This is a genomic window from Acidiluteibacter sp. (assembly GCF_055129545.1).
Genome location: NZ_JBSRUB010000034.1, coordinates 57672 through 114557, shown reverse-complemented (window position 1 = coordinate 114557; position 56886 = coordinate 57672). Strand labels below are relative to the sequence as shown.

At 35.6% G+C, this 56886-nt stretch carries 66 protein-coding genes (2 of these 66 running past the window's edge); 45 read left to right on the top strand and 21 right to left on the bottom strand.

Annotated elements, in window-relative coordinates:
- Positions 1–184 carry the 3' portion of an SIS domain-containing protein gene (locus ACTB0X_RS16490; protein WP_463026134.1) on the top strand. Its footprint begins 380 nt before the window's first position, so 184 of the gene's 564 nt are visible here — the last part of the coding sequence; its start codon lies beyond the left edge, outside the window; the stop codon is at positions 182–184.
- Positions 185–242: 58 nt separating this feature from the next.
- Entirely contained in the window at positions 243–1730 is a 1488-nt protein-coding gene (locus ACTB0X_RS16485; RefSeq protein ID WP_463026133.1) for a lipopolysaccharide biosynthesis protein, read from the top strand.
- Here the strand turns inward: ACTB0X_RS16485 and ACTB0X_RS16480 are convergent.
- From ACTB0X_RS16480 to ACTB0X_RS16470, 3 genes are read right to left on the bottom strand one after another with little or no spacing between them, the layout of a single operon-like run.
- Positions 1714–2676, bottom strand: a complete 963-nt coding sequence (locus ACTB0X_RS16480; protein WP_463026132.1) for a YihY/virulence factor BrkB family protein — start codon at positions 2674–2676, stop codon at positions 1714–1716. The two genes, ACTB0X_RS16485 and ACTB0X_RS16480, sit on opposite strands and share 17 nt — an antisense overlap.
- Before the next feature lie 2 nt (positions 2677–2678).
- On the bottom strand, positions 2679–3512 hold the full coding sequence (gene nadC, locus ACTB0X_RS16475) for a carboxylating nicotinate-nucleotide diphosphorylase (protein WP_463026131.1): 834 nt from the start codon (positions 3510–3512) through the stop codon (positions 2679–2681).
- A 6-nt stretch (positions 3513–3518) separates the two neighbouring features.
- Positions 3519–3911: a DUF4783 domain-containing protein gene (locus ACTB0X_RS16470; RefSeq protein ID WP_463026130.1), complete on the bottom strand. Its 393-nt coding sequence runs from the start codon at positions 3909–3911 to the stop codon at positions 3519–3521.
- Between the two features lie 78 nt (positions 3912–3989).
- Between ACTB0X_RS16470 and ACTB0X_RS16465 the strand changes: the two genes are divergently transcribed.
- Positions 3990–4460 (top strand): 23S rRNA (pseudouridine(1915)-N(3))-methyltransferase RlmH, encoded by a 471-nt coding sequence (locus tag ACTB0X_RS16465; protein WP_463026129.1) that lies wholly within the window; start codon positions 3990–3992, stop codon positions 4458–4460.
- Here the strand turns inward: ACTB0X_RS16465 and galE are convergent.
- Complete coding sequence (galE, locus tag ACTB0X_RS16460; protein ID WP_463026128.1) at positions 4457–5476, bottom strand: UDP-glucose 4-epimerase GalE; 1020 nt, start codon at positions 5474–5476, stop codon at positions 4457–4459. The two genes, ACTB0X_RS16465 and galE, sit on opposite strands and share 4 nt — an antisense overlap.
- Positions 5477–5584: 108 nt before the next feature.
- Between galE and ACTB0X_RS16455 the strand changes: the two genes are divergently transcribed.
- The 3 genes from ACTB0X_RS16455 to ACTB0X_RS16445 all read left to right on the top strand — a co-directional run bounded on the left by ACTB0X_RS16455 (position 5585) and on the right by ACTB0X_RS16445 (position 9069).
- On the top strand, positions 5585–6613 hold the full coding sequence (locus ACTB0X_RS16455) for a Gfo/Idh/MocA family protein (protein WP_463026127.1): 1029 nt from the start codon (positions 5585–5587) through the stop codon (positions 6611–6613).
- Positions 6614–6759: 146 nt separating this feature from the next.
- Positions 6760–8541 (top strand): transcription termination factor Rho, encoded by a 1782-nt coding sequence (gene rho / locus ACTB0X_RS16450; RefSeq protein WP_463026126.1) that lies wholly within the window; start codon positions 6760–6762, stop codon positions 8539–8541.
- A 27-nt stretch (positions 8542–8568) separates the two neighbouring features.
- The gene (locus tag ACTB0X_RS16445; RefSeq protein WP_463026125.1) at positions 8569–9069 is read left to right on the top strand and encodes a DUF4199 domain-containing protein; all 501 of its coding nucleotides are present in this window, start codon (positions 8569–8571) and stop codon (positions 9067–9069) included.
- Here ACTB0X_RS16445 and ACTB0X_RS16440 read toward each other — a convergent pair.
- The 5 genes from ACTB0X_RS16440 to ACTB0X_RS16420 all read right to left on the bottom strand — a co-directional run bounded on the left by ACTB0X_RS16440 (position 9066) and on the right by ACTB0X_RS16420 (position 14885).
- Complete coding sequence (locus tag ACTB0X_RS16440; RefSeq protein ID WP_463026124.1) at positions 9066–10427, bottom strand: UDP-N-acetylmuramate--L-alanine ligase; 1362 nt, start codon at positions 10425–10427, stop codon at positions 9066–9068. The two genes, ACTB0X_RS16445 and ACTB0X_RS16440, sit on opposite strands and share 4 nt — an antisense overlap.
- 99 nt (positions 10428–10526) lie before the next feature.
- Complete coding sequence (locus ACTB0X_RS16435) at positions 10527–11693, bottom strand: sigma-54-dependent transcriptional regulator (RefSeq protein ID WP_463026123.1); 1167 nt, start codon at positions 11691–11693, stop codon at positions 10527–10529.
- Between the two features lie 4 nt (positions 11694–11697).
- Positions 11698–12630: a Ppx/GppA phosphatase family protein gene (locus ACTB0X_RS16430; RefSeq protein ID WP_463026122.1), complete on the bottom strand. Its 933-nt coding sequence runs from the start codon at positions 12628–12630 to the stop codon at positions 11698–11700.
- 1 nt (position 12631) lies between these two features.
- Complete coding sequence (locus tag ACTB0X_RS16425; protein ID WP_463026121.1) at positions 12632–13957, bottom strand: ABC transporter permease; 1326 nt, start codon at positions 13955–13957, stop codon at positions 12632–12634.
- A complete protein-coding gene (locus ACTB0X_RS16420; protein ID WP_463026120.1) occupies positions 13950–14885 on the bottom strand; it encodes an ABC transporter ATP-binding protein in 936 nt (311 codons plus the stop codon). Before ACTB0X_RS16420 ends, ACTB0X_RS16425 begins: the two co-directional genes overlap by 8 nt.
- Before the next feature lie 462 nt (positions 14886–15347).
- On the opposite strand from ACTB0X_RS16420, the gene ACTB0X_RS16415 reads away from it, so the two are divergent.
- On the top strand, positions 15348–17159 hold the full coding sequence (locus ACTB0X_RS16415) for a T9SS type B sorting domain-containing protein (protein ID WP_463026119.1): 1812 nt from the start codon (positions 15348–15350) through the stop codon (positions 17157–17159).
- A 262-nt stretch (positions 17160–17421) separates the two neighbouring features.
- Here the strand turns inward: ACTB0X_RS16415 and ACTB0X_RS16410 are convergent, their stop codons facing one another.
- The 7 genes from ACTB0X_RS16410 to ACTB0X_RS16380 all read right to left on the bottom strand — a co-directional run bounded on the left by ACTB0X_RS16410 (position 17422) and on the right by ACTB0X_RS16380 (position 26631).
- Positions 17422–19509 (bottom strand): 7TM diverse intracellular signaling domain-containing protein, encoded by a 2088-nt coding sequence (locus ACTB0X_RS16410; protein WP_463026118.1) that lies wholly within the window; start codon positions 19507–19509, stop codon positions 17422–17424.
- A 158-nt stretch (positions 19510–19667) separates the two neighbouring features.
- Positions 19668–20822 carry a molecular chaperone DnaJ gene (dnaJ, locus tag ACTB0X_RS16405; RefSeq protein WP_463026117.1) on the bottom strand — a complete coding sequence of 385 codons (1155 nt, stop codon included), beginning with the start codon at positions 20820–20822 and terminating at the stop codon, positions 19668–19670.
- A 189-nt stretch (positions 20823–21011) separates the two neighbouring features.
- On the bottom strand, positions 21012–21617 hold the full coding sequence (locus tag ACTB0X_RS16400; RefSeq protein WP_463026116.1) for a nucleotide exchange factor GrpE: 606 nt from the start codon (positions 21615–21617) through the stop codon (positions 21012–21014).
- A 91-nt stretch (positions 21618–21708) separates the two neighbouring features.
- Positions 21709–22257, bottom strand: coding sequence for a peroxiredoxin family protein (locus tag ACTB0X_RS16395; protein ID WP_463026115.1), 549 nt, complete (start codon positions 22255–22257; stop codon positions 21709–21711).
- 11 nt (positions 22258–22268) lie between these two features.
- Positions 22269–23576, bottom strand: a complete 1308-nt coding sequence (gene murA, locus ACTB0X_RS16390; RefSeq protein WP_463026114.1) for a UDP-N-acetylglucosamine 1-carboxyvinyltransferase — start codon at positions 23574–23576, stop codon at positions 22269–22271.
- A 12-nt stretch (positions 23577–23588) separates the two neighbouring features.
- Positions 23589–24230, bottom strand: a complete 642-nt coding sequence (locus tag ACTB0X_RS16385; protein WP_463026113.1) for a DUF4290 domain-containing protein — start codon at positions 24228–24230, stop codon at positions 23589–23591.
- Positions 24231–24297: 67 nt separating this feature from the next.
- On the bottom strand, positions 24298–26631 hold the full coding sequence (locus tag ACTB0X_RS16380; protein ID WP_463026112.1) for an ATP-dependent helicase: 2334 nt from the start codon (positions 26629–26631) through the stop codon (positions 24298–24300).
- Positions 26632–26889: 258 nt separating this feature from the next.
- Here ACTB0X_RS16380 and rpsL point away from each other — a divergent pair, with 258 nt between their 5' ends.
- From rpsL to ACTB0X_RS16190, 38 genes are all read left to right on the top strand, one after another.
- On the top strand, positions 26890–27264 hold the full coding sequence (rpsL, locus tag ACTB0X_RS16375) for a 30S ribosomal protein S12 (protein ID WP_160632813.1): 375 nt from the start codon (positions 26890–26892) through the stop codon (positions 27262–27264).
- 37 nt (positions 27265–27301) lie between these two features.
- Complete coding sequence (gene rpsG / locus ACTB0X_RS16370; RefSeq protein WP_463026111.1) at positions 27302–27772, top strand: 30S ribosomal protein S7; 471 nt, start codon at positions 27302–27304, stop codon at positions 27770–27772.
- A gap of 26 nt (positions 27773–27798) precedes the next feature.
- Positions 27799–29907 carry an elongation factor G gene (gene fusA, locus ACTB0X_RS16365; RefSeq protein ID WP_463026110.1) on the top strand — a complete coding sequence of 703 codons (2109 nt, stop codon included), beginning with the start codon at positions 27799–27801 and terminating at the stop codon, positions 29905–29907.
- A 17-nt stretch (positions 29908–29924) separates the two neighbouring features.
- Positions 29925–30230 (top strand): 30S ribosomal protein S10, encoded by a 306-nt coding sequence (gene rpsJ / locus ACTB0X_RS16360; protein WP_160632810.1) that lies wholly within the window; start codon positions 29925–29927, stop codon positions 30228–30230.
- 25 nt (positions 30231–30255) lie between these two features.
- Positions 30256–30870 carry a 50S ribosomal protein L3 gene (gene rplC, locus ACTB0X_RS16355; RefSeq protein WP_463026109.1) on the top strand — a complete coding sequence of 205 codons (615 nt, stop codon included), beginning with the start codon at positions 30256–30258 and terminating at the stop codon, positions 30868–30870.
- Positions 30871–30891: 21 nt separating this feature from the next.
- Positions 30892–31518: a 50S ribosomal protein L4 gene (rplD, locus tag ACTB0X_RS16350; protein ID WP_463026108.1), complete on the top strand. Its 627-nt coding sequence runs from the start codon at positions 30892–30894 to the stop codon at positions 31516–31518.
- Positions 31519–31524: 6 nt separating this feature from the next.
- Positions 31525–31815, top strand: coding sequence for a 50S ribosomal protein L23 (rplW, locus tag ACTB0X_RS16345; protein ID WP_463026107.1), 291 nt, complete (start codon positions 31525–31527; stop codon positions 31813–31815).
- Between the two features lie 12 nt (positions 31816–31827).
- A complete protein-coding gene (gene rplB, locus ACTB0X_RS16340) occupies positions 31828–32652 on the top strand; it encodes a 50S ribosomal protein L2 (protein WP_463026106.1) in 825 nt (274 codons plus the stop codon).
- Positions 32653–32665: 13 nt separating this feature from the next.
- Complete coding sequence (gene rpsS, locus ACTB0X_RS16335) at positions 32666–32947, top strand: 30S ribosomal protein S19 (protein ID WP_463026105.1); 282 nt, start codon at positions 32666–32668, stop codon at positions 32945–32947.
- An 11-nt stretch (positions 32948–32958) separates the two neighbouring features.
- A complete protein-coding gene (rplV, locus tag ACTB0X_RS16330) occupies positions 32959–33354 on the top strand; it encodes a 50S ribosomal protein L22 (protein WP_463026104.1) in 396 nt (131 codons plus the stop codon).
- A 29-nt stretch (positions 33355–33383) separates the two neighbouring features.
- Entirely contained in the window at positions 33384–34109 is a 726-nt protein-coding gene (rpsC, locus tag ACTB0X_RS16325) for a 30S ribosomal protein S3 (RefSeq protein ID WP_463026103.1), read from the top strand.
- Positions 34110–34151: 42 nt separating this feature from the next.
- Complete coding sequence (gene rplP / locus ACTB0X_RS16320; protein ID WP_463026102.1) at positions 34152–34571, top strand: 50S ribosomal protein L16; 420 nt, start codon at positions 34152–34154, stop codon at positions 34569–34571.
- 18 nt (positions 34572–34589) lie between these two features.
- The gene (gene rpmC / locus ACTB0X_RS16315) at positions 34590–34790 is read left to right on the top strand and encodes a 50S ribosomal protein L29 (RefSeq protein ID WP_463026101.1); all 201 of its coding nucleotides are present in this window, start codon (positions 34590–34592) and stop codon (positions 34788–34790) included.
- Between the two features lie 13 nt (positions 34791–34803).
- A complete protein-coding gene (gene rpsQ / locus ACTB0X_RS16310; protein ID WP_463026100.1) occupies positions 34804–35061 on the top strand; it encodes a 30S ribosomal protein S17 in 258 nt (85 codons plus the stop codon).
- 1 nt (position 35062) lies between these two features.
- Complete coding sequence (gene rplN / locus ACTB0X_RS16305) at positions 35063–35431, top strand: 50S ribosomal protein L14 (RefSeq protein WP_463026099.1); 369 nt, start codon at positions 35063–35065, stop codon at positions 35429–35431.
- A 23-nt stretch (positions 35432–35454) separates the two neighbouring features.
- The gene (gene rplX / locus ACTB0X_RS16300) at positions 35455–35775 is read left to right on the top strand and encodes a 50S ribosomal protein L24 (protein ID WP_463026098.1); all 321 of its coding nucleotides are present in this window, start codon (positions 35455–35457) and stop codon (positions 35773–35775) included.
- Positions 35775–36338, top strand: coding sequence for a 50S ribosomal protein L5 (gene rplE, locus ACTB0X_RS16295; RefSeq protein ID WP_463026097.1), 564 nt, complete (start codon positions 35775–35777; stop codon positions 36336–36338). The genes rplX and rplE overlap by 1 nt, the downstream gene beginning before the upstream one ends.
- 2 nt (positions 36339–36340) lie before the next feature.
- Positions 36341–36610, top strand: coding sequence for a 30S ribosomal protein S14 (gene rpsN / locus ACTB0X_RS16290; protein ID WP_463026096.1), 270 nt, complete (start codon positions 36341–36343; stop codon positions 36608–36610).
- Positions 36611–36628: 18 nt separating this feature from the next.
- Entirely contained in the window at positions 36629–37027 is a 399-nt protein-coding gene (rpsH, locus tag ACTB0X_RS16285) for a 30S ribosomal protein S8 (protein ID WP_463026095.1), read from the top strand.
- Between the two features lie 20 nt (positions 37028–37047).
- Positions 37048–37602, top strand: coding sequence for a 50S ribosomal protein L6 (gene rplF / locus ACTB0X_RS16280; protein ID WP_463026094.1), 555 nt, complete (start codon positions 37048–37050; stop codon positions 37600–37602).
- 9 nt (positions 37603–37611) lie between these two features.
- Positions 37612–37968: a 50S ribosomal protein L18 gene (rplR, locus tag ACTB0X_RS16275; protein WP_463026093.1), complete on the top strand. Its 357-nt coding sequence runs from the start codon at positions 37612–37614 to the stop codon at positions 37966–37968.
- Between the two features lie 20 nt (positions 37969–37988).
- The gene (rpsE, locus tag ACTB0X_RS16270; protein ID WP_463026092.1) at positions 37989–38507 is read left to right on the top strand and encodes a 30S ribosomal protein S5; all 519 of its coding nucleotides are present in this window, start codon (positions 37989–37991) and stop codon (positions 38505–38507) included.
- Between the two features lie 11 nt (positions 38508–38518).
- The gene (gene rpmD, locus ACTB0X_RS16265) at positions 38519–38698 is read left to right on the top strand and encodes a 50S ribosomal protein L30 (protein WP_463026091.1); all 180 of its coding nucleotides are present in this window, start codon (positions 38519–38521) and stop codon (positions 38696–38698) included.
- Positions 38699–38710: 12 nt separating this feature from the next.
- On the top strand, positions 38711–39160 hold the full coding sequence (rplO, locus tag ACTB0X_RS16260) for a 50S ribosomal protein L15 (RefSeq protein WP_463026090.1): 450 nt from the start codon (positions 38711–38713) through the stop codon (positions 39158–39160).
- Between the two features lie 7 nt (positions 39161–39167).
- Positions 39168–40508: a preprotein translocase subunit SecY gene (gene secY / locus ACTB0X_RS16255; protein WP_463026089.1), complete on the top strand. Its 1341-nt coding sequence runs from the start codon at positions 39168–39170 to the stop codon at positions 40506–40508.
- A 1-nt stretch (position 40509) separates the two neighbouring features.
- Positions 40510–41292: a type I methionyl aminopeptidase gene (gene map, locus ACTB0X_RS16250; RefSeq protein ID WP_463026088.1), complete on the top strand. Its 783-nt coding sequence runs from the start codon at positions 40510–40512 to the stop codon at positions 41290–41292.
- 4 nt (positions 41293–41296) lie between these two features.
- On the top strand, positions 41297–41515 hold the full coding sequence (gene infA / locus ACTB0X_RS16245; RefSeq protein ID WP_160632787.1) for a translation initiation factor IF-1: 219 nt from the start codon (positions 41297–41299) through the stop codon (positions 41513–41515).
- Between the two features lie 43 nt (positions 41516–41558).
- Positions 41559–41675, top strand: a complete 117-nt coding sequence (gene ykgO, locus ACTB0X_RS16240; RefSeq protein WP_160632786.1) for a type B 50S ribosomal protein L36 — start codon at positions 41559–41561, stop codon at positions 41673–41675.
- 25 nt (positions 41676–41700) lie between these two features.
- Positions 41701–42078 carry a 30S ribosomal protein S13 gene (rpsM, locus tag ACTB0X_RS16235; RefSeq protein ID WP_463026087.1) on the top strand — a complete coding sequence of 126 codons (378 nt, stop codon included), beginning with the start codon at positions 41701–41703 and terminating at the stop codon, positions 42076–42078.
- Between the two features lie 17 nt (positions 42079–42095).
- Positions 42096–42482, top strand: a complete 387-nt coding sequence (gene rpsK / locus ACTB0X_RS16230) for a 30S ribosomal protein S11 (protein WP_463026086.1) — start codon at positions 42096–42098, stop codon at positions 42480–42482.
- Between the two features lie 41 nt (positions 42483–42523).
- Positions 42524–43129, top strand: coding sequence for a 30S ribosomal protein S4 (rpsD, locus tag ACTB0X_RS16225; protein WP_463026085.1), 606 nt, complete (start codon positions 42524–42526; stop codon positions 43127–43129).
- A gap of 27 nt (positions 43130–43156) precedes the next feature.
- Complete coding sequence (locus ACTB0X_RS16220; RefSeq protein ID WP_463026084.1) at positions 43157–44149, top strand: DNA-directed RNA polymerase subunit alpha; 993 nt, start codon at positions 43157–43159, stop codon at positions 44147–44149.
- A gap of 5 nt (positions 44150–44154) precedes the next feature.
- Positions 44155–44652, top strand: a complete 498-nt coding sequence (gene rplQ, locus ACTB0X_RS16215) for a 50S ribosomal protein L17 (RefSeq protein WP_463026083.1) — start codon at positions 44155–44157, stop codon at positions 44650–44652.
- A gap of 84 nt (positions 44653–44736) precedes the next feature.
- Positions 44737–45846 (top strand): glutamine-hydrolyzing carbamoyl-phosphate synthase small subunit, encoded by a 1110-nt coding sequence (gene carA, locus ACTB0X_RS16210; RefSeq protein WP_463026082.1) that lies wholly within the window; start codon positions 44737–44739, stop codon positions 45844–45846.
- Between the two features lie 4 nt (positions 45847–45850).
- Entirely contained in the window at positions 45851–47140 is a 1290-nt protein-coding gene (eno, locus tag ACTB0X_RS16205) for a phosphopyruvate hydratase (protein ID WP_463026081.1), read from the top strand.
- A gap of 113 nt (positions 47141–47253) precedes the next feature.
- On the top strand, positions 47254–48540 hold the full coding sequence (locus tag ACTB0X_RS16200) for a citrate synthase (RefSeq protein ID WP_463026080.1): 1287 nt from the start codon (positions 47254–47256) through the stop codon (positions 48538–48540).
- Positions 48541–48650: 110 nt separating this feature from the next.
- A complete protein-coding gene (locus ACTB0X_RS16195; RefSeq protein ID WP_463026079.1) occupies positions 48651–50492 on the top strand; it encodes a UbiD family decarboxylase in 1842 nt (613 codons plus the stop codon).
- 24 nt (positions 50493–50516) lie between these two features.
- Positions 50517–51611 (top strand): BamA/TamA family outer membrane protein, encoded by a 1095-nt coding sequence (locus ACTB0X_RS16190; RefSeq protein ID WP_463026078.1) that lies wholly within the window; start codon positions 50517–50519, stop codon positions 51609–51611.
- A gap of 58 nt (positions 51612–51669) precedes the next feature.
- On the opposite strand, the gene ACTB0X_RS16185 is transcribed toward ACTB0X_RS16190, so the two are convergent.
- The 5 genes from ACTB0X_RS16185 to ACTB0X_RS16165 all read right to left on the bottom strand — a co-directional run.
- Positions 51670–52194: a DUF1573 domain-containing protein gene (locus ACTB0X_RS16185; RefSeq protein ID WP_463026077.1), complete on the bottom strand. Its 525-nt coding sequence runs from the start codon at positions 52192–52194 to the stop codon at positions 51670–51672.
- A 37-nt stretch (positions 52195–52231) separates the two neighbouring features.
- Positions 52232–53848, bottom strand: a complete 1617-nt coding sequence (locus ACTB0X_RS16180) for a S41 family peptidase (protein WP_463026076.1) — start codon at positions 53846–53848, stop codon at positions 52232–52234.
- Positions 53849–53928: 80 nt separating this feature from the next.
- Entirely contained in the window at positions 53929–54960 is a 1032-nt protein-coding gene (locus ACTB0X_RS16175; RefSeq protein ID WP_463026075.1) for an endonuclease/exonuclease/phosphatase family protein, read from the bottom strand.
- Complete coding sequence (locus ACTB0X_RS16170; protein ID WP_463026074.1) at positions 54957–56066, bottom strand: NAD(P)/FAD-dependent oxidoreductase; 1110 nt, start codon at positions 56064–56066, stop codon at positions 54957–54959. The genes ACTB0X_RS16175 and ACTB0X_RS16170 overlap by 4 nt, the downstream gene beginning before the upstream one ends.
- A gap of 4 nt (positions 56067–56070) precedes the next feature.
- A protein-coding gene (locus tag ACTB0X_RS16165) for a hypothetical protein (RefSeq protein WP_463026073.1) crosses the window boundary here: on the bottom strand, positions 56071–56886 show its 3' portion. It continues 939 nt past the right edge of the window; 816 of the gene's 1755 nt are visible here — the last part of the coding sequence; the start codon falls outside the window, past its right edge; its stop codon occupies positions 56071–56073.

The following is a 56886-nucleotide window of genomic DNA, read 5'->3' as shown; positions in this document are numbered from 1 at the left end:
ATGTAAGGTGGCAAAGGAGAGGGGAGCTAAGGTGATTTCATTCTCTGGATTTAAATCACACAATCCGCTTCGGTCTGAAGGTCATTTCAATTTGTGGTTAAACAGTGAGCATTATGGAAGAGTAGAGATCGGACATTCTCTATTGTTGCATTACATCACTGATCATTTATCGATTAAAAAGTAATCACTTTTTTAGACATTTAATCTTTTGTCAGATCATTTTACATACTAAACTTTAGATTTTGGGTATTGTTTCAAGGCAAGCTAGTTGGTCTACTTTTCTCAACTATTTTGGGTTCGCTATTGGCTTTGTGAATGTTGCTTACCTGATGACGAATTGGTTTAGTCCCGAGGAGTTAGGGCTTCGGAATTTCATTTTGGACATTGCTGTCGTAGTCGCACAATTTGCCCATTTAGGAACTTTTCAGAGTTTAGTAAAGTTTTTTCCTTTCTTTAATCGAAATTCCAAAGAAGGAGATAATGGCCTACTTTCAATTGGATTAATTATTCCGTTTATTGGGTTTCTAAGTTCTGCCCTGCTTTTAATTGTTTTTAAAGATAATGTCATTGCTAAGTTTGATGGAGATTCCACTTTATTTGAACAATTTTATTGGGCCATATTTCCGCTCATATTTTTTATACTGTATCAGTCTATTTTTGAAAGCTATCTCCAGGCTAAGTCAATTACAATATTTTCTGCTTTTTTAAAGAATGTATTCAATAGATTGGTAATAACCATATTGATGGTATTGTATTACATTCATTGGATTGATTTCTATGGATTTATTGTGTTGGTTATTAGTAGTTATGCTTTAAATGTTCTGCTCTTTATTGGTTATCTTATTTGGAAAGGGGAGTTTAAATTTCAATTTAGAAATCAATTCTTTACCAAACGAGTTCGTCGCATTTATTTCAATTATAGTGCATATTCTATTTTAGGTGGTGTTTCATCCGCCTTGATCAATAAGTTTGATGCAATCATGATTGGTTTTTACTTAGGCTTGACTTCGAATGCGGTATACACCAATGCCTATTTTATTAGTACGTTAATTTATTTGCCAGCTGATGCTATAGGAAAAATATCTATTTCCTTGATCTCAAACTACTGGAAAGAAAAAAGAATTGATAAAATAGGGGAGTTGTATCATAAGTCTTCTTTGAATCAATTATTAATTGGTGGTTTATTGTTTGTATTGATTTGGACTAGTCTAGATAATCTATATTTTATACAAAAAGAGGTGTTTGCCACCGGAAAGTATGTGTTTTTATTGTTGGGATTATCTAAAGTGATTAACATGAGTTTTGGACTAAACTCTCAGATTTTATTCATAACAAAATATTATCGTTTTGATACCACTACGAGTTTGTTATTGGCGGCATTTACAATTATGTCAAACGCATTGTTGATTCCAATTTGGGGAATTGAAGGAGCGTCCGCTGCAACACTTATTTCTATTGTAGTTTTCAACGTTGTACGTTACTTTTATGTACAGAACAAATTAGGCATTCAGCCTTTCAACTGGAACACATTGAAAGCCTTAGTGTTACTTTCTTTGGCATTTGTCTTAGGAACTTATCTTCCAGACTTAGATAACTTTATTTTGGATACGCTATACAAAAGCACCATCATCACCCTGTTTGTGGCGATTCCAGTTTTAGCCTTTAATATCTCAGAAGACATCACCTCTTTTTACAGAAAAGGGCTAAAAAATCTTAAGTTGATTGACTAGCAATAGCCTCTTCTTCAAAAGTTTCTTTCACTTCTCGAATTGATCCCGCTTGTTGAATACTCGCATTTAATTCAAATCCAATCAGGAGAACGAGTGAGTTGAAGTAAATCCAAAGCATAATCACGATAAGTGTACCAATTGATCCATAGATTTTATTGTAGTTCGCAAAATTATCAACGTAAAAGGCAAATCCTAAAGAAACTATCAAAACCAGAACGGTTGCCAAAGATGATCCTGCACTAAAGAAGCGCCATTTCATTTTTCGGTTTCCTCCGATATAATACATGAATGAAATTGCAAAAAAGCACAATGCTGCAATAATGATCCATTTACCAGCCATTAATAAGTAGGTTGCAAAGATTTGCTTTTCATCTAGGAAGTAGTATAGGATTACTTCAGAACTGACAATCGCTGCAATTGCAATAACCAATAGCAGTGTAATAATAAACAACAATAGAACACTAAGTAACTTCTGTTTTATAGCACTTCTTTTGAAAGTTGTATTGTAACTATCTTGAAATGCTGTTAATAAGCCATCTAAGCCATTTGTAGCCAAGTATATCGCGAAGATAAAACCAAAAGACAGTAAACCTTGATTCGGCTGAATTATAATTTCTATGAGTGTTTCTTCAGCAAAATTATAGGCAGAAGTGGGTAATAAATCATTGAGTATAGCCAATAATTCCAATTGAAAATTATTAATCGGAATCAATGGAATTAAGGTTACTAAAAATATAATGGTAGGAAATATAGCCATAAAGAACTTAAAGGCTAGAGAAGAGGCTTTTGTTGCCAAAAGTCCTTTTTGAATTCCATTCCAAAAGAAAATTCCAACATAAAATATCGGAAGTCCATCGAAACCTGGCAATACTAATCTTTTAGACAATGCAATTGCAGAGGAAACGAATGGAAGATTTAAAGCCCACTTCTTTAATTTTTCTATCATAATTATACTGCCTTCAAACTTAAATCTAAACTATTGATTTGATGGGTTAATGCACCTACAGAAATGTAATCCACTCCACATTCTGCGTAGCTTCTCAAGGTCTCTTTAGTTATTCCACCTGAAGCTTCTGTCTCTGCCGAATCACCAATTAGTGAAACAGCCTTTCTAAGATCTTCATAGTTAAAGTTGTCCAACATAATTCGATCGACTCCACCTTCATTTAGAATCTGTTTCACTTCGTCTAAGTCTCTGGCTTCCACCTCTATTTTCAACGATTTATTGTGGTCTAAAAGGTATTGTTTGGTTTTTGAAATGGCTTGCGAAATACCACCGGCATAATCGATGTGATTATCCTTTAACATTATCATGTCATACAGTCCAAATCTGTGATTTTCTCCGCCTCCAATCTTCACAGCCATTTTCTCAATTTCTCTTAAGGCAGGTGTTGTCTTTCGAGTGTCTAGCAATTTGCAAGGTAATTCACCCACAATAGTCACAAGCTCATTTGTATGGGTAGCAATTCCACTCATCCGTTGCATGAAATTTAAAGCCAATCGTTCAGCCTTAAGTATTGATTGGGAAGATCCTACAACATAAAAAGCAATGTCGCCTGGTTGGATTTTATCGCCATCTTTAAGAATTTGTTCTATAACTAAGGTGGTGTCTACTCTAAAAAATACTTTTTTTGCAATTTCAACTCCGGCTAAAATGCCTTTTTCTTTTACTAATAATTTTGCTTTTCCTTGAGCTTCAGATGGGATGCATGATAAGGAAGAGTGGTCACCATCGCCAATATCTTCTGACAATGCCGATTCAATCAGTTGATCTATATTCATAGGGAATTATTCGTCTAATTCTATATTAAACTCTAATATTTTGAATGAGTTATCTTTTTTCTTTAATAGGATGTAGGTTCTGTATTTTTCATTGGAAAGGGACATTTCACCTATCAAATAGTAAGAATCATTCTTTGATTTACCTTCGTGCTTTACTTCATATTCAGTGATCTTATTCTGACTGAAAAAATCTTTTAAAATCAACTCTGCTTGCATTTTATTGAAAACACCATCAGTTCCGGGGATTTTAAGGTCAATATTTTCATTGAAATATTTTGAAAGCACTTTCGAATTGCCATTACTCAACGCATTACTTATTTCTGTATTATCTTGCCCTATTGCGCTTTGAATAGAAATGACAACTATAAATATAAGTGGGAGTAATTGTTTTAATTTCATGAGTTATATTTGACAATAATTAAGCCAAGGCTAGAAATACCGTTTAAAATTTAAAGTTAATCAAAATAGTTTTCCTCTATGAAATTTTCACTGATACTAATTAACAAGTCCAAGGAAAATTATATTGCAAGGGGTTTTGTTGAGTATGAAAGTCGATTAAAGCACTATACTAAATTTGATACACTAATACTTGAGCTTCCAAAGAAGTTAAAATTTGCCTCTCAAGAAATGCAAAAAGTAGAAGAGGGGAAATTATTACTCCAAAATATTGAAAAGCAAGATTTTTTAGTATTGTTGGACGATAAAGGAAAATCCCTTTCATCGGAGCAATTCGCGGGTCAGATTCAAAAGTGGCAAAATTCGGGGCTTGCTAATATTGTTTTTGTAGTTGGCGGACCTTTTGGATTTAGTGATGAAGTATACGCTAGAGCTAATTTTCAGTTCAGTTTATCTCGATTGACATTGACACACCAAATGGTGCGGTTATTTTTTCTAGAACAACTTTACAGAGCTCATACTATCATTAAAGGAGAAAAATACCACCATTAATTATTTTTACTCAGTATATGTTGTTGCCATTTCCAGGCGCTTTCCATCATGTCGTCCAAACTAAATTTAGGTTTCCAACCTAATACTTCTTTTGCTTTTTCATTATTTGCATACACTGCTTCTACATCTCCTAATCTTCTAGCTACAATTTCATAGTTGAGTTTTAAATTAGTTATACTTTCAAAACTCTTTATTACTTCTAAGACGGTCACTCCATTGCCGGTTCCTAGATTAAATACTTCACAGTTGTTTACTGATTTAGAAATATATTCTAGGGCTAACACATGTGCATCTGCGATATCCATCACATGAATATAATCACGAATACAAGTTCCATCTTTTGTATTATAATCTCCTCCAAAAACTTGAAGTATATCCTTTAAACCGGCAGCAGTTTGGGTAATATAAGGCACTAAATTATTCGGGCGATCTGATGCAGGTTCTCCTATTACTCCTGATATATGTGCACCTACAGGATTGAAGTAACGTAATATGATAGCTTTTAGATTAGAATTAGACTTTACAGTATCACGAATGATATTCTCACCTATAAATTTTGTTTGTGCATAAGGGGACTCTGCAATTCCCAATGAGGTTGTTTCAGTTACTGGTAATTCCTTTGAGTTTCCGTAAACGGAACAAGATGATGAGAATATTATTTTTTTGCAATTGTATTTGCTGCAACAATCCAGCAAATTAATAAGAGATTCTAAATTGTTTCTATAGTACGCCAAAGGATTCTCAACAGATTCCGGTACAGACTTAAATGCTGCAAAATGAATCACAGAGTCGATTTTATTTTCTTTGAATAGTTGTTCGCAATCAACTTTGTTTGTAAGGTCTATCGAGTAATACTGTACTTTATGATTGGTAATTACTTCAATTCTTTCGTACGTTTTTTCCTCTGAATTTGAATAATTGTCTACAGCAATTATGTTCGTGTATCCTTTCTGAATTAATTCAATTATAGTGTGAGAGCCTATATATCCCGCTCCTCCAGTTACAAGTACTGTCATTTTTGAGAATTGTTAAGTTACAAAAGTAGAGAATTGCATTTTGTAAAAAAATTTTATGATTAATTCTAAAATAGTGTAATTTCGGGTTTTAAAAATAGTGAGCAAGTTATGATTGACGGAATTGTGAATTTTGCCGTAATAGGCGCTGGAAGAATTGGGAGAAGACATGCAACTATGGTTGTGAAGAATGAATTCTCAAATTTGGTAGCGCTTGCAGATATTGATATATCAGTGCACGAAGAGTTGAAGCAAGAGTTTGGAGTTCCTGTATATGCTACTCATCAGGAAATGTTAGCGAAACATCCAGAGATTCATGTGGTCAATGTGTGTTCTCCAAATGGGGAGCATGCTAAACAATCAATAGATGCATTGGATGCTAATTTTCATGTAGTTTGTGAGAAGCCTATGGCTTTGTCAAAACAAGATGCTGAAGAAGTATTATTTAGAGCATTAAAAAGGAATAAGCTAGTGTTCTGTGTGATGCAGAATAGATACAGTCCACCTGCAAAATGGCTGAAGTCGGTTGTGGAAGATGGCATTTTAGGTGAAATTTATATGGTTCAGATCAATTGCTATTGGAACCGAGACGACGATTATTACAAAGGAGGCGATGCTTCTTATTGGAAAGGAAAACTTTCTAGTGATGGAGGAACTTTATTTACTCAGTTTAGTCACTTTATTGATACCATGTTTTGGTTATTTGGTGACATTAAAAATATTGGAGCAAAATTTTATGACTTCAACCACCAAAAAACAACTGAATTTGAGGATTCGGGTATCATTCATTTTGATTTTGTAAAGCAAGGAGCTGGAAGCATCAATTATTCCACTTCTGTATGGAACAATAATTTGGAAAGTAGCATCACTATTATCGGTCAAAAAGGAAGTATAAAAGTGGGTGGTCAATACATGAATGAAGTCGAAGTGTGTAATATTGAAGGGTATGAAATGCCAACTTTGGAAGAAACTTTGCCGGCCAATGATTACGGAAAATATAAAGGAAGCGCAGCCAATCATCATTTTGTTATCGATAATGTTATCGAAACGTTAAAAGGCAGAAATTTTGTTTCTACCAATTCTCTGGAAGGCTTGAAGGTGGTCGAAATTATTGAGAATATATATCGATTGAAATCTTAATGTTGTTAAATAAATTAGTATAATTGCATTGATTATTTACTCAAGCTTTCTTGATTTGAGTATTGAATTAATGACACGTTCTCGCGTTGTCAGTTCACTAAAAGAACTTCAAAGTATAAATTTATTATTTCAACATTTTCATATTAATGTACGACATTCTTGAGTTAAATCAGAAGACGGTAATTGAGCTAAAAGAAATTGCCAAAGAATTAGATATCAAAAAGTCTAATAAACTGAAAAAAGAAGAGTTAGTTTATCAAATACTTGATCAACAAGCTATTCAGCCAATAAAAAAAGCGCCATCAGACAAAAAAGATACTACTCCTAGCGAAACAAAAAAACCGCTAAGAAGTAGAAAGCCAAAAACAGCTGAGCCTAAAAAGCAAGAAACTGTAGCTAAGAAAACTGAGGAGCCTGTAAAGAAGGATGAAGCTGCAAAAGTGGCAGCAGCAACCGCACCAAAGGAACAGCCAAAGCCAAATACAGAGCGAAAGGAAATTCGTTTTAAGAAAAAGGAAACACCTCCTGAAGAAAAGCCTAGAGCCGATCCACAGCAGAAATTGCAACATCAGCAACAAAGAGCTGAAGCAAAAGCTGCTGAAAAGAATGCGAGCCCAAAAGAAGCTCAACCGGAACCAAGGCAACCCAAAAAGCCAAATCCAAATCAAAACCCGAATCAGAACCAGAATTCGCAGAATAACTCGAATCCCAATCAACAACAGAATGGGAATCAAAATAACAACTCCAATCCAAATCAACACCCAAATCAACGAAGAGAATCCAAGACTAAAGCAGATTATGGCTTTAACTTCGATGGAATTATTGTTAGTGAAGGTGTTTTAGAAATGATGCCTGACGGTTATGGGTTTTTAAGATCTTCTGATTACAATTACTTGAATTCACCTGATGATATTTATGTTTCTCAATCACAGGTTAAGCTTTTTGGCTTAAAAACTGGTGATACAGTAAAAGGAAGTGTTCGTCCTCCGAAAGAAGGTGAAAAATATTTTCCATTAATCCGAGTAGATGAAATCAATGGAAGAACTCCTGATTTCGTTAGAGATAGAGTTCCTTTTGACTATTTAACACCTTTGTTTCCTTTCGAGAAATTTAATCTAACTGGTCACTCTAAGTCTGGAATTTCAACTCGTGTGATTGATTTATTTACACCAATTGGTAAAGGACAAAGAGGATTAATCGTAGCACAACCAAAAACTGGTAAAACCACCTTATTGAAGGAAGTGGCGAATGCCATTGCTTCCAACCATCCAGAAGTTTATTTGTTAATACTTTTAATTGACGAACGTCCAGAAGAGGTGACCGATATGGCTAGAAGCGTAAATGCTGAAGTGGTATCTTCTACATTTGATGAGCCAGCTGAACGACACGTAAAAGTGGCAAACCTTGTTTTGGAAAAAGCCAAAAGAATGGTAGAATGTGGTCACGATGTTGTGATCTTATTGGATTCAATCACTAGATTGGCAAGAGCATACAACACAGTTTCTCCTTCATCAGGTAAAGTGCTTTCAGGTGGTGTTGATGCCAATGCATTGCACAAACCTAAACGTTTCTTTGGAGCTGCTCGTAAAATTGAAAATGGTGGTTCATTAACCATTCTAGCAACTGCATTAACCGAAACAGGTTCTAAGATGGACGAAGTAATCTTCGAAGAATTTAAAGGAACCGGTAACATGGAGCTTCAATTGGATCGTAAGATTTCTAATCGAAGAATTTATCCTGCCATTGACATTGTTTCTTCTAGTACACGTAAAGAAGAATTGTTATTGTCTAAGGATATTGTTCAGCGCATGTGGATTTTACGTAATCATATCGCCGATATGAACCCTGTAGAAGCGATGGAGTTCATGAAGGATAGAATTACCAAAACAAAAGATAACGAAGAGTTTTTAATTTCAATGAATAGCTAAACGATTTTCGTTTAAATTTTTCAATAGATGACTAAAACAGTTTTTTCTACTGCAGTATGGTTCACAGTATTTTCTGTGGTCTTGAAGATGATTGTATTCTTTACTGGTCAGCAGTTTACAGACTTTGATCTATACTTAGGTTTGGGCTATGTCTTTCTATTGATGACAGCTATTTTTATTACAATTAGAAATCACAAATTGAAAGTAGGGGGAACCTCTGCTTTTGTAGATGACTTTAAAGCAGGCATGAAGGTGACGGCAATTTATGCGATCTTGATGTCTGCTTTTATTTATTCTTATTACACATTTATCGATCCCGACTATTTCACCATTATGCTTCAACAAAAAGTTGCAGAGGCTGAAGCTGCAGGGAATACGAATATTGAAGAAGTTAAAAAGGCTGGGGAGTTTGTATTATCACCTTACTTTCAAAGTACAGTATCCTTAGTAATCTTTTTAATCATTGGTGGATTCTATTCTGCCTTGATTACTTTCTTTGTAAGAAAAATGAAAGGTTTCGGACACTAAACCGTTTCTATAATTTTCTCGCCAAATTCATTCAGATTAACACCATCAAAATTTCCAGAGGTCATCAATAGCAATACACTGTTGTCCCAACTTTTTCCCAATAAATCAGATTGGAGTTGGTTAGAATCAGTGTAAATTTTCAAATCCGATCGATTAAAAGCTGCTTTTACTTCTTCAATTGAAATAGGATCTAGCTTTTTATGAGCAATTGTTTTTGGATTGTAATAGACGATTGCTTCGTCCGCTTCATTCATACTTCCTTCATATTGCTGCAAGAATTCACTGTTCAAACTACTGAATGTGTGCAATTCCATTAAGGCAACTACGTTTCTTTTTCTGTACTGATTCTTTACAGCATTCACCGTAGCTTTTAGCTTAGAAGGAGAATGTGCAAAATCTTTATAGACCGTTGTCTTCGATTTGTTCCCAATCAATTCCAGTCGCTTGGCTGCACCTTTAAATGACTGGATCGCTTCATAAAATTGAGTGGCTGAAATCCCAATTTCTTGACAAACCAATCGAGCGCCTTCTAGGTTTTGTAGATTGTGATTTCCAAAAATAGAAAGAGGAATATTTCCATTTGAATTGGTTAAAATCGTTTGCACATCCTCTATAGTATGCTCAGGAGTATGATATGGCAAGCAAGTAATTTTTTCAAGATCGCTCTCGGCTATTTTATTCAAATTTTCATCACCTGAAAAATAAATCAGACTACCATTGGGTTGAATAGTTTCTGCAAACAATTGAAATTGGTGTTTGTAAATTTCGAAAGTGGGAAATACATTGATGTGATCCCAAGCGATTCCACTCAACAAAGCGACTTGTGGTTTATACCATAGAAACTTTGGCGTTAAATCAATAGGAGAGGACAAATACTCATCACCTTCCAAAATAATAAGTGGTGCATCTGAAAGTTGAACCATTCGTTCAAAACCTTCCAATTGAGCTCCAACCAAATAGTCAAAAGGTATTTTTAAATGATGCAGCACATGAAGAATCATAGAAGTAATGGAAGTCTTACCGTGGCTTCCGCCAATCACAACTCTTTGCTTGTCCTTGGATTGTTCGTAGATGTATTCAGGATAAGAGTAGATTTTCAAACCCAATTCTTGAGCTTTTAGCAATTCTGGATTGTCTTTACGAGCATGCATTCCCAAGATAATCGCGTCTAAATCTGCCGAGATTAATTCTGGTCTCCATCCCATTTTAGTGGGTAATATTCCCACTTTATCCAACCGACTGTAGGAAGGTTCAAATATTTGATCATCAGATCCTGAAACAGTGTAACCCTTACTATGTAATGCCAATGCTAAATTGTGCATGGCACTTCCGCCGATTGCAATAAAATGTACCCTCATATTCTATATTGTATGGTACAATTTTAAGCCGATAAAGGTAGAAATGAGATTCCAAGTCAAACTATTTATTAACTAATCCGACTTTATAAGTTATCACTTCTATTTTGGATTGGCGTATTTATTAACCGTTTTTGCATCAATTTCTTGATCGCTCAAAATTAAAAGTCGTTCTACCAGGTTGCGCAACTCTCTGATGTTTCCTGTCCAGTTAATTTCCTGTAAAGCTTTTAAACCATCTTTGGTAAATTCTTTTTTCGGCATCCCATTCTCATCGCATATTTTTTGAAGAAAATAATTCGCTAACACCGGAATATCATCTGTTCTTTCATTCAAAGAAGGAACATGAATTAAAATCACACTCAATCTGTGGTATAAATCTTCTCTGAAGTTATTCTCTTTTATCTCATGGATTAAATCCTTGTTGGTAGCGGCCAGTATTCGAACATTAACTTTAATTTCTTTTTCACCACCCACACGCGTAATCTTATTCTCTTGCAATGCCCGAAGAACCTTTGCTTGAGCCGAAGCACTCATGTCTCCGATTTCGTCTAAGAATAAAGTTCCGCCTTCTGCTTGTTCAAATTTTCCTTTTCGCTGTTTAATTGCAGAAGTAAAAGCTCCCTTCTCATGTCCGAATAATTCACTTTCGATTAATTCTGATGGAATAGCCGCGCAGTTTACTTCGATGAATGGCGCATTTTTACGTGAAGAGTTTTGATGCAGACTTCTTGCGACTAATTCCTTTCCTGTTCCATTCCCTCCTGTAATTAACACCCGAGCATCTGTAGAAGCCACTTTGTTAATCATGCTTTTTACTTCTTGAATTTCTGCACTTTCACCAACAATATCAGTCAGCTTATTTTGATTGACTTTTTTGCGAAGTTTATTGGTTTCTTCTACCAATACGCCTTTGTCTAATGCATTTCGAACGGTGATTAATAATCGATTTAAATCCAATGGTTTGGCAATATAATCAAAAGCACCTTGCTTGATTGCATCTACCGCCGTTTCTATGGTTCCATGTCCTGAAATCATGACAACAGGAACTTCGGGATGATTTTCTAAGATATGTGTTAACACTTCTATTCCATCTTTCTTGGGCATTTTTATATCACAAAGCACCAAGTCGTATTTGTTAGCGGCCACTTTGTCGATTCCAATGGCGCCGTCTTCTGCTTCGTCTACTTTGTATTTTTCATATTCCAAAATGTCGCGCATTGCACTTCTAATCGGACGTTCGTCATCTATTATTAAAATCGAGCTCATGGTCTTAAAATTCTTTTTGTATAACTTCCTTTAGTATGCCTTCTTTCATGGCATAGTCGGATAAAATAACTTCTTTAATTTGAAAAGTGTCGATGATGTAGTCGATGAAAATAGTCACCACTACCATCATATCAACCCTTAATTCTAGCATTCCTTTTATTTCCATTCGCTGAGCGATATTTCTGCTCAATAGTTCCGGAAATAATTCTTTTAATTGATTTACATCCATAGGAATGGAAGTAAATGGTGAATCAAATATACTTCTGTTTAAATTTTTATGCGATAATATATCAGCCAAAGTTTCAAAAGATCCTGATGAACCTATTAGCGTGCTTGTTGGCCATTTTTTCAATGCGTCTTTTAATTCGGCAAATTGCGAATCTAGATAATCTTGAATGGTTTCAATCTCTGAAGAAATAATGGGTTCTGAATGTTTGAATCGATCCAATAAACGAGCTGCACCTATATTATAGCTTTTCTTCCAAAATATCTCATTTTGATTGGCAAGGATAAACTCCGTGCTGCCACCACCAACATCCATAATTAGTATGGTGTCAGAAGTTAAATCACAAGCTTCTTTCACTCCTTTATAAATCAATTCGGCTTCTCTGTCGCCTTCAATTATATCAATGGATAAATTGTACTGGTCGAAAATAGCTGTTTTAAACTCTGCACCATTTTTTGCTGAACGAACAGCACTAGTTGCAAAAGCCACTATTTCATCTACATCAAATCGGTAGATAGTTTCAAGGTGAACGCCAATGGCTTCTATTCCTCTTTGAAACGGAATGGGTTGAATCACGCCTTCGTTAATTCCTCCTTCGCCTAACTTTACAGAGATTTTATCTTTGTAGAGCAAGGTGGTTGCATTGCCTTCAATCTCTTGAATTAATAAGTTAAACGTATTTGTTCCGATGTCGATAATGGCTATTCTCATTTTAGTTTTTGTAAAACAACCATTTGCCAATTTCTTTATAGCTTACTTTTTTACCATACATTAAAATTCCTACACGGTAAATTTTTGCAGCAAACCAAACAGCTCCAATAAAGGTTAGCACAAGCACTCCCATTGATAAAGCCAGTTCCCACCATTGAACACCAAAAGGAATTCGAACCATCATAATAATGGGGGAGGTGAGTGGGATAATCGAAGTCCAAAAGGCGAGAGGGCCGTCTGGATTATCCATTACATTTTGAGCAATCACAAAGGAGAAAATAAGCGGAATCGTGACTGGCATCATGAATTGTTGGCTGTCTGCTTCTTGATCTACCACTGAACCAATCGCTGCAAAAAGCGCACTATACAATAAATAACCAAGTAAGAAATAGAAGAGGAAACAACCTAAAATCAACGGAAAGTTGATCATTTCTATATTGTTTTTGATCTCCGCAATAAAATTCTCTTTCTTGTCCAAGCTCAATTGTGCGGCATCTGGATTCATTTGTTCGATGGTTGCTTTGTTTCTTTCCGCTGCTGCGAATTCATCTGCAAAAATGGACGAAACTCCAGTAACTAATGCAGTAGATAATACTACCCACAATAAAAATTGTGTCAATGCCACCAAAGCAATGCCTATGATTTTTCCCATCATCAACTGAAAAGGTTTAACCGATGAAATGATGACTTCCACAATTCTGCTGGTTTTTTCTTCAATCACACCACGCATCACTTGAACGCCAAAAAGGAAAATGAAGAAATAGATAAAAATTGCTGAAGCAAACGCCACAACCATTGCCACTCCACCACCGGTTTGCTGCTCTTCGCCGCTTTCTTTTAGCTTGCTGCTAACTATCCGAACTGGAGTTTTTATGGCATTGATTTGATCTTTACTAATCTGAAAAAAGTCTTGTAGCTTTTTATCCTCAATGGTATTCGATAAGGAAGATTTTATATACCCCATGGACGAAGTACTTGGCTTCTTTTTGTAGAAAATCTGAATGGTATTGGGCGAAGTAATCGCCACATCAGGGATAAAAAGTATGGCGGTAGTATTTGATGAATACAGGTCTTTTTTTGCATTGCTCAACGATCTGAATTTATATTCAAACGATAAGTTCTCGGTATCTTCTAGTTTATTGATGAAAATAGAAGTTTCATCCACCACTTCGATGAGCTGCTTATCTTCATCTTGCATGGCCAACCAAACCGGAACAACCATCAAAGCTGCTATTAAAAGTGGCCCGAGAATGCTCATGATAATAAACGACTTCTTCTGAACTCTCGTCAGGTATTCTCTCTGTATAATTAGGACGGTCTTATTCATGGCTTCCTTGTGTTTTTTCTTGAACTTTTTTGATAAAAATTTCGCTCATCGTTGGTACAATTTCTCTTAAACCCAGTATTTCTACTTCTGGCAAAATTGCTTTAAGCAAATCATTTGGTTTTAAATTGTTCAATAAACGAACGGTAGAGGTGGTAATGCCTTCACTTTCTTTGGAGTCTAGTAATTCGGCACCAGTCCACATGGCATTGGTGAACGCAATTTTATTTCCTTTGAAAGTAACCTCAAAAATATCTTCTTTAAAGTCTTGTTGGATTTGTTTTACTGCGCCATTTAGCACCACATTCGATTGATTGATCAATGCAATGTGCTCACAAATTTCTTCCACCGAACTCATGTTGTGAGTAGACAAAACAATTGTAGCACCATTATCTCGCAACCTTAATATTTCTTCTTTTATCAAATTGGCATTGATCGGGTCAAATCCACTAAACGGTTCATCTAAAATGAGCAGTTTTGGCTCGTGCAATACCGTAACGATGAATTGAACTTTCTGCGCCATTCCTTTGGAAAGCTCTTCAATTCGTTTGTTCCACCAAGGTGCAATGTCAAACTTTTCGAACCAATGTTTTAATTTGGTTTTCGCCTCGTACTTTTCCATGCCTTTCAACTGAGCCAAGTACAACGCTTGTTCGCCCACTTTCATTTTCTTATACAATCCACGCTCTTCAGGCAAATAGCCGATTTGCTCGATGTGGGATTTAGAGAGTGGTTTGCCTTCGAAAAGGATGGTTCCACTATCGGGTCCTGTGATTTGATTGATGATCCGGATCAAGCTGGTTTTTCCTGCTCCGTTTGGACCCAATAATCCAAAGATGGATTGCTCTGGAACTGCTATACTGACCTCATTTAATGCTAAATGAGATTGGTATTTCTTGGTGATTTTGTCAGCAACTAATAAGTGACTCATAGGTATTGAATTTGATGGGTCTAAACTAATCAAATCAATTTCTAGCGCAAAACCGTTTATAAAAAATTTGAGATTATTATTTTAAAACTTTGCTTGTCTTGGGAGAGCTTAAAGGATTAGCAGTAGCTATGATAGATTAATTTGTCCAACATTTCGACAAAAAGCTCAATGTGACAAATTAAATGGACATTCAAGTGAACTGACTAGGTATATTTAATATACTAGGTCGATACCTTTGTCATCCAGAGCTTCACCGTCGAAGGAGACAAAGGGAATTTAATGCTTATCAATTCAACTAAAGTTGAGTTTATTGAAGTTTTAGAATAGTTGAATAGTGATTAATCCTCCGATAGTTTGCATTGAAATGAAAATAGTACATTTAAACGAACTAAAAACAGGGGTATATTTCTATCGTTTAGTTAAAAACGATGCAACAATACACAGTGGTAAGTTAATTATTGAATGAGAATAATAGTCACATTATTTATTTTATTCGGAATCGGATTTTGTCCCCAAGTTGTGGGGCAGAATCTGATTCCGAATTATTCTTTTGAAGATACTTTACCTAGAATTATCACGCCATTATATCTACCTGCTGATTGGACAACTGCCAATCAAGCGAGTCCCGATTATTTTTCACCCTATAATCCTGAAGTAGGTGTTCCAGGGGACACTTACTCGAAAGGAGTACCTTTGAATTTAATAGGCTATCAATATCCGAAAACAGGAATTGCTTATATGGGGCTTGCTATCGGCGAATATGCAGCATCTTTCAGATTAAGAGAATATTTGCAAGCCCGATTGAAACAAACACTCAAGAAAGACAGTACGTATTGTTTGCAATTTTACATCAGTTTGGCAGATTCTTGCCAAATAGCATCAAGAAACCAATTTGGAATCTACTTTTCAAATAATCTAATTAATACCAATAACAATGAAGTATTAAACTTTACTCCCCAAATTATTGTCTCTCCTACTGCTTACATTACGGATAAAGTTAACTGGCTAGAGTATAACTTCCAATACACCGCCCAAGGAGGTGAACGATTCATGACATTAGGCAACTTTACACCCTATAACAGTGTAGATACTATTGCAATTCTAGATGGAGGAAAAGAGCTGTATTTTAAAGTTACCTATTATTACATTGACAATGTGTGGCTGAGCCACTGTGACAGTATTCCCTTAAAAAAGGATATTTCAATCCATTCATTGTTCAATGAATCTTCTTGTTATACCGAGAATACGCTGTTTAATCTATCCCTTAAAAATAATGGAGTAGATTCCCTTGATTTTACAAAAGATACGGTAGTGATTTTTGCAGAAGTTTTAGACAATGGAAATGTGATACAGAGCTTTCAGCAAGAAATAAACAATAATTCATTTAATCATAACGGTCATTTATTGGGGCAAGACAGCAGTGTTTCATTCCCTTTAAACCCATTTAACCTTTCTGTAATTGGCCAGTCTTATCAAATTAAGATAGTGGCTCGCTTAAAAGCAGATGAAGACACAACGAACAACTTATTGGATACAGTCATTGTCAATAATCTGTCTCTTGGTTCAATCAGTAGCAGCGATTCATTAATTTGTTTTGGAACTACTGTTTCATTAAAAAGTGAAAACATTAAAGGCGATCCAAAATGGCAATACAGTATAAACCAAATCGATTGGCTTCCGCTAAATGAGGCTACTGTTGCTACCCATCAGCCAATAGAAACAACTTTCTATCGGTTTTCAATTTGTGATTATTATTATTCTGATACCTTGAAAGTAGAAGTGAATGATCCGCCAGTAATGAAAGATACTACAGCGACTTTTTGTCGAAACACTACCCAAACTATTGTGCCCAATTTTCCGGAACACATTTCTACACTCAATTGGTACAGTTCTCCAACAGCAACTATCCCATTTTTTCAAGGGTTTGCTTATTCCTTTAAAGTTAAAAACAACCAAACGTATTATTTAGAAACAGAAATAGACCAATGTATTGCGGAAGAACGAAGCAAAATAACCCTTCAAGTAGAACCGTGTGCGCTAATTATTCCAAACATATTTACCCCCAACGGCGATGGAAACAATGATACTTGGGAGTTGGGCAATACCAAAGGCTTGCCATTAGACATTACTATTTTCAATGTGTGGGGTATGAAAGTCGCACATTGGAAAAATAATCCCTCATGGGACGGCAATAATGTAGCTACTGCTGTTTATTTCTACATCATTAAACACGATGGGGAAACTTACCGAGGGACGTTGAGTATATTGAGGTAGGGGATAATTTATTTGTCTTATGCTTCGACAAAAAGCTCAGCATGACAAATAAAAAGTAGCATACTATTAAATGAAAATCTAAGCTCCTTCTTTATACAATGTCTATACCTTTGTCATCCTGAGCTTCACCGTCGAAGGGTGGGCAAAGGTAATTCAATGTTTATCTATTCAACCAAAGTTGAGTTCGCTTCCAAGAAAATGTTACATTTGAATTGAGTTGATATGCTGTAAATACTAGACCTCAGAGAGTTAAATTCGCTTCTTAAATCTCCACACCCATCACACAGATGTCATCAATTTGAGCTTCTTCGCCCATCCACCATTCTAATGTGGTTCTCAATTCGTTCAACTGCTCACTCATTGATTTATCTTGAATGCTCAACAAAAGTTTTCGGAAGTTAGTTACTTTAAATTTTTTGCCTTTTTCTCCACCAAATTGATCGTAGTAGCCGTCTGAGAACAAATAGATTTTATCCCCTTTCTCCAATTGAATTTCTCTTGAAGTAAATGGAATGGCTTCTCCTAAATGATAACCTACTGGCTGTCGGTCTGTTTTATATACGATTAACTCTTTATTTCGAATGAGGTAAAGTGGGTTATTTGCTCCAGAAAATTGCAGTCGATTGGTTTTCATGTCCCAGGCACAAAACACCATGTCCATTCCATCTTTCAGTTGTTTGTCGGGCTTAGAGTTGTTGCTCAGCGCTTTGATGACTGAGTTTCGCATGGAGTCCAATACTTTATTGGTGGTATTGATTTCTTTGTCGATGGCCACTTCATTCAAAAGAAAACTACCAATAATGCTTAAGAAAGCCCCCGGTACACCATGACCAGTCGAATCAGCTACCGTCCACAATACGATATCGTCTTTGGTTTTGTACAACCAATAAAAATCCCCACTAACAATGTCCCTCGGTTTAAACAATAGAAAACCATCTTTGAAGTATTTTTTCAATTCACCACGAGGCGGCATGATTGATTTTTGAATGCCTTTCGCATAATTGATGCTAGAGAGCAACTCCTCTTTTATCGTTTCAGCAATGTCTTTTTGCTTCTCCAATTCAATAGTCCTTTCTTTTACTTTTCGGTCTAAGTTTTCACTTGTTTGAATCTCTAATTCAAGGGCTTTAAGTTGTGCCCGTTCTTTCTCTTCTTTGATTAATCGAAATTTATTAATCAGTGCAATCGATAATAATGCGACTAAAACACTTGTGGTAATACCAGGCAAGTTTGAGGTGATGGAGTTGAAAGGGATATAACCTGTTTTCTCTAACAATAGGCAAATGGTACCAATATAGAAGGCCACCCAACCTATGAGAAATGCAGTAGATGAATGTTCTCCTTTTTTTACACTTCGAATGGAAAAAATGAGGATGATCGTTGCGAAGATCAGCATCAACAACGTACCATTGATTAACGAAGATACGGTCGATAGAAAAGGAGTGAGGGCAATATTAATTAGCCCGACAACTATGCCTATATTAAGAAGGTAGAACCAAATTTTGTTTTTTGCAGTCAATCCAAAAAACTGACGTGCAAAAAGGCAAGAGGTGGTCACGATTAAGGAAAGAGAAATGGTGTTGGTAAATTTTGAGATATATGGAATTTCACCTACTATATAGTGGTACAAATGACCATTAATTGAATTAAAAAATAGAAACAAAGAGGCTGTAAAAAATACATAATACAAGTAGGTTTTATCCTTTAGAGAGAAGTAGATAATCAAGTTGTAAATCATCATAATGATGATAATTCCGTACAAAATAAAAAATGGGGCTTCTTGATTAAAGTTGATCTCGTAAAAATAGAATGGATTATAAACCTTTACTGGAAGTTGCAAAGCACCTTCAGTTTTTATTCTAAGGTAAAACGTCTCTATATTTTTGTAAGGGACACTAATGGGAAAAATATAGAATCGGTTATTGAATCGTCTATTAGAAGCTTTCGTGAGTCCGCCCAAAAGGATCTTACTCCATTTGTTGTTTTCCAAGTAATACAATTCTACGGTATCAAGAGGAGGGTATTCCACCGCCAACATCCAATCTTGAATAGTGGGAACCTCATTTAAGAATTTTAATCTAAACCATTGGTTGTAACTTTCTTTTTCCCAATTCTTAAAAGGTGCATCAATTTGATTAAAGTTACCGGCTTTGTATAGTTTATTGATTGATGCTACATCTAAAGAATTAGTGGTGTCTTCAAAATGGAACAATTGACGGGAAATATCTATGTCCTTAATAACTGTGGTGAAAGTTATGGGTTCTTGAGCTTGACCAATCAGGGAGATTGGAATAAATTGCAATACAAGTATCACAACTATTGAGAGAAATAGTCGAAGAGTTGACTTCATTAGTGTTGTTAGACAATCTGTAACAATTGCAATATTACCACAATATACCCATTTACAGAGCTCGTATTTTTAACTTTATAAAGGTTTCAATGTTAAAAACAAATCAAAAAAAAACGGCCTTTTAAAAAAGACCGCTTTACGTATTAATAACTAAGTATTTATCTGAAGTGATCTTTCATTCGTTCGAAAAACCCCTTGTCTTTATCGGTGGGTTGGGGCTGAAAGTTTTTTGAATCTTTCAACTTTTCCAAGGTCTCTTGTTCATTTTTGGACAATTTCTGTGGTGTCCAAATGTTCACATTTACCAATATATCGCCGGTTCTGTATCCATTCAATTCTGGAATTCCTTTGCCTTTTAAGCGAAGTACCTTTCCACCTTGAGTTCCGGCATCTATTTTTACTTTCACTTTACCACCTACGGTTGGAATTTCTGCACTTGCTCCTAATACTGCATCAGTAAAACTAATGTATAGATCATAAAGTAAGTTCAATCCGTCTCGCTTGAGTTCTGAATGTTCTTCTTCTTCAATCACCACAATTAGGTCGCCAGCAATACCGCCTTTTGGACCCATATTCCCTTTGCCACTTACTGAAAGTTGCATGCCTTGTTCCACTCCTGCAGGAATATTGATTTCCACTACTTCTTCGCCTTTCTCAATTCCATCACCATGGCATTTATTACACTTGTTGGTGATGATTTTACCATCGCCACCACAAGTAGGGCAGGTAGTAGCTGTTTGCATCTGACCTAAGAAAGTATTGGTAATTCGGTTGACTTGGCCGTTTCCTTTACAGGTGTCGCAAGTAGAAAATCCGCTGCTGCCTTCTGCACCTGTTCCTGAACAAGGGGCGCATTTTACGTATTTATTCAGCTTTATTTTCTTTTTCACACCTTTCACCACATCTTCTAAAGTGAGGGTCACTTTCACGCGTAGGTTACTTCCTCGGTTTACTCGCTGACGTCTTCCGCCACCTCCACCGAAGCCACCAAAACCTCCGCCTCCGCTGAATGCGCCGCCAAAAATGTCTCCAAATTGTGAAAAGATGTCATCCATGTTCATGCCGCCGCCGCCGAAACCACCACCGCCTTGCGCGCCTGCATGTCCAAATTGGTCGTATCGTTGTTTTTTCTCAGCGTTACTTAAAACCTCGTATGCTTCAGCAGCTTCTTTAAATTTATCTTCAGCTGCTTGGTCATCAGGATTTTTATCTGGGTGAAATTTTAATGCTAACTTTCGATAAGCCTTTTTAATTTCACTTTCTGTGGCGCCTTTTGTAACACCTAATACTTCGTAATAATCTCTTTTTGCCATCTTAAATTTTTCAGAATTATACCGATTGCACTATCAAATGTCGTATACTTTATTTGGCTAAAGCTTGAATTGAGCTTTTCAACATAAACTCTCGTATACTCGTTTGCTAGTAGCTCGGCATTTACCACTTATACCTTTTAAATTAATGGGTTTATAATACTCTTGCGATATTTAAAAGGTTAATTGGTATTATTGCCCTACAACTACCTTCGCGAAGCGAATTACTTTTTCTTTGAGCATATAACCTTTTTCTACTTCGTCTATTATTTTACCTTTCAAATCCTCTGTAGGAGCAGGTACTTGCGTGATTGCTTCTTGAACATCACTGTCAAATCGCTCTCCAACTGAACTATCCATTTGAGTCAAACCTTTAGTAGCCAAAGTGTTTAATAATTTTGTGTAGATTAAATCTACTCCATCTTTCAATTGCTGAAAATCTGCTTTCTCATCCATTGATTTTTGAGCTCTTTCAAAATCATCAATTATGGGCAGCATCATTTTGATTACATCTTCTCCGGCGGTTTGGATTAACTCTAATCGCTCTTTCTGAGTTCTTTTTCTGAAATTATCAAATTCAGAATATAACCTCAAGTATTTGTCATTTAATTCTTTTACTTGAATTTCCTTTTCTTCCAATGGAGAAAGTTCAATAGTCTCTTCTTTGTTTTCAGTGGTCTCTTCAGTAGTTTCAGATTCGTTCTTCAACAAGTCTTCTTCTTGTGTATTATCTGCTGCTTTCATATTCAATCTTACTATGGTTCGTTTTAACCATTTGTCAATTCCTTTGCCAAACATAATATTGCGTCAAATTGACAGTTTACAAATTGGTTAAATACAAAAAAGACAGATAGAACTACCTGTCTTTTATTTTATGTATGGGTTATTATTACTTTACAAAAGAGCTTAATGTCGTCTCTAAGCCTTGTCCTCTCAACGATTGACCTTTTCCTATGATAATGCCATCGCCGTCGATTAAGTAGGCTGCAGGTATGGATCTAATTCCATAAAGTGTTGCTGCTTCTGATTGCCAGTACTTTAAATCACTGACGTGATTTGACCACATTAGGCCGTCTTGCATAATGGCATTTTGCCATGCTGCTTGCGCGCGATCCAATGATACACTGTATACGGTGAAGCCTTTACCATTTTTAAATTTAGTGTCTTTAAATTTTTTGTAGTTGGCCACTACATTAGGATTTTCCATTCTACATGGCCTGCACCAGCTCGCCCAAAAATCAATCAACACCAATTTTCCCTTTAAGTCTTTTAGTTCGATTTTTTTCCCATTGGGATCGTTTAATGCGATGTTAGGAGCAATGTTACCTATTTTTAAACCTACATTCTCACCTTCAAATGTTGGTTCAGGTTGTGGCACGAAGCTGTAAATAAAACCTGAAAAACAAACAATTGTCAATACTGTCCAAAACTTTTTCATCTTGTAAATTTTTAATTAATTCGTTTAATGCTAGCACCTAAAGCATTTAAGCGCTCATCTATATTTTGGTATCCTCTGTCAATTTGCTCAATGTTGTGAATGGTACTTTTACCCTTCGCCGACATTGCTGCTATTAATAATGAAACTCCTGCACGAATGTCAGGTGAAGTCATTTGAATTCCTCTTAAAGGTGTCTTTCTGTCCATTCCGATAACTGTAGCTCTATGTGGATCGCACAATATTATTTGTGCACCCATGTCAATTAATTTATCGACGAAGAACAATCTACTTTCAAACATCTTTTGGTGAACTAGAACTGATCCTTTTGCTTGAGTAGCTACTACTAAAATGATACTTAATAAATCTGGTGTAAACCCAGGCCAAGGAGCATCGGCGATTGTCAAAATTGAACCGTCAATAAAGGGTTGTACTTCATAGCTTTTTTGAGCAGGAATGAATAAATCATCGCCTCTCAATTCCATCTTAATTCCTAAACTTTTAAACACAGAAGGAATCCGACCTAAATCAGGATAAGAAACATCTTTTATGGTAATTTCCGATTGTGTCATTGCAGCCAAACCGATGAAACTTCCAATTTCAATCATGTCTGGAAGAATTTTGTGCTCACAACCACCCAATTCTGTAACGCCTTGAATTTTTAAAAGGTTAGATCCAACACCATCTATTTTGGCACCCATCTTATTCAACATTTTACACAATTGCTGAATATATGGTTCGCAAGCGGCATTGTAGATTTGAGTTTCTCCTTTTGCCATTACGGCTGCCATGATAATGTTGGCTGTTCCTGTTACTGACGCTTCGTCCAATAACATATAAGTTCCTTGTAAATTCTTCGCATTGACTTTGTAGAACTTGCTCTTTTCGTTGTAAACGAACTCAGCACCTAATTTCTCAAAACCAAGAAAGTGAGTGTCTAATCTTCTTCTTCCAATTTTATCGCCTCCAGGTTTTGGAATATATCCTTTTCCAAATCGAGCCAATAACGGGCCTAAAATCATAACAGAGCCTCTTAGACTAGCTCCTTTTTTCTTGAAAGTTTGACTGTTTAGATATTCTATATCAATATTGTCTGCTTGAAAGGAATAGTCCTCAGGGCCAAGTTTTTCAACCTTTACTCCCAAATCTTGAAGCAGGTCAATCAGTTTATTAACATCAACTATATTCGGGACTTTTCGAATAATTACTTTCTCCGGAGTTAGCAAAACAGCACACAAAACTTGCAATGCTTCATTTTTTGCTCCTTGAGGAGTTAATTCTCCTTTTAAACGTTTACCACCTTCAATTTCAAAAGTACCCATGTGCTAGTTATATTAGTATTTCTTCTTTTTATAATTGGTATTTGACTTTGGTCTCTTTTTTCCTTTTTTAGGAAAATTCTGCTTCGGAGCATTGAGCGCTGCTTTCTGAATGTCTTGAGTGGCCTCAAGAACTGTTCCTTCAGGTAAGCTTAATTTGGTTTTAGATAGTCTATTCAAATCGTTAATTATCACCTTGTCGTCTACTGAATCTCTATTCCAACTGAGGTAAAACTTTTTCATCAGATTAGCAATGGATTCAGTCAAAGCTACTTTTTCTTCTCCATCTTCCATTTCTATAGCAGCACCTATCAACTTCTCAACACCTTTGCCATAATGCTTAAAACGAATATCGTTTTGAGGGTAGGGCATGTGTTTCGGTTTTTCTATCAATTCTTCCACCGCAGGAATAGGGTATGGAGAAGGAACCTTCAATCTGAAATCAGACATTATGTATAAATGGTCCCATAATTTATGTGCGAAATCTGGCACATCTCTTAGATGTGGATTAAGTGTACCCATTACATTAATGATGGCATGTGCCACTTTTTCTCTTTCGTCGTCTTCTTCTATTCCAACTGCATAATCAATCATTTTTTGAATATGTCTACCATATTCAGGAATGATTAGGTGTGGTCTTGATGTATTATAATTCATTCTTTAATTTTCAAAATCAGCTTCAAAAGTAATAATAATGATTCCAGTTGAAACTACAATAAAGGAGTTATTTAATTATCTTGAGTTTGGCAAATTTTAACAACAACTGTTTTTCACCGATTGTATCGAAAGTAATAGTGGCCTTTACGTTAGGCGGAGTTCCATCTAATGCAGTGATTTCTCCTTTGCCAAACCTTAAATGTTGCACCCTAAAACCTACTTCAATATTATTTGCAAGTGTTGTAAACGATGGATCATCTGGAATGTTGTCAGTTACTTTTACCATTTTCTTCCTTGGGGGAATAATTACTGCTGGGGGCTTCGTTTCTTTCTTCTTGGTGTAAGTCATCGCTTTTTTACCGAATTGTGGTGTAGGTTTATTTTCTATTTCAGCAGATTTGCTGTATCCTGAATGTGTTCTTGAGTTTCTCGGTTGAGGCATGTCGTATTCAACGAACTTCTCATCTATTTCTTCTATAAAACGACTCGGTTCACAACTAATCAAATTTCCCCACTTATATCTTGATGAGGCATAGCTGATGTTAACTTGCTTTTCTGCTCGTGTAATCGCTACGTAAAATAATCGACGTTCTTCTTCTAAGTCAGATCGAGAATTAAGCGCCATTTGTGAGGGGAATAAATTTTCTTCCAAACCTACTAAATAGACATAAGGGAATTCCAATCCTTTGGCAGCATGAATGGTCATCAAGCTCACTTTATCTCTATCATCATCTTTTTCATTGTCTACGTCGGTTAGTAAGGCAATGTCTTGCATATATAAGTCCAATGTTCTTAAGGTAGTGTCTCCTTCAGGTTTGTCATCACAAAACTCTTTGATTCCGTTTAGTAATTCTTGGATATTGTCATATCGTGCGATACCCTCAGGCGTTTTGTCTGAAAAATGCTCTTTCAGGATGCCTGTTGATTGTGCGATATTACTTGCCAAATCATACGCACTCATTTTGTCATTCATCTTGGAAAAGTTGTGAATCATCACTGCAAAATCCATCACTTTATTTTGAACTGCAGCGCTAACACCAACGTTTGTAGTTTTAATATGTTTGATAACCTCCCATAGACTAGTGTCTTGTTCAGATGCGGTAAACAAAATGCGGTCGATTGTAGTTTTGCCGATTCCCCTTGTCGGGTAATTGATGACCCTTTTAATCGCTTCTTCATCAGAAGGATTAATCACCAATCGGCAATAAGCCAATAGGTCTTTAATTTCCTTTCGTTGATAAAAAGACAAGCCTCCATATATCTTGTAAGGAATGTCTTGCTTTCGAAGTCCTTCCTCCATAGAACGTGACTGCGCATTCGTTCTATATAGTATCGCAAAATCTTCGTTGTGAGCTTGAAAGTTTAGCTTCGTTTCAAAAATTGAATTGGCGACCATTCGCCCTTCTTCATTGTCGGTGAGGGTGTGGCTAACTTTAATTTTAGTTCCTTCTTCATTTGCCGTCCAAACTTCTTTCTCCAATTGCTCTTTGTTGTTTTTGATGGCAGAGTTGGCTGCATTGACTATGTTCTTTGTTGATCGGTAATTTTGCTCTAATTTGAAAGTCTTTAAGTCCGGATAATCTTTTTCAAAATTTAAAATGTTTTGAATGTTGGCTCCACGGAACGCATAGATACTTTGAGCATCATCACCTACCACACAGATATTTTCATTAACAGCTGCTAGCTTTTTAACAATTAAGTATTGTGAGTAGTTTGTATCTTGGTACTCATCTACCAATAGGTATTTGAAACGGTGTTGGTATTTGTGTAATACTTCCGGAAAATCTCTTAAAAGAACATTGGTTTTGAATAACAAATCATCAAAATCCATTGCGCCAGCTCTAAAGCAACGTTGTTCGTATAGCTTATAGATTTCGCCAATTTTAGGCTTAGCCATTTGTCTATCTTCGGCTTGAATGGTCACATTATTTAAATAGGCTTGCGCCGACATTAAATTGTTTTTGGCTGAAGAAATTCGATTCAAGACCAATGCAGGTTTGTAGGATTTGTCATCTAATCCCAATTGTTTCGTGATGTCTTTTATTAAACTCTTTGAGTCTGCACTATCATATATGGTAAAGTTGGAAGGATAATGTAACTTTTCAGCTTCACTTCTTAAAATTCGCGCAAAAACGGAGTGAAAGGTTCCCATCCATAAGTTTCTAGCCTCATTACCACCAACAATTTTTGCAATTCGGCCTTTCATTTCTTTGGCCGCTTTATTCGTAAAGGTTAATGAAAGTATACTAAAAGGATCAACTCCTTTTTGAAGCATATGAGCTATTCTATAAGTCAAAACTCTTGTTTTTCCTGATCCAGCGCCCGCTATTACCATCGTCGGGCCTTCGGTATTGATGACCGCAGCTTTTTGGGCTTCGTTTAATCCTTCTAAATAATCCATGAGTGCAAAATTAGCGATTCACTCAATTTTATAAAGGAGATTGACGAGATTTAATTCACATCTCTTGGTAATGAATTTTATTTCATGCAAAAATGAACTAAAAAATGAGCAATTTTGCGCTTTAAATAACGGTGTAGAAAAAAACTACATAAAATAATTAAAAAATATTAATCGCATCATTGCTTTAAATAAAAAATCTTGTACATTTGCGTCCCCAAAAATTTGGGATAATTTGTGCATTTATATAAATAATAACGTATGCCAACGATTCAACAACTTGTAAGAAAAGGTAGAGTAAAGCTTGAGAAGAAAAGTAAATCTGCTGCTTTAGATTCTTGTCCTCAGAGAAGAGGAGTTTGTGTAAGAGTTTATACTACAACACCTAAGAAGCCTAACTCAGCAATGAGAAAAGTAGCAAGGGTAAGATTAACGAACCAAAAAGAAGTGAATGCTTACATTCCTGGTGAAGGTCACAACTTGCAAGAACACTCGATAGTGTTAGTAAGAGGTGGAAGAGTAAAAGATTTACCTGGAGTTCGTTACCATATCGTTAGAGGAGCTTTAGATACTGCTGGTGTTGCCGGTCGTACGCAAAGAAGATCTAAGTATGGTGCTAAAAGACCAAAGAAATAAGATAATAAGACTTTAAAAGTATTAAGGTAGAGAAACCATGAGAAAGACTAGAGCTAAAAGTAGACCAATTCTTCCAGATCCAAGATTCAACAATGTTGATGTTACAAGATTTGTAAACAACTTGATGTATGACGGTAAGAAAAGTATAGCGTACACTATTTTTTATTCAGCAATGGATATTATCCAAGAGCGTTTGAAAGATGAAAATGCGTTAGAAGTATGGAAAAAAGCTGTTGAGAATGTTACCCCACAAGTAGAGGTAAGAAGCAGAAGAGTAGGAGGAGCAACATTCCAAATTCCACAACAAATCCGTGACGAAAGAAAAACGTCTATGGCTGTTAAGGCAATGATTGGTTATGCAAGAAAAAGAAACGAGAAAACAATGGCTGATAAATTAGCCGGAGAAATTATCGCTGCTTTTAAAGAAGAAGGTGCTTCACACAAAAAGAAAGAAGATACTCACAGAATGGCAGAAGCAAATAAAGCTTTCTCTCACTTTAGATTCTAAATAATACTTAAGAACATAATAATACAATGGCAAAAAGAGATCTTAAATACACCAGAAATATTGGTATTGCAGCACACATTGATGCTGGTAAAACAACTACCACTGAGCGTATATTGTTCTATTCAGGAGTAAGTCACAAGATTGGTGAAGTTCACGATGGTGGTGCTACAATGGATTGGATGGAGCAAGAGCAAGAAAGAGGTATTACCATTACTTCTGCTGCTACTACTGTATTCTGGCCTTACAAAGACCAGCAATATCACATAAACATTATTGACACTCCTGGACACGTTGATTTTACTGTTGAAGTAAATAGATCTCTTCGTGTATTGGATGGTTTAGTATTTCTTTTTAGTGCTGTTGATGGTGTAGAGCCACAATCAGAGACTAACTGGAGATTAGCCAACAACTATAATGTTGCTCGTATTGGTTTCGTAAACAAAATGGACCGTCAGGGTGCTGAGTTTTTGAAAGTATGTAAGCAAGTGAAAGAAATGTTAGGTAGTACTGCTGTGCCATTGCAGTTGCCGATTGGTGCTGAAGAAACATTTAGAGGAGTTGTTGACTTATTAAATTTCAAAGGAATTATCTGGAATGAAGATGATTTTGGAATGACTTATGAGACAATCGACGTTCCTGAAGATATGGTTGAAGAAGCGACTCATTATAGAGAATTATTATTGGAAGCTATCGCTGAATTTGATGATACTTTAATGGAGAAGTACTTTGAAGATCCTGCTTCAATAACTGAAGTAGAAATCTTAGCTGCATTGAGAGCTGCGACTATCTCTATGAAAATTGTTCCTATGGTTTGTGGTTCATCTTTCAAGAATAAAGGTGTTCAAACTATGTTGAACTATGTGATGGAATTATTGCCATCTCCAATGGATGTTGAAGCTATTGATGGAATTAATCCTGATACTGAGCAGCCTGCAAGCAGAAAGCCAAGTGCTGACGAGCCATTTGCAGGATTAGCATTTAAAATCGCAACAGATCCTTTCGTAGGTCGTTTATGCTTTACAAGAGCATATTCTGGTGTATTGGAAGCTGGATCATATATCTTGAATGCAAGAACTGGAAAGAAAGAGCGTATTTCACGTATTTTCCAGATGCATGCAAACAAGCAAAATCAAATTGAAAGACTACAAGCAGGAGATATTGCTGCATTAGTAGGATTTAAGGATATTAAGACTGGAGATACACTTTGTAATGAAGCTCATCCAATCGTATTGGAGTCTATGGACTTTCCAGATCCAGTTATCGGAATCGCAATTGAGCCTAAAACTCAAGCCGATGTTGATAAATTAGGAATGGCATTAGCGAAGTTGTCTGAAGAGGATCCAACATTGACTATACATACTGACGAAGAATCAGGTCAAACTGTTTTGAGCGGTATGGGAGAGTTACACTTGGATATTATCTTGGATCGTTTGAAAAGAGAATTTAAGGTTGAATGTAACCAAGGAGCACCTCAAGTAAACTATAAAGAAACAATCACTGGATCGGTTCATCATAGAGAAGTTTATAAAAAACAATCTGGTGGTCGTGGTAAGTTTGCAGATATTCAAGTAACAATCGAAGCAGTTTCTGACATTGAGAAAGAAGGTTTAGAGTTTGTAAACGAAGTGAAAGGTGGTAACGTACCAAAAGAATTTGTTCCTTCTATTGAGAAAGGATTCAAAGAAGCAATGAAAAATGGAGTATTGGCAGGTTATCCTGTAGATAGTTTAAAGGTTACATTGCATGATGGATCTTTCCACCCAGTGGATTCTGATCAATTGTCTTTTGAATTGGCCGCTAAAATGGCATACAGATCTGCAATGCCTAAAGCAAACCCAGTTATTTTGGAGCCTATCATGAAAATGGAAGCAGTAACTCCTGAAGAGTATATGGGAGATATCGTAGGTGATTTGAACAGAAGAAGAGGTCAAGTTGATGGTATGGACGACAGAAATGGCGCGAAGGTTATCAAGGCTAAAGTGCCATTGTCAGAAATGTTTGGTTATGTAACCTCATTGAGAACAATGTCATCTGGTAGAGCAACTTCTTCAATGGAATTCTCTCATTACGATCAATTACCACAGAACCTTGCAAAAGTTGTTATTGACAAGGCACACGGAAAAGTAGAAGCTTAATATTTAAGATATATAGAATGAATCAAAAAATTCGCATAAAACTGAAATCATACGATTTTAACTTGGTTGATAAATCAGCAGAAAAAATCGTAAAGACAGTAAAGTCTACAGGCGCAGTAGTTAGTGGTCCAATTCCATTGCCTACGCACAAAAGAATTTACACTGTATTGAAATCTCCTCACGTAAGTAAGAAAGCAAGAGAGCAGTTTCAATTAAGTTCTTACAAGCGTTTATTAGATATTTATAGTTCTACTTCTAAAACAGTAGACGCATTAATGAAACTTGAATTGCCAAGTGGAGTTGACGTAGAGATAAAAGTATAATTAGTAATAATTTATAATCAATAGGATGCCAGGTATAATAGGTAAAAAAATAGGTATGACTAGCGTTTTTAGTGCCGAGGGGAAAAATATCCCATGCACAGTTATAGAAGCGGGTCCTTGTGTCGTAACACAAGTAAAGACATCCGAAGTTGACGGCTACGAAGCTATTCAGCTAGGTTACGGAGAAAGAAAAGAGAAGCGTACTTCTGCTGCTATGAAAGGACATTTCAAGAAGGCGGGTACAACTCCAAAAGTTAAAACTGTAGAATTTAAAGGTTTTGACGACAAAAAAGTAGGGGATTCAGTAGATGTTTCTTTATTCGCAGAGGGCGAATGGGTAGATGTTACTGGAACTTCAAAAGGAAAAGGTTTCCAAGGGGTTGTTAAGAGACATGGTTTTGCCGGTGTTGGTGGACAAACTCACGGTCAGCACAACAGACTTAGAGCTCCAGGATCTATTGGTGCTGCTTCTACCCCTTCTAGAGTAATGAAAGGGATGAGAATGGCAGGTCAAATGGGTGGCGAACGAGTAACAACTGAGAATTTAGAGGTTGTAAAAGTTTATCCTGAGAAAAACCTGATTGTGTTGAAAGGTTCTGTGCCAGGCGCAAAAGGATCAATCGTAACTATTAACAAGTAAAATATCCGGAGGAATCACGATATGGAATTAACTGTAAAGAACATCAAGGGTAGCGATACCAAGAAGAAGGTAAATCTTTCGGATAGTATCTTCGGTATTGAACCTAATGATCATGCGATATACCTAGATGTAAAACAATATCTAGCGAATCAAAGACAAGGTACAAGTAAAGCGAAAGAAAGAGCTGAAGTTACTGGTAGTACAAGAAAGATTAAGAAGCAGAAAGGAACTGGTACAGCGAGAGCTGGTAGTATCAAGTCTCCTGTTTTCAAAGGTGGAGGTACTATATTTGGACCACGCCCAAGAGATTATAGCTTCAAATTGAATAAGAAATTGAAAGCTTTAGCTAGAAGATCAGCTTTATCTTACAAAGCAAAGAACGGTCGGTTGTCTATTATAGAAGACTTCACTTTTGATGCTCCTAAAACAAAGGAATTCAAGTCGATACTAGAAAATTTGAAAGTAAATGATAAAAAATCATTAATTGTGCTTTCAGATTTAAATAAAAACATATATTTGTCGTCCCGAAATTTGAAAAACACTAAAGTAGTAACTGCTTCAGGTTTAAGCACATATGATTTGATGAATGCTTCAAATATTTTGCTAAGTGAAGGGTCTTTAGAGTCAATTCAAACATTATTAAGCTAGATAGCCATGAGTATTATACAAAAGCCGGTAATTACCGAAAAGATGACTAACCTAACAGAAAGTCTTGGTAGATATGGATTTATTGTTGAGAGATCAGCAAATAAGATTCAGATCAAAGAGGCTGTTGAGAAAGCATATGGTGTTACAGTGAAAGATGTAAACACTATGAATATTTTCGGTAAGAAAAAGACAAGATATACCCGAACAGGATGGGTAGAAGGAAGAACTAATAGTACTAAAAAAGCTATTGTGACTCTTGAAGAAGGAGAAGCAATTGATTTTTACAGTAATATTTAATAGAGCGTAAAGATGGCAGTAAAGAAGTTAAGACCAACTACACCGGGGCAAAGATTTAAAGTTGCTTCGACTTTTGAAGAAATCACTAAATCAACTCCTGAAAAGAGTTTGATCGCTACAAAATCTAAATCAGGTGGTAGAAATAACACTGGTAAGATGACGATGCGTTACATTGGTGGTGGTCACAAACGTAAGTATAGAATTATAGATTTTAAAAGAGATAAGCATAATATTCCAGCAAAAGTTGCTTCAATAGAGTATGATCCAAATAGATCAGCTCGAATCGCTTTGTTAGTTTATGCTGACGGAGAAAAGCGATATATTATTGCACCAAATGGTTTAGCTGTTGATCAAATAGTTGTGTCAGGTGAAGGTGTTGAGCCAGAAGTTGGTAATGCAATGTTACTTTCAGAAATTCCTTTAGGTACTATTATTCACAATATTGAATTAAGACCTGGACAAGGTGGTAAAATGGCTAGAAGTGCTGGTTCTTACGCTCAGTTAGTAGCAAGAGAAGAAAAGTACGTAGTGATTAAGTTGCCTTCAGGTGAAACTAGAATGATCTTGACTACTTGTTTAGCTTCTATCGGAGCTGTTTCTAATTCTGACCACATGTTGGAACGTTCAGGAAAAGCAGGTAAATCTAGATGGTTAGGTAGACGCCCAAGAGTTAGGGGTGTTGTTATGAACCCTGTTGATCACCCAATGGGTGGTGGAGAAGGTCGTTCTTCAGGAGGTCATCCAAGATCAAGAAAAGGATTACCATCTAAGGGATACAAAACAAGAGCTCCTAAGAAGCAGTCAAGTAAGTATATAATCGAGAGAAGAAAGAAATAATAACAGCTAGAGTATGAGTCGTTCATTAAAGAAACCACCATTTGTGCATTATAAATTAGCTCTTAGAGTTGAAGACGCACAGAGTTCAGGAAAGAAAAATGTTATTAAAACTTGGTCAAGAGCCTCTTTAATTACTCCTGATTTTGTAGGATTAACAATAGCAGTACACAATGGTAATAAATTTATTCCTGTTTATGTTACAGAGAATATGGTAGGTCATAAGTTAGGAGAATTTGCTCCAACAAGAACTTACAGAGGCCATGGTGGTAATAAAAAGGATAAAGGAAGAAAGTAAAAAATTGAACTATGGGTGCTAGAAAAAGATTACGAGCAATCGAGAGAAAAGAAGCAAACAAAACGGTAAGTTTTGCTAGTTTAAAGAATTGCCCTACTTCACCAAGAAAGATGAGGTTAGTTGCTGATATGATCAGAGGCGAGGAAGTAACTAAAGCTTTATATATGTTGCAGTTTAGCTCAAAAGATGCAGCTGGTAAAATGGAGAAATTACTTCGTTCTGCTATTGCGAATTGGGAAGCTAAGAATGAGGGAGAGAGACCAGAAGATCACAAATTAGTGGTGAGTATGGTGAAAGTTGATAGCGCTCGTATGTTGAAGCGATTGAGACCTGCTCCACAGGGAAGAGGACATAGAATTAGAAAAAGATCTAACCACGTTACTATCATTGTTGATAGTGTGAAATAATAATTGTTTACGAAGAATATCAGTATATAATGGGACAGAAAGTAAATCCAATAGCCAATCGATTAGGAATCATCAAAGGATGGGATTCAAATTGGTATGGTGGTAGAAATTACGCCGACAAGTTAGCAGAAGATGATCAAATAAGAAAATATTTGATGGCACGTTTAGCAAAGGCAAGTATTTCAAAGATTATTATTGAAAGAACGTTGAAGTTAATCACTGTTACTATTAACACTTCGCGTCCAGGAATTATCATCGGTAAAGGTGGTAAAGAAGTTGATAAACTTCGTGAAGAGTTGAAAAAATTGACGAAAAAGGATGTTCAAATTAACATATTTGAGATTAAACGTCCTGAACTAGATGCACAATTGGTTGCGGATAGTGTTGCTCGCCAAATCGAAGGAAGAATTTCTTTTAGAAGAGCTTCTAAAATGGCAGTAGCCTCTTCAATAAGAATGGGTGCTGAAGGAATTAAGATTTCTACTGCGGGTAGATTAGGTGGTGCTGAAATGGCTCGTACCGAATCTTACAAAGAAGGTAGAACTCCATTGCACACATTTAGAGCCGATATTGATTACGCTTTAGCTGAAGCACATACTACTTATGGTAGAATTGGTGTGAAAGTATGGATTTGTAAAGGCGAAATATACGGGAAGAGAGATTTATCACCAAATATTGGGTCTAATAAGCCAACTAAAGGTGGTCAAGGAAGAGCAGATGCTGGAAACAGATTTAGAGGAAAGAAAAGAAAATAATATTTCGAAGATTTAAGTAACGATAGAATAAAGTAGAAAGAGATGTTACAACCGAAGAGAACGAAGTTTAGAAAAATGCAGAAGGGTAGAATGAAAGGTAATGCCGGAAGAGGTTCCGAAATTGCTTTTGGAAGTTTTGCCATCAAAACAATGGAATCTGCATGGATTACGGCTAGACAAATTGAAGCTGCTCGTATTGCAGTAACAAGATATATGAAAAGAGAAGGTCAAATATGGATTCGTATTTTTCCAGACAAGCCGGTTACTAAGAAGCCTGCAGAGGTAAGGATGGGTAAGGGTAAAGGAGCACCTGAATTATGGGTTGCAACAATTAAGCCTGGTCGTATTTTGTTCGAAGCTGATGGTGTGCCTTTGGAAGTTGCTAAAGAAGCAATGAGGTTGGCTGCACAAAAGCTACCGGTTAAGACTAAATTTATTGTTAGAAGAGATTATAACGCATAATCTATAAACAGGATACAAATGAAACAAGCAGATATAAAAAATCTTTCTACAGATGATCTACAAGAGCAGCTCGCAGAAAATGTAACACTTATCGAGAAATTAAAGATGAGTCATGCAGTTTCTCCTTTGGAAAATCCAAAACAAATAACAGTTGCAAGAAAAACAATTGCTAGACTGCAGACTGAAATTAGGAAGAGAGAGCTTCAAGTAGCTAAATAAGAAAATTACTTCGATGGAAAAGAGAAATTTAAGAAAAGAAAGAATTGGTGTTGTTCTTAGTAATAAGATGGAGAAGTCTATTACAATTGCTGTAGAAAGTAAGGTAAAGCACCCAATTTACGGTAAGTTTATTAAGAAAACTTCCAAGTTTATGGCTCATGATGAAAAGAATGAGTGTAGCATTGGTGATACTGTAAAGATTATGGAAACTCGTCCTTTAAGTAAGAGTAAGAACTGGAGATTAGTAGAAATCATAGAGAAAGTTAAGTAAGATGATACAGCAAGAGTCAAGGTTATCTGTTGCAGATAATAGCGGTGCGAAAGAAGTTTTATGTATTCGCGTTTTAGGTGGTACAGGAAAGCGTTATGCTAGAATTGGAGATAAGATAGTTGTTTCTGTAAAAAGTGCTATCCCTTCAGGTAACATAAAAAAGGGAGCTGTTTCAAAAGCAGTTGTAGTAAGAACAAGAAAGGAAATTAGAAGACCAGACGGATCTTATATCAGATTTGATAATAACGCTGTAGTTCTTCTAAATGCAACCGGAGAAATGAGAGGTACTCGAATTTTCGGTCCTGTTGCTCGTGAATTAAGAGACAGACAATTTATGAAAATTGTTTCTTTAGCTCCTGAGGTATTATAAATAAATTGAAATCTAAGAAGACTATGTCTAAGTTACATATAAAAAAAGGGGATAAGGTTAAAGTTTTGTCTGGCGAATCTAAGAACAAGGTTGGTACAGTAATAAAAGTTTATCCTGACACTAAAAGAGCGATTGTTGAAGGCGAAGAGATTAAAAAGGCTAGTAAGCATACTAAACCTAACGCTGCAAATCCACAGGGTGGTATTGTACAACAGGACGCACCGATTCATATTTCTAACCTAATGGTTGTTGACTCGAAAGGAGTTGCTTCAAAAACAGGAAGAAAAGTGGAAGAAGGTAAAACAGTAAGGTTTAACAAAAAATCAGGGGAGGTAATTAAGTAATGAACTATTCACCGAGACTAAAAGATCAATATAAGGAAACCGTTAAGGATTCTTTGATGAAGCAATTTGATTACAAAAGTGTAATGCAGATTCCAAGATTGACAAAGATTTGTATCAACCAGGGTGTTGGTAAAGCTGTTGCTGATAAGAAATTAATTGATTCTGCTGTTAGTGAGATTTCAATGATAACTGGTCAGAAAGCAATTGCAACATACTCTAAGAAGGATATTTCTAACTTTAAGTTAAGAAAAGGAATGCCTGTAGGAGTTAAAGTTACTTTAAGAGGAGAAAGAATGTATGAATTCTTAGATCGTTTGATTTCAGTTTCATTACCTCGAACAAGAGATTTTAAAGGAATTAACAATAAAGGTTTTGACGGAAAAGGAAACTATACTTTAGGTATTAAAGAACAAATTATTTTCCCTGAAATCAATATTGATAAAGTAAATAATATTAGTGGTATGGACATAACTTTTGTGACTACTGCTGAAACAAATGATGAAGCAAAAGCTTTGTTGAAAGAATTTGGTTTACCATTTATGAAAACTAATAAAGAAGCATAGTTATGGCAAAGGAATCAATGAAAGCCAGAGAGCGTAAAAGACAAAGACTGGTTGAAAAATATGCCGATAAAAGAGCAGCCCTAAAAGCGGCAGGTGATTGGGAAGCATTACAAAAATTACCTAAAAATTCTTCTGCTGTTAGATTGCACAATAGATGTAGCTTAACAGGAAGACCAAAAGGATATATGCGTCAATTTGGTGTTTCAAGGGTAAAATTTAGAGAGATGGCTTCATATGGTTTAATACCAGGAGTAACAAAAGCTAGTTGGTAATATTGTAATAGTTTAAAAATGACAGATCCAATATCAGATTATTTAACAAGAGTTAGAAACGCAGTAGCTGCTAAACATAGAGTAGTAGATATACCTGCATCTAATTTGAAAAAAGAGATTACAAAGATTCTTCATTCAAAAGGTTATATTTTGAATTATAAGTTTGAAGAAGGTGTAAATACTCAGGGAAACATAAAAATTGCGTTGAAATATCACCCTGTTTCTAAAGAATCAGCAATTAGAAATTTGACAAGAATTAGTAAACCAGGTCTTCGTAAATATGCACCATCAGATAATCTGCCGCGTGTAATTAACGGTTTAGGTGTAGCTATTCTTTCTACTTCTCAAGGTGTAATGACCGACAAAGAAGCAAAGAATTTGAAAGTTGGTGGTGAAGTTTTATGTTACGTTTACTAAGAATTGAAATAAGTTAAGTTATGTCACGAATAGGAAAAGCTCCAGTTAAAATAGCGAAAGGCGTTGAAATTACAGTTTCTGATAAGAATCTTGTAACTGTAAAAGGACCAAAGGGCGTTTTAACACAACAAGTTGATACCGCTATTACTGTAGAAGTGAAAGAAGGTCAAGTTGAATTGGTAAGACACACTGAGCAAAAGCCTCACAAGGCGATGCATGGTTTATATAGATCTTTAATTAGCAACATGGTTGTTGGTGTATCTGAAGGTTATAAAACTGTACAAGAATTAGTGGGTGTTGGATATAGAGCTGCAAACACAGGGCAACGATTAGAATTGTCTTTAGGTTTTTCTCACAATATTGTATTTGAAATTCCAGAAGAAGTATCTGTTGTTACTGCAAGTGAGAGAGGTCAAAACCCAACTGTTACTTTAGAGTCATACGACAAGCAGTTGATTGGTCAAGTTGCAGCAAAAATTAGATCACTTAGAAAACCTGAGCCATACAAAGGAAAGGGTATCAAGTTTAAAGGAGAACAATTAAGAAGAAAAGCTGGTAAATCAGCCTCTAAATAATATTATATCATGGCTTTATCAAAGAAAGATAGAAGAATTCGAATTAAAAGAAGAGTTAGAAAGGTCGTTAAAGGATCTTCAGATAGACCTAGAATGTCTGTTTTCAGAAGCAATAAAGAAATTTACGTACAGCTGATTGATGATGCTACGGGAACAACTATATTGACTGCCTCTTCTTCAGAAGCTGAAATAGCAAAGTCAAAAGCTAATAAAGTAGAAAAAGCCGCTTTAGTTGGTAAAGCTGCTGCTGCAAAAGCAAAAGCTGCCGGTATCGAAACGGTAAGTTTTGATAGAAATGGTTACTTATACCACGGTAGAATTAAGTCATTGGCAGAAGGTGCACGTGAAGGTGGCTTAAACTTTTAATTAGCAAATTAGATTAGATTATGGCAAACGCGAATATAAAAAGAGTAAAGTCAAGCGAAATCGAATTGAAAGATAAGCTTGTAGGAATTCAAAGAGTTACTAAGGTAACAAAAGGGGGTAGACATTTTAGTTTCTCAGCAATAGTTGTTGTAGGTAACGAAAATGGTGTAGTAGGTCACGGATTAGGTAAAGCCAATGAAGTAACTGAAGCTATCGCTAAAGGAATCGATGATGCAAAAAAGAACTTAATTAAAGTTCCAATTGTAAACGGAACTGTTCCTCATGAACAATACGGAAAGTATAGCGGAGCACAGATTTTCTTGAAGCCTGCTGCACATGGTACTGGTGTTATCGCTGGTGGTGCAATGCGTGCTGTATTAGAAAGTGTTGGTGTAACTGATGTACTTGCTAAATCAAAAGGTTCTTCAAACCCTCACAATGTTGTTAAAGCGACTATTCAAGCTCTTGCAACAATGCGTGATGCTTATACAGTAGCAAAACACAGAGGTGTTGACTTGAATACTGTTTTTAACGGATAATATTGATTGAGATGGGAATGATTAAAATCACACAAGTAAGAAGTTACATTGGAAGACCTGAGAGACAAAAAAGAACATTGATTGCTCTAGGTTTAAGAAGAAACAATCAATCTGTAGAGGTTGAGGGAACTCCTCAAGTTTTAGGAATGGTTAATAAAGTAAAACACCTTGTCTCTGTAAAAGAGATATAAAATATTTTTAGAATGGATTTAAGTAATCTAAAACCTGCAGAAGGTTCAAATAAAAGTGCTAAAGTAAGAATAGGTAGAGGTATTGGTTCAGGAAAAGGACGTACAGCTGCTAGAGGCCATAAAGGTGCAAAATCTAGATCTGGATATTCTAAGAAGGTTGGATTTGAAGGTGGTCAAATGCCACTTCAAAGACGTGTTCCTAAATTTGGTTTTACTAACATCAATAGAAAAGAATTTGTAGGGATCAATTTAGATACAATACAAACTTTAGTAGATGTTAAGAAATTAACTAAAATAGATTTTGATGCATTAATCGCTAACGGTTTTGCTTCTAAAAATAGTTTAGTAAAAATTCTTGGTAGAGGAACATTGGATGCTTCAGTTGAAGTGCATGCTCACGCATTTTCCAAAACAGCAAAAGAAGCAATAGAAACCAAAGGTGGTAAAGCAGAATTAATTTAATTCCAAAATGAAGCGATTCCTAGAGACAATACAAAATATTTTTAAAATTGAAGACCTTAGGGTGCGTATTTTGAATACCCTAGGTTTTCTATTGATATATAGATTAGGTTCATACGTAGTACTTCCTGGAGTTGATTCAGCAGCGTTACAAGTAGCAAATGCAGGTGGCGGCGGTGGTATCGCAGGCCTTCTAGATTTGTTCGCAGGTGGTGCTTTTTCTAGAGCATCAATTTTTGCGTTGGGTATTATGCCCTATATTAGTGCATCTATTGTGGTACAATTATTAGGTATCGCTATTCCATATTTTCAAAAATTACAGAAAGAGGGAGAGAGTGGAAGAAGAACGATTAATCAAATTACTCGTTTTTTAACTATTGCAATTGTTGGATTTCAAGCTCCAGGTTACATTGCATCTCAAGTTCCTGAATTTACTGGTGGTGGTGCTATGGTTCGTCCTGATACATTCTTTTGGTGGTTTACTACTGTGATTATACTAATTACAGGAACCATGTTTGTAATGTGGTTAGGTGAGCGAATTACTGAGAAAGGTATTGGAAACGGTATCTCTTTGATTATTATGATTGGTATTATTGCTAACCTACCTTTTGCTTTTGTTGCTGAGTTTGCATCAAGACTAAAAGATGGTGGCTTAGTTATCCTTTTAGTAGAATTAGTTTTACTATTGGTAATTATAGTTGGTACTATATTATTAGTTCAAGGGACTAGAAGAGTTCCTGTTCAATATGCTAAAAGAATAGTTGGAAATAAGCAATATGGTGGAGTACGTCAGTATTTGCCATTAAAGGTGAATGCTGCTGGTGTTATGCCTATCATCTTTGCTCAAGCAATTATGTTTATTCCAATTACCTTGGTTGGGTTTTCTGACTCAGAAAGTCTATCTGGAGTGGCTGCTGCGCTTAGTGATTATACTGGGTTTTGGTATAACTTTATTTTTGCATTAATGATTATCGCTTTCACATACTTCTATACAGCAGTTACTGTGAATCCGAATCAGATGGCAGATGAAATGAAAAAGAATGGTGGTTTTATTCCTGGTGTTAAACCTGGAAAAAGAACTGCAGAGTTTTTAGATAATGTATTGTCTAGAATTACACTTCCGGGATCTATATTCCTTGCTTTGGTAGCAATTTTACCTGCCTTTGCCGGAATATTTGGAGTAAATGGACAATTTGCACAATTCTTTGGAGGAACATCTTTACTAATTATGGTAGGGGTTATATTAGATACGCTTCAACAAATCGAAAGTCATTTATTAATGCGTCACTATGATGGATTAATGAAGTCTGGTAGAATTAAAGGACGATCTAGCGTAAACATGGCAGGATAGAATGGTTTATTTGAAGACTGAAGAAGAAATTGAATTATTAAGAAAGAGTTCTTTACTTGTTTGTAGAACATTGGCTTTGGTTGCTCCCATGGTGAAACCAGGAGTTTCAACATTAGAGTTGGATAAAATCGCAGAAGAATTTATTCGAGATAATGGAGGGGTACCAAGTTTTAAAAATTACAATGGGTTTCCAAATACCTTATGTGCTTCTCTAAATGAAGCTGTAGTTCATGGGATACCTAATAAAAAGCCACTTAATGACGGAGATATTATTTCTCTTGATTGTGGTGTTTTTATGAATGGCTTTCATGGAGATGTAGCTTATACCTTTGAAGTTGGTAATGTAAGTGATGACATTAAGATGTTATTAAAAACCACCAAGGAAGCTCTTCAATTGGGAATAGATGCTGCGGTTGCAGGTAATCGAATAGGAGATATCGGTAACGCAATACAAACCCATGCTGAGTCTAATGGATATGGAGTTGTAAGAGAATTAGTTGGTCATGGCTTAGGACGTGACTTGCATGAAGCACCTGAAGTTCCAAATTATGGAAAGCGTGGATCAGGTATGATATTAAAAGAAGGGTTGGTGATAGCAATAGAACCAATGATTAATTTGAAAAATAAAGGAGTACGCCAAGACAAGGATGGTTGGACGATAATCACATCGGATAATAAGCCTTCAGCGCACTTCGAACATGATGTTGTTGTTAGAAAGGGTAGAGCCGAAGTATTGTCAACACATGAATATATTGAAGAAGCATTAAATAAACAATTGATATAAATTTATGGCTAAGCAAAAGTCAATAGAACAAGATGGAGTGATAGTAGAAGCATTGTCAAATGCAATGTTTCGAGTTGAACTTGAAAATGGACATGAAATAATTGCTCACATTTCAGGTAAGATGAGAATGCACTATATCAAGCTATTGCCGGGAGATAAGGTTAAGGTGGAAATGTCACCTTATGATTTATCGAAAGGAAGAATTAGTTATAGGTATAAATAATAAAATAAAAATCATAACTTTGCGCCCCGAAAAATAGGTAAACATGAAAGTAAGAGCATCAATTAAGAAGAGAAGTGCGGAATGCAAAATTGTTAGACGAAAGGGAAAACTTTACGTGATCAACAAAAAGAACCCTAAGTTCAAACAAAGACAAGGATAGTAATTAAGAAATAAATTAAGCATATATGGCTAGGATAGCAGGTATAGATTTACCGAAGAACAAAAGAGGTGAAATCGGTTTAACTTACATTTATGGTATTGGTAGAAAGACCGCCCAGAATATTTTAACAGAATCTAAGGTTGATTGGAACACTAAGGTTCAGGACTGGAATGATGATGAGCTTTCTGCAATTAGAAAGGTAATCACTGATGGTATTAAAGTAGAGGGTGCTCTCAGATCAGAAACTCAATTGAACATTAAGCGATTAATGGATATTGGCTGTTATCGTGGAGTTAGACACAGAGTTGGATTGCCTTTAAGAGGACAAAAGACGAAGAACAATGCTCGTACTCGAAAAGGTAAGAAGAAGACTGTTGCAAACAAAAAGAAAGCTACTAAATAGTAAATAAAGTATAGAAGATGGCAAAATCGACTGCGAAAAAGAAAAGAATAGTTAAGGTTGAAGCTGTAGGGCAAGCTCACATACACGCTACTTTTAATAACATAATTATTTCACTTACGAATGCTACAGGACAAGTTATTTCTTGGTCTTCGTCTGGGAAAATGGGATTTAAAGGCTCTAAGAAGAATACACCTTATGCTGCGCAAATGGCAGCACAAGATTGTTCTAAAGTAGCACATGAGGCTGGATTAAGAAAAGTAAAAGTTTATGTAAAAGGTCCAGGTGCGGGTAGAGAATCTGCAATTAGAACTATTCATAATGCAGGTATTGAAGTATCAGAAATTATTGACGTTACACCAGTGCCACATAATGGATGTCGTCCTCCGAAACGTAGACGAGTTTAACATATACTTTAGATTTTTATAAAGAAAAATAAATATTAGAAATGGCAAGATATACAGGTCCTAAATCTAAAATTGCAAGAAAATTCAGAGAACCGATTTTTGGTGCAGACAAAGCGTTAGAAAAAAAGAATTATCCTCCTGGACAACATGGTCCTAACAAAAGAAGAGGAAAGCAATCTGAGTATTCTATTCAATTAATGGAAAAGCAGAAAGCAAAATATACTTATGGTATTCTTGAAAAACAATTTGCTAACCTTTTTGAAAAAGCAAATCGTGCGAAAGGTATTACAGGAGAGAACTTATTGAAGCTTTGTGAAGCTCGATTAGACAACGTGGTTTTTAGATTTGGTATCGCTCCAACTAGAAGTGGAGCTCGCCAACTGGTTGGGCACAGACATATCGTAGTTAACGGTAGCGTGGTGAACATTCCTTCTTATACTGTGAAAGCAGGAGATGTTATAGAAGTTAGAGAAAAGTCTAAGTCATTAGAGACTATCACTGCATCTTTATCATCAAGAAAAAATAACTTTGATTGGTTAGAGTGGGATAATGCTTCAATGAAAGGAAGATTTATCATTTCACCAGAAAGAGAGCAGATTCCTGAAAACATTAAGGAGCAGCTTATCGTGGAATTATACTCTAAATAATTTATTCATTCACAAGAAAAAATAAACATGGCAATATTAGATTTTCAAAGACCTGACAAGGTAATAATGATTGAATCTAACGATTTCGAAGGTCAATTTGAGTTTCGTCCATTAGAACCAGGTTATGGAATTACTGTTGGTAATGCTATTCGCCGAATATTACTTTCTTCTTTAGAAGGATTTGCGATTACTTCTTTAAAAATTGAAGGAGTAGATCACGAATTTGCGACCATAAAAGGTGTTGTAGAAGATGTAACTTCAATAATTTTGAATTTGAAGCAAGTTCGTTTCAAACAACAAATTGAAGGTACTGATAGCGAAAAGGTAGTAGTTACTGTTAGTAACCAAGATAATTTTTCTGCAGGTGACATCGGTAAATTTACATCAGCGTTTCAAGTTTTAAATCCAGATTTAGTTATCTGCAGTATGGAAACATCTGTTAAGTTAACGATGGAAATTACGATTAATAAAGGTAGAGGATATGTTCCTTCTGAAGAGAATGCACTTCCTGAATCAGTAGTTGGAGTTATTCCAATAGATTCAATCTATACCCCTATTAAGAATGTAAAATATAATATAGAGAATTATAGAGTTGAACAAAAAACTGATTATGAAAAATTAGTTTTAACTATCGAAACCGATGGTTCAATTCATCCTAAGGAAGCTTTAAAAGAGTCTGCAAAGATTTTGATTCAGCACTTTATGTTGTTCTCAGACGAGAAAATTACTATTGATAGTGAAGAGAAGTCTGCAGTTGAAGAATTTGATGAGGATTCATTACATATGAGACAATTGTTGAAAAACAAATTAGTGGATATGGATCTTTCAGTTCGAGCTTTAAATTGTTTAAAGGCTGCTGATGTTGAAACTTTAGGGGAACTTGTTACTTTTAACAAGAGTGATCTATTGAAATTCAGAAATTTTGGAAAGAAATCATTAACCGAACTAGACGAATTAGTTGAAAAGAAGGGTCTTCATTTCGGTATGAATGTAGCGAAGTATAAATTAGATAAGGACTAAGGAAAATGAGACACGGTAAAAAGGTTAACCACTTAAGTAGAAAAAGTGGTCATAGAAAAGCAATGCTTTCGAATATGGCTTGTTCTTTAATTGAGCACAAGAGAATTAATACTACATTGGCAAAAGCAAAAGCCTTGAGAGGTTATGTTGAACCTTTGATTACTAAATCTAAGGATGATACAACTCACATGCGTAGAACTGTTTTCAGCTACCTTAGAAGTAAGGATGCTGTTTCTGAACTATTCAGAGACGTTGCACCAAAAGTTGCTGACAGACCAGGAGGATATACGCGTATCATTAAAACGGGTAATCGTTTAGGTGATAATGCTGAAATGTGTATGATGGAGTTAGTAGACTTCAATGAAATATATGTAGGAGGAGCTGAAAAAGCTGCTGCTAAACCAAAAAGAAGCCGAAGAGGTGGAGCTAAAAAGACTGCTGATAAAGAAGTTGAAGCAACCACAAACGAAGCTGAAGAGTCTGACAATACTAAGAATGACTAATTGGTTTTCATAAATAATATAAAAAAGATAAAACAGCCGTTTTATCTTTTTTTTTGAGTAATTTTTTAAACAGTTTAATTTATTATGAAATACTTAAATACTTCACCGGGAGTTATTATTTTAGAAGATGGAACAACTTTCTATGGTAAATCAGCTGGACTGAAAGGTACAGCAACTGGAGAAATCTGTTTCAATACTGGTATGACCGGTTATCAAGAAATCTATACAGATCCTTCTTATTTAGGTCAAATAATTGTGTGTACCACTGCTCATATAGGTAATTATGGTGTAAATGATGATGAAGTTGAGTCTGACGCTGTTAAGATTAATGGGTTAATTTGTAAAAAGTTTGCCAGTGTATATAGTCGAACAATGGCTAATGATTCATTGCAGCATTATTTTGAAAGAAATAATATCGTTGCTATATCTGATATAGATACTCGTGCATTAGTAAGATATATTCGAAATAAAGGTGCTATGAATGTGATCATTTCTTCAGAAGTTGAAGATTTAGATAAATTGAAAAATTTATTAAAGAAAACCCCTTCAATGCAAGGTTTGGAGTTGTCATCTAAGGTTTCTACTAAAGTTGCTTATGATTTGGGCGATCACTCTTCTCCTTATAAAGTGGCCGTTCTAGATTATGGAACAAAGAAAAATATTCTTAGCTGCCTTACCGAACGGAACTGTTCTGTTCGTGTATTTCCAATGAATACTGAATTGGATGAAATTAAAAAATGGGGTGCTGATGGAATTATGTTAAGTAACGGTCCTGGAGATCCATCTTCAATGATGTCTAATGTAGAAATAGTTAAGTCTTTTGTTGGTTCTGGAATTCCGATTTTTGGGATATGTTTAGGCCATCAATTATTGGGATTGTCTTATGGTTTGAAAACCTTAAAAATGCATACTGGCCACAGAGGAATCAATCATCCGGTTAAGAATTTATTAACCACGAAAGGTGAAATTACTTCTCAAAATCATGGTTTTGTTGTTGATGTAGATTCTTTGAGTGTGAATAATGAAGTTGAAATGACTCATGTTCATTTGAATGATAATTCATTAGCAGGAATGAAGTTAAAAAACAAACCGGTTTTTTCTGTCCAGTATCACCCTGAATCTTCACCTGGACCTCATGATTCAAGGTATTTATTTGATGATTTTATAGATTTAATTAAAAAACATAAAAACTAGGTATATGAGTTACATAGCTAAAGTTCATGCTCGACAAATTTTAGACTCAAGAGGAAACCCTACAATTGAGGTAGAAGTTACCGCACAAAATGGTGCCGTTGGAAGAGCGGCAGTGCCTTCGGGTGCTTCAACAGGAATTCATGAGGCTGTGGAGTTACGTGATGGAGATAAAGGGATTTACATGGGGAAGGGCGTATTAAAGGCCGTTCAAAATGTAAATACTACAATTGCTAAGGAGTTAACTGGGGTCTCAGTATTTGAACAAAGTGCTATAGACCATCATCTGATTAAATTAGACGGTACCGAGAATAAATCAAATCTCGGTGCAAATGCTATGCTAGGTGTTTCTTTAGCTATTGCTAGAGCAGGAGCATTGTCTTCTGGTCAATCATTACATAAATACATTGGAGGAGTTAACGCAAGAACACTTCCAATTCCTATGATGAATATATTAAATGGGGGTTCTCACGCTGACAATAGTATCGACTTTCAAGAGTTTATGGTAATGCCTGTTGGTGCAGACTCTTTTAGTACTTCTCTAAGAATGGGAACGGAGATATTTCATCATTTGAAAACCGTACTAAAAAAAGAAAATTATAGTACAAATGTTGGAGATGAAGGCGGGTTCGCTCCTAATTTAAAGTCAAATGAACAGGCCATTGAATATGTTTTAAAAGCAATTGAAGCGGCTGGCTATAGACCGGGAGAAGATGTTTACATTGCTATGGATGCTGCAGCTTCCGAATTTTATAAAGCCGAAGAGAATGTCTATCACTTTCATAAATCCACAGGAGATAAATTAACTCCATCTGAAATGGCTACTTATTGGAAAGATTGGACAAAAAAATATCCCATTATTTCTATTGAAGACGGTCTTGCTGAAGATGATTGGAATGGATGGAAACAATTGACCGATTATATTGGGAAAGATGTACAATTAGTAGGAGATGATTTATTCGTTACTAATGTAAAACGACTAAAAAGAGGAATTGATGAGAACATTGCAAATGCTATTCTTGTTAAAGTGAATCAAATTGGTACATTATCTGAAACGATAGATGCAGTGGATATGGCAAAAACAAATTCATATTTAGCGGTAATGAGCCATCGATCTGGAGAAACTGAAGATAGTATAATTGCTGATTTAGCAGTTGCTCTAAACACCGGTCAGATTAAAACAGGTTCTGCTTCGAGATCTGATAGAATGGCTAAATACAACCAATTGTTGCGAATAGAGGAAGAATTAGGAAATGGTGCAATTTTTCCTGGAAAAAGCTTCAAATTTGCAAGATAAGTATTTGTGATTTGCTTGTTTGTTGACTAAATTAGCAAACAGAATCACACATGAATTTCGAGCTTTGTGTGGATTGAAAATAAAAAAATAACACTTTAAACATAAATATATATATGTCTGAATTTGTAGAAGTTAAAGTTGGTGATAAAGTATACCAACTGCCTATTATTGAAGGAACCGAGGGCGAGCGTGCTATTGATATTGCAAAGCTAAGAGCAGAATCTGGTTTGGTAACGATAGATCCTGGTTTTAAAAATACTGGATCAACCGAAAGTGCAATCACTTTCTTGGATGGGGAAAAGGGTATTTTAAGGTATAGAGGTTATTCTATTGAGGAATTAGCAGAAAAATCTACATTTTTAGAAGTATCTTATTTATTAATTAATGGTGAACTTCCAACAGAAGCTCAGTTGAAAAAGTTTAGGTCAGACATTACGCACCATACTTTAATTCATGAGGATATTAAGAGTATTTTAGATGGTTTCCCATCAAATGCTCATCCAATGGGAGTGTTGTCTTCGTTGGTGTCTTCATTAACAGCTTTTTATCCGGAATCTTTAGATCCAAACAGATCAGCGGAAGGTGTTAATTTGAGTATTCTAAGAATTCTAGCTAAGCTGCCAACAATGGCTGCTTGGGCATACAAGAATGAAATTGGACATCCTGTAAATTATCCTGATAATCGATTGGACTATTGTTCAAACTTTTTGAAAATGATGTTTTCATTGCCAACTGATGATTACAAAGTCGATCCAGTTGTAGCTAGTGCACTAGATAAATTATTGATTTTACATGCTGATCATGAACAAAACTGTTCTACTTCAACTGTAAGGTTGGTAGGTTCTTCACATGCTAGTCTTTATGCATCACTTTCTGGTGGAATCAATGCACTTTGGGGACCACTTCATGGTGGAGCAAACCAAGCTGTAATTGAAATGTTAGAAGCTATTCAAGCTGATGGTGGTGATGTTAAAAAATACATGGCAAAAGCGAAGGATAAAGATGATCCATTTAGATTGATGGGCTTTGGTCATAGAGTTTATAAGAACTTTGATCCTAGAGCGAAGATTATCAAGAAAGCCGCAGATGATGTTTTAGAAAAATTAGGAATCAACGATCCAATTTTGGAAATCGCAAAAGGATTGGAAGAAGTTGCATTAAGTGATCCATATTTCATTGAAAGAAAATTATATCCTAACGTAGATTTCTACTCAGGAATTATCTACAGAGCAATCGGAATCCCAACTTCAATGTTTACAGTAATGTTTGCAATTGGTAGATTACCTGGATGGATTGCACAATGGAAAGAAATGAGAGAGAACGGTGAGCCAATTGGACGACCTAGACAAATATATACTGGGGCCAACTTGAGACCTTTCGTTCCGATGGAAAAAAGATAAACTTAGAAAGTTATAGTAAAAGACCTATCGTGACCATTCACTTTAGGTCTTTTTTTATTTTAGAAAACTCTTATATAGGTTGGTTGTTTTATTGGTAAATGGAATAGGGTATGGGTTACAAAAGCATGCAGGAATGCATTTCTGATTTAGAAAAAAATGGACATCTTATTCGCATTAAAGAAGAGGTCGATCCTTATCTTGAAATGGCGGCTATTCATTTAAGGGTATTTGAAAATAATGGGCCAGCGATACTATTTGAAAATGTAAAAGGTTGTGAATTTCAAACTGTGTCCAATCTATTTGGGTCAATAGAGCGATCCAAATTTATGTTTCGAGATACGATTGAGAAAGTTGAGCAATTGATACATTTAAAAGGCGATCCACTTTCTGCATTAAAACACCCTTTAAAGAATATTTCTGTTCCTTTTACTGCCTTGACAGCATTACCCAAAAAATCGAGGCAGAATCCAGTGATGGAATGTGAAACTAAAATTTCATCACTGCCACAAATTCAATGTTGGCCAATGGATGGAGGTCCTTTTGTTACTTTGCCAATTGTGTACAGTGAAGATATTGATAAACCTGGGGTGATGAACTCAAATTTGGGAATGTATCGAATTCAATTGGGTGGGAATGAATACATCCAAGATAAAGAAATCGGCTTGCACTATCAATTACATCGAGGTATTGGTGTTCACCAAACTAAAGCAAACTCAATTGGAGAGCCATTAAAGGTTAGTATTTTTGTCGGAGGACCACCTTCGCATACTTTTGCTGCAGTGATGCCTTTGCCTGAGGGAATTTCAGAATTAACTTTTGCCGGCGCCTTAGGAGCCCGACGATTCAGATACTGTTACGATAAGGATGGTTTTGCTGTTTCTTCTGAGGCCGATTTTGTAATTACAGGAGAAGTATACCCGAATGAGAACAAACCGGAAGGGCCGTTCGGTGATCACTTAGGCTATTATAGTTTAAAGCACGACTTTCCTTTAATGAAAGTACGCAAGGTGTATCATCGAAAAGGTGCTATTTGGCCTTTTACTGTGGTAGGTCGGCCACCACAAGAGGACACCAGTTTTGGCGCTTTAATTCATGAACTGACCGGTGCTGCTATTCCTCAAGAAATACCTGGATTGCACGCTGTTCATGCTGTAGATGCTGCAGGTGTACACCCATTACTTTTTGCTATTGGTAGTGAAAGATATACTCCATACTTAAAGGATAAAGCTCCCAAAGAATTGCTTACAATAGCCAATCATATATTAGGTACAGGTCAACTGAGTCTTGCTAAGTATTTATTTATTGCGAATAAGGCTGACAATCCCTCTATGGATATTCATGAAGAAGCAGAATTTCTAAAAGGAATATTAGAAAGAATTGATTTGCAAAGAGACCTTCATTTTTATACTAAAACAAGTATTGATACTTTAGATTATAGCGGAGATGGTTTAAATACAGGCTCTAAATTAGTTGTTGCTGCTTCAGGGGATAAAATTAGAACATTAGGAAACCAATGTCCAAATTTTGAAAACATACCTGAAGGGTTTTGTGATCCTGTTGTCGTATTACCTGGAATTATTGCATTTTCTGGAATTTCTTTTAAATCCTATATAAATGAAAAAAGTAGGATTGAGGTTTTATCAAAATACCTAGAAAGCTATCGAGAAGAAATAAATAGTTTTCCACTTATTTTAGTTTCAGATAATAGTGAGTTTACTGCAGCTACCTTAAATAATTTTCTTTGGGAAACATTTACGAAGAGCAATCCTTCGCACGATATTTATGGAGTTGATGAATCTTTTATAAATAAGCATTGGGGAGCCCAAACAGCAGTAATAATAGATTCTAGAACCAAGCCACATCATGCTCCTCCATTAGTAAAGGATCCTAACATTGAAAAAAGAGTTGATCGTTTGGGAGAAAAAGGAGCTTCTTTGTACGGAATTATTTAACTTCATTGTCAAAATAATTCACATTTGAAGAAACTTATAATTTTCATTTGCTTCACTTTCTTAACCCTTTCAGGATTTAGTCAAGAGAATAAGGTGGATAAAGAAGCAGATAGTGTTAAGAGATTTCATTTTACACCACTGCCAGTTGTTTATTATACCCCAGAAACTAGATGGGCATATGGTGCTGTAGGATTTTTCTCATTTCGATTTAAAAATCAATCCAAATCCTCTCGTAATTCTCAGTTTCAGTTAGGAGGCGCTTATACTCAAGAAAAACAATCCTTGTTTTATCTGCCGTTTCAGTTATATTGGAAAAATGATCAGTATTATGCCTTTGGAGAAGTAGGTTATTACGATTACACCTATAATTTCTGGGGTGTTGGATCCAATTCAAAAGCTTCCTCAGAAGAAAATTATGAAGTTAATTTCCCAAGGGTTCGATTAAATTATACGAAACTATTTGGTAAGAATGTGTATGCTGGGATTCGATATTGGTTTGATAACTATGAATTAGGTGACGTGCTGGCTGGAGGAATCTTAGATAGAGAAATAGTTAAGGGGGCAAAAGGTGGAATTGTTTCTAGTTTGGGAGCTATTGGTATCTATGATACAAGAGACAATTACAATTTCCCTTTAAAAGGGACTTACCTTGAACTTGTGGTTACTCAAAATGGTAAATATTTTGGAAGTCCTTTTGAGTTTACACGAATTTCAATTGATTATGTAAAATACATTGAAACAGTTAAAAAGCAAGTGCTCGCAATGAATTTTTATGCTGTAAACATGTATGGAGCTCCACCTTTTAATGAAATGGCTTTATTAGGAGGTAGAAGGAAAATGAGAGGGTATTATGAAGGAAGGTATCGAGAACGCAATTTATTGGTACTTCAAGGAGAATATCGAGTGCCACTCTTATGGAAATTTGGTGTTGTTGCATTTGGGGGAATTGCAAGTGTTGCAAATCAATTGGATGAATTTAAAGCTAAAACTATTAAGCCTTCTTATGGAGCAGGAATTCGCTTTGCATTAGATGAAGATGACAAAGTTAATATCCGATTGGATATGGGGTTTGGCCAAAATACAAGCGGATTTTATTTAACAATTGGGGAAGCATTTTAAAAAGAAAACGCCTTCTTGATTTTTCAAGAAGGCGTTTTGAATAGTTTTAATTTGGATACTAACCCTCTGGTTGTTCACCTGCATTAACATTTGCTTTAATTCTCAAAACAGTTGTTGAAGGCTCAGTGTTTGCTGTAATACTTACAGTTTTTGTTTGCTGATTAACCTGTTTCCCTGGACTATAGACTACTTCAATCTCACCTGTTTCCCCTGGAGCGATTGGATTTCTTGGGTAGTTTGGTACGGTACAACCACAAGATCCAGTTGCATTTGAAATAATCAAAGGATTCTCACCGGTATTTGTAAATGTGAATATTTTTGTGTTTTTGGTATCTTGATCGATCGCACCAAAATCATGTTCCATTTCTTTGAAAGCAATAGATGTAGCAGGACCTGCTGGCACTTCTGGAGCACTTTGCATATCCATATCGGTGTTTGCTGGTGTAGCTGCTAAGTTATTAGTCGGTGTAACCACTTCTGTTTGTTGATAATCTACACCGCTGTCTGTAAAAATCATGTAAGAGTTAATCACTGTAAGTAGACCGATTCCGGCTACAATTCCTATAAGTGTGTTGTTTTTCATTTTAAATAAAATTTATTGGTTGTTGTAAAATTATGAACTATTTTTTATTCTCTTCTAGTAATCCCATAAAATCATCTTTCTGCAAAACTTTTAAAGCTTCTTGATAAGCTTCATTCAATTCATTGATGACTTCAAAGTATTCAGAAACATCAAATAAATTTCTTGCTAAAAGGGCCTTTAATTGAATCTTAATTAGTTTTTCTGACGTTGCAATATCTGTTTGGTTGCGTTCAATTTCTTTCTTTTTCTCCGCATAAGTATAAAAATCTTCCAAAAGTTCTGCATTTACTTCAAAGTTAGAATTGTAAGATTTAAATGTTGGATATTCTTTAGCTAACTTCTTTCTATTTTTATCCAAATAAACTAAAGTAAATTGATTGTAAGCACCAGTACGTATCAATTTTGAATTGTAATCAGATGATAAAGAAGTATCAATTGGGACGAACATATCTGGCATGATTCCACCACCTCCATAAACAGTTCGTTTATTGGGGGTGTAATATTTTAATGAATCAGGGAAGTTGATGCTATCCGATGAAAATAACTCACCATGCTTGTATCTATTCACTATGTCTTTATAATAGGCGTCTTTACCTTCTTCATATGACTTCTGAATAGACCTTCCTGTGGGAGTATAATACTTTGCTGTTGTCAACCTCACAGCTGAACCATCAGGCAGTGGAAATGGCTTTTGCACTAAACCTTTCCCAAAAGATCGTCGACCAATAATTAAGCCTCGATCCCAGTCTTGTATTGCTCCAGAAACGATTTCACTGGCCGAAGCAGAACCTTCATCAATCAATACTACTAACTTTCCCTTTTCAAAGTTTCCTCTTGAGGTAGCTTTATAATCCTCTTTTTTTTGTTTGTCACCCTCAGTGTAAACAATCATCTTATTGTCGCCCAAGAATTCATCTGCCAGGGTAAATGCGGTGTTTAAGTATCCACCACCATTTCCTCTTAGGTCTAAAATCAAATCTTGTAAACCCTGTTTTTTGAGTTTTAATAATGCTTCATCAAACTCCTCTGTAGTGTTTCTAGCAAAACGATTAATCTTAATATACCCAATCTCTGGAGTGGCCATATAGGCTGCGTCTAGACTAAATATTGGAATCTTGTCTCTTTCTATGGCATAAGGAATCAATTCTTTTTCGCCAAACCTCTTGATCTCAACATTTACAGTTGTTCCTTTTTTGCCTCTCAATCGATCAGCAACTCCACTGTTTGAAATTTTAACTCCTGCCACTAATTCTCCTTCAATATTGACTATTTTATCTCCTGATTGAATTCCTAATTTTTCAGAAGGACCGCCAGATATTGGAGAAACAACAGTAATAGTGTCATTTAATATGTTAAATTGAATTCCTACACCTTCAAAGTTACCTTCTAAAGGCTCATTCATTTTTTGCAATTCATCTTTTGGAATATATACCGAATGTGGATCTAATTCTTTCAATACAGCAACAATTGCATTGTCTACCATTTGAGAATTATTCACTGTATCCACATAAGCGTAATTTACTATGCTCAATAAAGTATTGAATTTTTGGATTCCTTTTTCTTGCTCTGCGCTCATTGTTTGAGCAGTTGAAGCAGTAATTGACATTCCTGCTAAAATGAGCGAACAGAAACTTATTTTTAGAACTTTTGTCATAATTTATAATTCAAAGAGATCAAATTTAATTAAAAATGAGTGCTATTACAGTTAAGAAAAGTTAAGCTATAGTTGGTTAGCTATTTTGTTACAATGAGTCTAAAATAAGTGGCTAAGTGATCGGAGTAGCCTCCAAAGTATTTATTACCTCCATATGTTCGACCGGGTGATGTTTCCCCAGCATCATTAGTATACATTACGATTTCATCTCTATAAATTAAAGCCTTATTGTCCTCAACATGCATTGAATTAGTAGTCTGTGTTAGGTTTTTTGAGACTATTATTTGATCCAACATGTTCCACTCTCCTCTATAATTATAAGTACCTCGTTTTTCCATTGCTTCAGCGTACGAAAGGTTATTTAAAAAGCAGGCTTCTTCCAAAGGACACGCATTTAAAACTTCTCTTATGCTCGAATTATCAGGCATGTCGTTAAAGTCACCCATTAAAATTATTGTTGGATCTTTTTCCTTCCCTACTATTAAGTCGATTTGATTTTTTAGAATTCTTGCTACTTCCTTTCGTTTTGGTTCAGATATTTCCTGACCACCACTTCTTGAGGGGAAATGATTAATAAAAAAATGAACCGAAGTTTTTGTATTCTTTATTGTAGCTTCTATATGTAAAATGTCTCTTGTATGATCGGATTTAAATTTTTCTAAATCAATCTCTATTGGAGTTGCGTTAACTATAGATAGATAATCTTTTCTATAAATGAATGCATTATCGATGCCTCTTTCATCCGGGCTATCAAAATGAATAATCCCATATTCTCCTTCTTTCAGCAGGTCTGAATTGACTAAATCAGTTACGACACTCTTATTTTCAACTTCACATAAACCAAAGGCCAATGGAAAATCTCCTTGACCAGCGTTAAGGATAACACTACTTATTTTTTGAATCTTGTCTAAATATTTTATTTCATCCCATTGTTTTTCAGAGCCAGGTACAAATTCATCATCATTAATCTGTGGGTCATCATCTATGTCAAATAGATTTTCTACATTATAAAAACCAATTGTATATATTTTTGAATTAGAATCTTTTGATGAATCTTTTGTGGTACTGCAAGCTAAAAATAGTAATACAGGAATAAAAAATAACTTTTTCATTTGTTAATGTTTTCTAGTGTTAATAACGCAGCTTCTTCTCCAATTAGACTTCCGAGTGCAATTCCCATTCCTCCTAATTTAACCGCTACGATTAATTGATTATTAATTCTTTTTATTATTGGGTACTTATCCTCACCAAATGCCATTATACCAGCCCATTGTTGATCTATTTCAAAAGTGGCAGAAGGTAGTATAATGGACTTTAAATCTTCTACTAATTTAGATTGAATTTTTGGATTCAGTAATAATTCAGTGGTTTCTTCTGATCGAGAATCTATATTTCTTCCTCCACCAAATAAAACCCTATTTCCAACATTTCTAAAGTAGAAATACCCATCATCATAGTGAAATACACCTTTGAATTTAAGGTTTTTTAGTGGTTTAGTAATCAATACTTGTCCTCTCCCGGGCACCAAATCGATAGTGGGTATTATTTTTTGAGTAAATGCATTGGTACAAACAACAATTTGTTTGCATTGAAAGTTAGTGTCTTTTGTTTTAATTCCTTTGTTCAGAATCTCTAAAACTGGGGTGTTTGTGTAAAGCCGGATATCAAGCTTTCCTGCAATCTTTAGCAGGGAGTTCATCATTTTTCCAGTATTTATTTGACCTTCAAAAGGATTTTTGATTAGCTGTTTTATCTGATTTGAATCAAACCCAAACTTTTCGATTAATCCATTGTCAATTGAAAATACATCCTCTGCGAAAATAGGGAAGAGCAAGCGATTAATTCTGTCGATCTCAGGTTGAGGAATTGGTTTGAAAAGCAATTCATAACCCCCATTATTTTCGAAATCTAAATTGGATTCGCCAATACGAGAAATTAATAATTTAAGCCCATTCCATCTTTTTCGAACAAGTTCAACCATTTTTGAAGAACCCATCTTTTTTTCATCTTCAAGAAGTTCTGTAATACTCCCAAAACATGCGAATCCTGCATTTTTTGTTGATGCACCTGAATGGAATACTCCTGATTCGAAAATAGCGATAGTAGCATTGGGACTTTTTTCTTTAATTGAAATAGCTGTTGATAATCCTGTTATTCCACCTCCAATTATTCCTACATCATATGATAGGAGTGACTCATTTTCCCAGAAACTATTCATGAAATTAATTTCCAATCAAAGGCGATTGTTGAATAGGATTAACGCCGACGGATTTTAATGGAACCTTTTTACCACCTTTGAAAGCAGCCACAAATGCACCTTTAAATCCTGAAAGAGACATTTTAACTTTATGCTTTGCAGCTTCTTCAAAAGTATCAAATGCACCTGAATAATATCTATAAATATTATCGGTCTCAATCACTATTAAATTATCGATATCCTTAAAGTAAGAATCCTCTGGTTTTGTTTTAAATGCTCCCAATTGAATTCTAAAAACTACTTTGTTAGGGTCTATCGCAGATGAGGAGTTGTTGTCAACTGGTTTCAACTCATTTACTCTTTGACCTGCGTCATTATAACTGTTGTCTTTAGCACGCTCTTCAATAGTTGGATTTAACCCCAATTTAGAAATTTCGGTTTTACGAGTTACAACATCCTGTAAATTATTAGAACTTCCTACAGAATACACTACAGTAGAGTCTTTTACTTCGGTTTTTAAATCAGGAAGGTTCAATAACTGTTCTATTCCTTCCGGCTCCATTCCCCTTGCATATTCACCAACATTTATTCTAAACCTACTTTGTGATTTTGATTTGCCTGTGAAATTTGTAGAAACAACATCTGCAAATTCTCCTGTAGTGTCTGAATATCTCAAGTATGATTCATAAATCATTTCGTCAGTTAAATAAACTCCCTCAGCATTTACAGTAGTGCCCGGTGAGTTAATTTCTTTATCAAGGTAATCCGCCAATCCGTCGCCATCACTATCAACTGGGCAACCTAAAGTATCTACTTCTGTTCCAAGGGGAGTATTTGGACA

Coding starts and splice junctions, on each gene's coding strand:
- ACTB0X_RS16480 (WP_463026132.1), bottom strand. CDS start 2,676: ATGATAGAAAAATTAAAGAAGTGGGCTTTAAATCTTCCATTCGTTTCC.
- nadC (WP_463026131.1), bottom strand. CDS start 3,512: ATGAATATAGATCAACTGATTGAATCGGCATTGTCAGAAGATATTGGC.
- ACTB0X_RS16470 (WP_463026130.1), bottom strand. CDS start 3,911: ATGAAATTAAAACAATTACTCCCACTTATATTTATAGTTGTCATTTCT.
- ACTB0X_RS16465 (WP_463026129.1), top strand. CDS start 3,990: ATGAAATTTTCACTGATACTAATTAACAAGTCCAAGGAAAATTATATT.
- galE (WP_463026128.1), bottom strand. CDS start 5,476: ATGACAGTACTTGTAACTGGAGGAGCGGGATATATAGGCTCTCACACT.
- ACTB0X_RS16455 (WP_463026127.1), top strand. CDS start 5,585: ATGATTGACGGAATTGTGAATTTTGCCGTAATAGGCGCTGGAAGAATT.
- rho (WP_463026126.1), top strand. CDS start 6,760: ATGTACGACATTCTTGAGTTAAATCAGAAGACGGTAATTGAGCTAAAA.
- ACTB0X_RS16445 (WP_463026125.1), top strand. CDS start 8,569: ATGACTAAAACAGTTTTTTCTACTGCAGTATGGTTCACAGTATTTTCT.
- ACTB0X_RS16440 (WP_463026124.1), bottom strand. CDS start 10,427: ATGAGGGTACATTTTATTGCAATCGGCGGAAGTGCCATGCACAATTTA.
- ACTB0X_RS16435 (WP_463026123.1), bottom strand. CDS start 11,693: ATGAGCTCGATTTTAATAATAGATGACGAACGTCCGATTAGAAGTGCA.
- ACTB0X_RS16430 (WP_463026122.1), bottom strand. CDS start 12,630: ATGAGAATAGCCATTATCGACATCGGAACAAATACGTTTAACTTATTA.
- ACTB0X_RS16425 (WP_463026121.1), bottom strand. CDS start 13,957: ATGAATAAGACCGTCCTAATTATACAGAGAGAATACCTGACGAGAGTT.
- ACTB0X_RS16420 (WP_463026120.1), bottom strand. CDS start 14,885: ATGAGTCACTTATTAGTTGCTGACAAAATCACCAAGAAATACCAATCT.
- ACTB0X_RS16415 (WP_463026119.1), top strand. CDS start 15,348: ATGAGAATAATAGTCACATTATTTATTTTATTCGGAATCGGATTTTGT.
- ACTB0X_RS16410 (WP_463026118.1), bottom strand. CDS start 19,509: ATGAAGTCAACTCTTCGACTATTTCTCTCAATAGTTGTGATACTTGTA.
- dnaJ (WP_463026117.1), bottom strand. CDS start 20,822: ATGGCAAAAAGAGATTATTACGAAGTATTAGGTGTTACAAAAGGCGCC.
- ACTB0X_RS16400 (WP_463026116.1), bottom strand. CDS start 21,617: ATGTTTGGCAAAGGAATTGACAAATGGTTAAAACGAACCATAGTAAGA.
- ACTB0X_RS16395 (WP_463026115.1), bottom strand. CDS start 22,257: ATGAAAAAGTTTTGGACAGTATTGACAATTGTTTGTTTTTCAGGTTTT.
- murA (WP_463026114.1), bottom strand. CDS start 23,576: ATGGGTACTTTTGAAATTGAAGGTGGTAAACGTTTAAAAGGAGAATTA.
- ACTB0X_RS16385 (WP_463026113.1), bottom strand. CDS start 24,230: ATGAATTATAATACATCAAGACCACACCTAATCATTCCTGAATATGGT.
- ACTB0X_RS16380 (WP_463026112.1), bottom strand. CDS start 26,631: ATGGATTATTTAGAAGGATTAAACGAAGCCCAAAAAGCTGCGGTCATC.
- rpsL (WP_160632813.1), top strand. CDS start 26,890: ATGCCAACGATTCAACAACTTGTAAGAAAAGGTAGAGTAAAGCTTGAG.
- rpsG (WP_463026111.1), top strand. CDS start 27,302: ATGAGAAAGACTAGAGCTAAAAGTAGACCAATTCTTCCAGATCCAAGA.
- fusA (WP_463026110.1), top strand. CDS start 27,799: ATGGCAAAAAGAGATCTTAAATACACCAGAAATATTGGTATTGCAGCA.
- rpsJ (WP_160632810.1), top strand. CDS start 29,925: ATGAATCAAAAAATTCGCATAAAACTGAAATCATACGATTTTAACTTG.
- rplC (WP_463026109.1), top strand. CDS start 30,256: ATGCCAGGTATAATAGGTAAAAAAATAGGTATGACTAGCGTTTTTAGT.
- rplD (WP_463026108.1), top strand. CDS start 30,892: ATGGAATTAACTGTAAAGAACATCAAGGGTAGCGATACCAAGAAGAAG.
- rplW (WP_463026107.1), top strand. CDS start 31,525: ATGAGTATTATACAAAAGCCGGTAATTACCGAAAAGATGACTAACCTA.
- rplB (WP_463026106.1), top strand. CDS start 31,828: ATGGCAGTAAAGAAGTTAAGACCAACTACACCGGGGCAAAGATTTAAA.
- rpsS (WP_463026105.1), top strand. CDS start 32,666: ATGAGTCGTTCATTAAAGAAACCACCATTTGTGCATTATAAATTAGCT.
- rplV (WP_463026104.1), top strand. CDS start 32,959: ATGGGTGCTAGAAAAAGATTACGAGCAATCGAGAGAAAAGAAGCAAAC.
- rpsC (WP_463026103.1), top strand. CDS start 33,384: ATGGGACAGAAAGTAAATCCAATAGCCAATCGATTAGGAATCATCAAA.
- rplP (WP_463026102.1), top strand. CDS start 34,152: ATGTTACAACCGAAGAGAACGAAGTTTAGAAAAATGCAGAAGGGTAGA.
- rpmC (WP_463026101.1), top strand. CDS start 34,590: ATGAAACAAGCAGATATAAAAAATCTTTCTACAGATGATCTACAAGAG.
- rpsQ (WP_463026100.1), top strand. CDS start 34,804: ATGGAAAAGAGAAATTTAAGAAAAGAAAGAATTGGTGTTGTTCTTAGT.
- rplN (WP_463026099.1), top strand. CDS start 35,063: ATGATACAGCAAGAGTCAAGGTTATCTGTTGCAGATAATAGCGGTGCG.
- rplX (WP_463026098.1), top strand. CDS start 35,455: ATGTCTAAGTTACATATAAAAAAAGGGGATAAGGTTAAAGTTTTGTCT.
- rplE (WP_463026097.1), top strand. CDS start 35,775: ATGAACTATTCACCGAGACTAAAAGATCAATATAAGGAAACCGTTAAG.
- rpsN (WP_463026096.1), top strand. CDS start 36,341: ATGGCAAAGGAATCAATGAAAGCCAGAGAGCGTAAAAGACAAAGACTG.
- rpsH (WP_463026095.1), top strand. CDS start 36,629: ATGACAGATCCAATATCAGATTATTTAACAAGAGTTAGAAACGCAGTA.
- rplF (WP_463026094.1), top strand. CDS start 37,048: ATGTCACGAATAGGAAAAGCTCCAGTTAAAATAGCGAAAGGCGTTGAA.
- rplR (WP_463026093.1), top strand. CDS start 37,612: ATGGCTTTATCAAAGAAAGATAGAAGAATTCGAATTAAAAGAAGAGTT.
- rpsE (WP_463026092.1), top strand. CDS start 37,989: ATGGCAAACGCGAATATAAAAAGAGTAAAGTCAAGCGAAATCGAATTG.
- rpmD (WP_463026091.1), top strand. CDS start 38,519: ATGGGAATGATTAAAATCACACAAGTAAGAAGTTACATTGGAAGACCT.
- rplO (WP_463026090.1), top strand. CDS start 38,711: ATGGATTTAAGTAATCTAAAACCTGCAGAAGGTTCAAATAAAAGTGCT.
- secY (WP_463026089.1), top strand. CDS start 39,168: ATGAAGCGATTCCTAGAGACAATACAAAATATTTTTAAAATTGAAGAC.
- map (WP_463026088.1), top strand. CDS start 40,510: ATGGTTTATTTGAAGACTGAAGAAGAAATTGAATTATTAAGAAAGAGT.
- infA (WP_160632787.1), top strand. CDS start 41,297: ATGGCTAAGCAAAAGTCAATAGAACAAGATGGAGTGATAGTAGAAGCA.
- ykgO (WP_160632786.1), top strand. CDS start 41,559: ATGAAAGTAAGAGCATCAATTAAGAAGAGAAGTGCGGAATGCAAAATT.
- rpsM (WP_463026087.1), top strand. CDS start 41,701: ATGGCTAGGATAGCAGGTATAGATTTACCGAAGAACAAAAGAGGTGAA.
- rpsK (WP_463026086.1), top strand. CDS start 42,096: ATGGCAAAATCGACTGCGAAAAAGAAAAGAATAGTTAAGGTTGAAGCT.
- rpsD (WP_463026085.1), top strand. CDS start 42,524: ATGGCAAGATATACAGGTCCTAAATCTAAAATTGCAAGAAAATTCAGA.
- ACTB0X_RS16220 (WP_463026084.1), top strand. CDS start 43,157: ATGGCAATATTAGATTTTCAAAGACCTGACAAGGTAATAATGATTGAA.
- rplQ (WP_463026083.1), top strand. CDS start 44,155: ATGAGACACGGTAAAAAGGTTAACCACTTAAGTAGAAAAAGTGGTCAT.
- carA (WP_463026082.1), top strand. CDS start 44,737: ATGAAATACTTAAATACTTCACCGGGAGTTATTATTTTAGAAGATGGA.
- eno (WP_463026081.1), top strand. CDS start 45,851: ATGAGTTACATAGCTAAAGTTCATGCTCGACAAATTTTAGACTCAAGA.
- ACTB0X_RS16200 (WP_463026080.1), top strand. CDS start 47,254: ATGTCTGAATTTGTAGAAGTTAAAGTTGGTGATAAAGTATACCAACTG.
- ACTB0X_RS16195 (WP_463026079.1), top strand. CDS start 48,651: ATGGGTTACAAAAGCATGCAGGAATGCATTTCTGATTTAGAAAAAAAT.
- ACTB0X_RS16185 (WP_463026077.1), bottom strand. CDS start 52,194: ATGAAAAACAACACACTTATAGGAATTGTAGCCGGAATCGGTCTACTT.
- ACTB0X_RS16180 (WP_463026076.1), bottom strand. CDS start 53,848: ATGACAAAAGTTCTAAAAATAAGTTTCTGTTCGCTCATTTTAGCAGGA.
- ACTB0X_RS16175 (WP_463026075.1), bottom strand. CDS start 54,960: ATGAAAAAGTTATTTTTTATTCCTGTATTACTATTTTTAGCTTGCAGT.
- ACTB0X_RS16170 (WP_463026074.1), bottom strand. CDS start 56,066: ATGAATAGTTTCTGGGAAAATGAGTCACTCCTATCATATGATGTAGGA.